The 57,671-nt window shown below is 57.2% G+C and carries 55 protein-coding genes, 1 tRNA gene and 1 pseudogene (2 of these 57 only partly in view); 37 read left to right on the plus strand and 20 right to left on the minus strand.

Annotated elements, in window-relative coordinates:
- Both BN873_RS00660 and BN873_RS00670 read right to left on the minus strand, forming a co-directional pair.
- Positions 1 to 565 carry the beginning of a class I SAM-dependent RNA methyltransferase gene (locus BN873_RS00660; RefSeq protein WP_071243943.1) on the minus strand. 572 nt of this gene lie to the left of the window's left edge, so 565 of the gene's 1,137 nt are visible here — the first part of the coding sequence; it begins with the start codon at positions 563 to 565; its stop codon lies beyond the left edge, outside the window.
- Between the two features lie 267 nt (positions 566 to 832).
- The gene (locus BN873_RS00670; protein WP_071243944.1) at positions 833 to 1,765 is read right to left on the minus strand and encodes a DMT family transporter; all 933 of its coding nucleotides are present in this window, start codon (positions 1,763 to 1,765) and stop codon (positions 833 to 835) included.
- Between the two features lie 106 nt (positions 1,766 to 1,871).
- Here BN873_RS00670 and BN873_RS00675 point away from each other — a divergent pair.
- From BN873_RS00675 to BN873_RS00695, 5 genes are all read left to right on the plus strand, one after another.
- Positions 1,872 to 1,957, plus strand: a tRNA-Leu gene (locus BN873_RS00675).
- A gap of 76 nt (positions 1,958 to 2,033) precedes the next feature.
- On the plus strand, positions 2,034 to 2,354 hold the full coding sequence (gene sugE / locus BN873_RS00680; RefSeq protein ID WP_048669955.1) for a quaternary ammonium compound efflux SMR transporter SugE: 321 nt from the start codon (positions 2,034 to 2,036) through the stop codon (positions 2,352 to 2,354).
- Positions 2,355 to 2,371: 17 nt separating this feature from the next.
- The gene (hemF, locus tag BN873_RS00685) at positions 2,372 to 3,334 is read left to right on the plus strand and encodes an oxygen-dependent coproporphyrinogen oxidase (protein ID WP_374727147.1); all 963 of its coding nucleotides are present in this window, start codon (positions 2,372 to 2,374) and stop codon (positions 3,332 to 3,334) included.
- A gap of 8 nt (positions 3,335 to 3,342) precedes the next feature.
- Entirely contained in the window at positions 3,343 to 4,932 is a 1,590-nt protein-coding gene (locus BN873_RS00690) for a TerC family protein (RefSeq protein WP_048669957.1), read from the plus strand.
- Between the two features lie 201 nt (positions 4,933 to 5,133).
- On the plus strand, positions 5,134 to 5,385 hold the full coding sequence (locus tag BN873_RS00695; RefSeq protein ID WP_048669958.1) for a GNAT family N-acetyltransferase: 252 nt from the start codon (positions 5,134 to 5,136) through the stop codon (positions 5,383 to 5,385).
- 68 nt (positions 5,386 to 5,453) lie between these two features.
- Here BN873_RS00695 and BN873_RS19180 read toward each other — a convergent pair whose 3' ends face one another.
- The 5 genes from BN873_RS19180 to BN873_RS00715 all read right to left on the minus strand — a co-directional run bounded on the left by BN873_RS19180 (position 5,454) and on the right by BN873_RS00715 (position 10,024).
- Positions 5,454 to 6,530: a reverse transcriptase family protein gene (locus BN873_RS19180; RefSeq protein ID WP_082161008.1), complete on the minus strand. Its 1,077-nt coding sequence runs from the start codon at positions 6,528 to 6,530 to the stop codon at positions 5,454 to 5,456.
- Positions 6,531 to 6,533: 3 nt separating this feature from the next.
- Positions 6,534 to 6,839 carry a helix-turn-helix domain-containing protein gene (locus BN873_RS00700; protein WP_048669959.1) on the minus strand — a complete coding sequence of 102 codons (306 nt, stop codon included), beginning with the start codon at positions 6,837 to 6,839 and terminating at the stop codon, positions 6,534 to 6,536.
- Between the two features lie 818 nt (positions 6,840 to 7,657).
- Positions 7,658 to 7,879 (minus strand): aldo/keto reductase, encoded by a 222-nt coding sequence (locus BN873_RS00705; protein WP_048669960.1) that lies wholly within the window; start codon positions 7,877 to 7,879, stop codon positions 7,658 to 7,660.
- 19 nt (positions 7,880 to 7,898) lie between these two features.
- Positions 7,899 to 9,314: a sensor histidine kinase gene (locus BN873_RS00710; RefSeq protein WP_071243945.1), complete on the minus strand. Its 1,416-nt coding sequence runs from the start codon at positions 9,312 to 9,314 to the stop codon at positions 7,899 to 7,901.
- Entirely contained in the window at positions 9,314 to 10,024 is a 711-nt protein-coding gene (locus tag BN873_RS00715) for a response regulator (protein WP_048669963.1), read from the minus strand. The genes BN873_RS00710 and BN873_RS00715 overlap by 1 nt, the downstream gene beginning before the upstream one ends.
- A 218-nt stretch (positions 10,025 to 10,242) precedes the next feature.
- On the opposite strand from BN873_RS00715, the gene BN873_RS00720 reads away from it, so the two are divergent.
- The 7 genes from BN873_RS00720 (at position 10,243) to BN873_RS00750 (ending at position 17,454) form a co-directional block, all read left to right on the plus strand.
- Entirely contained in the window at positions 10,243 to 10,821 is a 579-nt protein-coding gene (locus BN873_RS00720) for a Spy/CpxP family protein refolding chaperone (RefSeq protein ID WP_048669964.1), read from the plus strand.
- Between the two features lie 437 nt (positions 10,822 to 11,258).
- A complete protein-coding gene (locus BN873_RS00725) occupies positions 11,259 to 12,383 on the plus strand; it encodes a branched-chain amino acid ABC transporter substrate-binding protein (RefSeq protein ID WP_048669965.1) in 1,125 nt (374 codons plus the stop codon).
- Between the two features lie 96 nt (positions 12,384 to 12,479).
- On the plus strand, positions 12,480 to 13,409 hold the full coding sequence (gene livH, locus BN873_RS00730; protein ID WP_048669966.1) for a high-affinity branched-chain amino acid ABC transporter permease LivH: 930 nt from the start codon (positions 12,480 to 12,482) through the stop codon (positions 13,407 to 13,409).
- Between the two features lie 2 nt (positions 13,410 to 13,411).
- Entirely contained in the window at positions 13,412 to 14,689 is a 1,278-nt protein-coding gene (livM, locus tag BN873_RS00735; RefSeq protein WP_048669967.1) for a high-affinity branched-chain amino acid ABC transporter permease LivM, read from the plus strand.
- Positions 14,686 to 15,489: a high-affinity branched-chain amino acid ABC transporter ATP-binding protein LivG gene (gene livG / locus BN873_RS00740; RefSeq protein WP_048669969.1), complete on the plus strand. Its 804-nt coding sequence runs from the start codon at positions 14,686 to 14,688 to the stop codon at positions 15,487 to 15,489. The genes livM and livG overlap by 4 nt, the downstream gene beginning before the upstream one ends.
- Positions 15,490 to 15,493: 4 nt before the next feature.
- The gene (locus tag BN873_RS00745) at positions 15,494 to 16,753 is read left to right on the plus strand and encodes an ATP-binding protein (protein WP_242434333.1); all 1,260 of its coding nucleotides are present in this window, start codon (positions 15,494 to 15,496) and stop codon (positions 16,751 to 16,753) included.
- Positions 16,753 to 17,454, plus strand: coding sequence for an ABC transporter ATP-binding protein (locus tag BN873_RS00750; protein ID WP_048670105.1), 702 nt, complete (start codon positions 16,753 to 16,755; stop codon positions 17,452 to 17,454). Before BN873_RS00745 ends, BN873_RS00750 begins: the two co-directional genes overlap by 1 nt.
- A gap of 87 nt (positions 17,455 to 17,541) precedes the next feature.
- Here the strand turns inward: BN873_RS00750 and BN873_RS00755 are convergent, their stop codons facing one another.
- Complete coding sequence (locus BN873_RS00755; RefSeq protein ID WP_048669971.1) at positions 17,542 to 18,105, minus strand: adenylate kinase; 564 nt, start codon at positions 18,103 to 18,105, stop codon at positions 17,542 to 17,544.
- A 265-nt stretch (positions 18,106 to 18,370) separates the two neighbouring features.
- Here BN873_RS00755 and ppa point away from each other — a divergent pair, with 265 nt between their 5' ends.
- From ppa to BN873_RS18685, 5 genes are all read left to right on the plus strand, one after another.
- Complete coding sequence (gene ppa / locus BN873_RS00760) at positions 18,371 to 18,904, plus strand: inorganic diphosphatase (protein WP_048669972.1); 534 nt, start codon at positions 18,371 to 18,373, stop codon at positions 18,902 to 18,904.
- Positions 18,905 to 19,209: 305 nt separating this feature from the next.
- Positions 19,210 to 21,258, plus strand: coding sequence for a sodium-translocating pyrophosphatase (locus BN873_RS00765; protein ID WP_048669973.1), 2,049 nt, complete (start codon positions 19,210 to 19,212; stop codon positions 21,256 to 21,258).
- 9 nt (positions 21,259 to 21,267) lie between these two features.
- Positions 21,268 to 21,744, plus strand: coding sequence for a cyclic pyranopterin monophosphate synthase MoaC (gene moaC, locus BN873_RS00770; protein WP_048669974.1), 477 nt, complete (start codon positions 21,268 to 21,270; stop codon positions 21,742 to 21,744).
- On the plus strand, positions 21,741 to 22,850 hold the full coding sequence (gene rnd / locus BN873_RS00775) for a ribonuclease D (RefSeq protein WP_048669976.1): 1,110 nt from the start codon (positions 21,741 to 21,743) through the stop codon (positions 22,848 to 22,850). The genes moaC and rnd overlap by 4 nt, the downstream gene beginning before the upstream one ends.
- 212 nt (positions 22,851 to 23,062) lie before the next feature.
- Positions 23,063 to 23,392: a glycine zipper 2TM domain-containing protein gene (locus tag BN873_RS18685; RefSeq protein ID WP_053085191.1), complete on the plus strand. Its 330-nt coding sequence runs from the start codon at positions 23,063 to 23,065 to the stop codon at positions 23,390 to 23,392.
- A 171-nt stretch (positions 23,393 to 23,563) separates the two neighbouring features.
- Here BN873_RS18685 and BN873_RS00785 read toward each other — a convergent pair whose 3' ends face one another.
- On the minus strand, positions 23,564 to 24,331 hold the full coding sequence (locus BN873_RS00785; protein ID WP_048669978.1) for a hypothetical protein: 768 nt from the start codon (positions 24,329 to 24,331) through the stop codon (positions 23,564 to 23,566).
- Between the two features lie 168 nt (positions 24,332 to 24,499).
- Entirely contained in the window at positions 24,500 to 26,596 is a 2,097-nt protein-coding gene (locus tag BN873_RS00790) for a thioredoxin domain-containing protein (protein WP_048669979.1), read from the minus strand.
- Positions 26,597 to 26,713: 117 nt separating this feature from the next.
- Here BN873_RS00790 and BN873_RS00795 point away from each other — a divergent pair, with 117 nt between their 5' ends.
- Positions 26,714 to 27,196: a CYTH domain-containing protein gene (locus BN873_RS00795; protein ID WP_048669981.1), complete on the plus strand. Its 483-nt coding sequence runs from the start codon at positions 26,714 to 26,716 to the stop codon at positions 27,194 to 27,196.
- Positions 27,181 to 27,714, plus strand: coding sequence for a L,D-transpeptidase (locus tag BN873_RS00800; protein WP_048669983.1), 534 nt, complete (start codon positions 27,181 to 27,183; stop codon positions 27,712 to 27,714). The genes BN873_RS00795 and BN873_RS00800 overlap by 16 nt, the downstream gene beginning before the upstream one ends.
- Here BN873_RS00800 and BN873_RS00805 read toward each other — a convergent pair.
- Positions 27,669 to 28,163: an STAS domain-containing protein gene (locus BN873_RS00805; protein ID WP_048669984.1), complete on the minus strand. Its 495-nt coding sequence runs from the start codon at positions 28,161 to 28,163 to the stop codon at positions 27,669 to 27,671. The genes BN873_RS00800 and BN873_RS00805 overlap by 46 nt on opposite strands.
- Positions 28,164 to 28,165: 2 nt before the next feature.
- On the minus strand, positions 28,166 to 29,347 hold the full coding sequence (locus BN873_RS00810) for a SpoIIE family protein phosphatase (RefSeq protein WP_048669986.1): 1,182 nt from the start codon (positions 29,345 to 29,347) through the stop codon (positions 28,166 to 28,168).
- Between the two features lie 480 nt (positions 29,348 to 29,827).
- Here BN873_RS00810 and nagZ point away from each other — a divergent pair, with 480 nt between their 5' ends.
- The 3 genes from nagZ to BN873_RS00825 all read left to right on the plus strand — a co-directional run bounded on the left by nagZ (position 29,828) and on the right by BN873_RS00825 (position 32,282).
- Positions 29,828 to 30,874: a beta-N-acetylhexosaminidase gene (gene nagZ / locus BN873_RS00815; protein ID WP_048669988.1), complete on the plus strand. Its 1,047-nt coding sequence runs from the start codon at positions 29,828 to 29,830 to the stop codon at positions 30,872 to 30,874.
- A gap of 39 nt (positions 30,875 to 30,913) precedes the next feature.
- Complete coding sequence (locus BN873_RS00820; RefSeq protein ID WP_048669990.1) at positions 30,914 to 31,468, plus strand: hypoxanthine-guanine phosphoribosyltransferase; 555 nt, start codon at positions 30,914 to 30,916, stop codon at positions 31,466 to 31,468.
- 61 nt (positions 31,469 to 31,529) lie between these two features.
- Positions 31,530 to 32,282, plus strand: a complete 753-nt coding sequence (locus BN873_RS00825) for an S-methyl-5'-thioinosine phosphorylase (protein WP_048669991.1) — start codon at positions 31,530 to 31,532, stop codon at positions 32,280 to 32,282.
- A gap of 2 nt (positions 32,283 to 32,284) precedes the next feature.
- Here BN873_RS00825 and tsaC read toward each other — a convergent pair whose 3' ends face one another.
- The 5 genes from tsaC to BN873_RS00850 form a co-directional block, all read right to left on the minus strand.
- On the minus strand, positions 32,285 to 32,842 hold the full coding sequence (gene tsaC, locus BN873_RS00830; protein WP_048669993.1) for an L-threonylcarbamoyladenylate synthase type 1 TsaC: 558 nt from the start codon (positions 32,840 to 32,842) through the stop codon (positions 32,285 to 32,287).
- Positions 32,842 to 35,463 (minus strand): DNA topoisomerase I, encoded by a 2,622-nt coding sequence (locus BN873_RS00835; RefSeq protein ID WP_048669994.1) that lies wholly within the window; start codon positions 35,461 to 35,463, stop codon positions 32,842 to 32,844. The genes tsaC and BN873_RS00835 overlap by 1 nt, the downstream gene beginning before the upstream one ends.
- Positions 35,464 to 35,576: 113 nt before the next feature.
- Positions 35,577 to 36,044, minus strand: a complete 468-nt coding sequence (locus BN873_RS00840; RefSeq protein WP_048669996.1) for a Smg family protein — start codon at positions 36,042 to 36,044, stop codon at positions 35,577 to 35,579.
- A 76-nt stretch (positions 36,045 to 36,120) separates the two neighbouring features.
- Positions 36,121 to 37,197: a DNA-processing protein DprA gene (gene dprA / locus BN873_RS00845; RefSeq protein ID WP_242434334.1), complete on the minus strand. Its 1,077-nt coding sequence runs from the start codon at positions 37,195 to 37,197 to the stop codon at positions 36,121 to 36,123.
- 50 nt (positions 37,198 to 37,247) lie between these two features.
- A complete protein-coding gene (locus BN873_RS00850; protein WP_048670000.1) occupies positions 37,248 to 38,429 on the minus strand; it encodes a LysM peptidoglycan-binding domain-containing protein in 1,182 nt (393 codons plus the stop codon).
- Positions 38,430 to 38,577: 148 nt separating this feature from the next.
- On the opposite strand from BN873_RS00850, the gene def reads away from it, so the two are divergent.
- From def to BN873_RS18690, 10 genes are all read left to right on the plus strand, one after another.
- Positions 38,578 to 39,090 carry a peptide deformylase gene (gene def / locus BN873_RS00855; RefSeq protein ID WP_048670002.1) on the plus strand — a complete coding sequence of 171 codons (513 nt, stop codon included), beginning with the start codon at positions 38,578 to 38,580 and terminating at the stop codon, positions 39,088 to 39,090.
- A 109-nt stretch (positions 39,091 to 39,199) separates the two neighbouring features.
- Positions 39,200 to 40,147: a methionyl-tRNA formyltransferase gene (gene fmt / locus BN873_RS00860; protein ID WP_048670004.1), complete on the plus strand. Its 948-nt coding sequence runs from the start codon at positions 39,200 to 39,202 to the stop codon at positions 40,145 to 40,147.
- Positions 40,144 to 41,454: a 16S rRNA (cytosine(967)-C(5))-methyltransferase RsmB gene (gene rsmB, locus BN873_RS00865; protein WP_048670005.1), complete on the plus strand. Its 1,311-nt coding sequence runs from the start codon at positions 40,144 to 40,146 to the stop codon at positions 41,452 to 41,454. The genes fmt and rsmB overlap by 4 nt, the downstream gene beginning before the upstream one ends.
- A 2-nt stretch (positions 41,455 to 41,456) precedes the next feature.
- Positions 41,457 to 42,032, plus strand: coding sequence for a DUF4390 domain-containing protein (locus BN873_RS00870; RefSeq protein ID WP_048670006.1), 576 nt, complete (start codon positions 41,457 to 41,459; stop codon positions 42,030 to 42,032).
- Positions 42,020 to 44,257 (plus strand): sensor histidine kinase, encoded by a 2,238-nt coding sequence (locus BN873_RS00875; protein WP_048670008.1) that lies wholly within the window; start codon positions 42,020 to 42,022, stop codon positions 44,255 to 44,257. Before BN873_RS00870 ends, BN873_RS00875 begins: the two co-directional genes overlap by 13 nt.
- The gene (locus BN873_RS00880; RefSeq protein WP_048670009.1) at positions 44,254 to 45,624 is read left to right on the plus strand and encodes a sigma-54-dependent transcriptional regulator; all 1,371 of its coding nucleotides are present in this window, start codon (positions 44,254 to 44,256) and stop codon (positions 45,622 to 45,624) included. Before BN873_RS00875 ends, BN873_RS00880 begins: the two co-directional genes overlap by 4 nt.
- A gap of 9 nt (positions 45,625 to 45,633) precedes the next feature.
- Entirely contained in the window at positions 45,634 to 47,013 is a 1,380-nt protein-coding gene (gene trkA, locus BN873_RS00885; RefSeq protein WP_048670010.1) for a Trk system potassium transporter TrkA, read from the plus strand.
- A gap of 121 nt (positions 47,014 to 47,134) precedes the next feature.
- Positions 47,135 to 47,794, plus strand: a complete 660-nt coding sequence (locus BN873_RS00890) for a protein-L-isoaspartate O-methyltransferase family protein (protein WP_048670011.1) — start codon at positions 47,135 to 47,137, stop codon at positions 47,792 to 47,794.
- 102 nt (positions 47,795 to 47,896) lie between these two features.
- A complete protein-coding gene (locus tag BN873_RS00895; protein WP_048670013.1) occupies positions 47,897 to 49,441 on the plus strand; it encodes a TolC family outer membrane protein in 1,545 nt (514 codons plus the stop codon).
- Between the two features lie 28 nt (positions 49,442 to 49,469).
- Positions 49,470 to 50,078, plus strand: coding sequence for an RDD family protein (locus BN873_RS18690; protein WP_053085192.1), 609 nt, complete (start codon positions 49,470 to 49,472; stop codon positions 50,076 to 50,078).
- Here BN873_RS18690 and lptG read toward each other — a convergent pair.
- Both lptG and lptF read right to left on the minus strand, forming a co-directional pair.
- Positions 50,031 to 51,095: an LPS export ABC transporter permease LptG gene (gene lptG, locus BN873_RS00905; RefSeq protein ID WP_048670015.1), complete on the minus strand. Its 1,065-nt coding sequence runs from the start codon at positions 51,093 to 51,095 to the stop codon at positions 50,031 to 50,033. The two genes, BN873_RS18690 and lptG, sit on opposite strands and share 48 nt — an antisense overlap.
- Positions 51,092 to 52,207, minus strand: a complete 1,116-nt coding sequence (gene lptF / locus BN873_RS00910) for an LPS export ABC transporter permease LptF (protein WP_048670017.1) — start codon at positions 52,205 to 52,207, stop codon at positions 51,092 to 51,094. The genes lptG and lptF overlap by 4 nt, the downstream gene beginning before the upstream one ends.
- 118 nt (positions 52,208 to 52,325) lie before the next feature.
- Here lptF and BN873_RS00915 point away from each other — a divergent pair, with 118 nt between their 5' ends.
- The 5 genes and pseudogenes from BN873_RS00915 (at position 52,326) to BN873_RS00935 (ending at position 57,279) form a co-directional block, all read left to right on the plus strand.
- A complete protein-coding gene (locus BN873_RS00915) occupies positions 52,326 to 53,837 on the plus strand; it encodes a leucyl aminopeptidase (RefSeq protein WP_048670018.1) in 1,512 nt (503 codons plus the stop codon).
- Between the two features lies 1 nt (position 53,838).
- The gene (locus tag BN873_RS00920; RefSeq protein WP_048670020.1) at positions 53,839 to 54,264 is read left to right on the plus strand and encodes a DNA polymerase III subunit chi; all 426 of its coding nucleotides are present in this window, start codon (positions 53,839 to 53,841) and stop codon (positions 54,262 to 54,264) included.
- Positions 54,265 to 54,301: 37 nt separating this feature from the next.
- Entirely contained in the window at positions 54,302 to 55,783 is a 1,482-nt protein-coding gene (locus BN873_RS00925; protein ID WP_048670021.1) for a helicase HerA-like domain-containing protein, read from the plus strand.
- A 103-nt stretch (positions 55,784 to 55,886) separates the two neighbouring features.
- On the plus strand, positions 55,887 to 56,795 hold the full coding sequence (locus tag BN873_RS00930; RefSeq protein WP_320411691.1) for a GGDEF domain-containing protein: 909 nt from the start codon (positions 55,887 to 55,889) through the stop codon (positions 56,793 to 56,795).
- Positions 56,796 to 56,809: 14 nt separating this feature from the next.
- Positions 56,810 to 57,279, plus strand: a pseudogene (locus tag BN873_RS00935) (macro domain-containing protein).
- Between the two features lie 33 nt (positions 57,280 to 57,312).
- On the opposite strand, the gene BN873_RS00940 reads toward BN873_RS00935, so the two are convergent.
- Positions 57,313 to 57,671, minus strand: the final stretch of a protein-coding gene (locus tag BN873_RS00940) for a helical backbone metal receptor (protein WP_082161011.1). It continues 445 nt past the right edge of the window; only the last 359 of its 804 coding nucleotides appear in the window; its start codon lies beyond the right edge, outside the window — the gene reads right to left on this strand; it ends in the stop codon at positions 57,313 to 57,315.

The raw sequence follows: 57,671 nt of genomic DNA on the forward strand, positions 1-57,671 counted from the left end.
GCCATTGCCAACCGTTGCGGGCAAATAGGCGCCGGCCGGCAGCGGGATGGCGGTGCAGCCACAAACCTTCCAATCCGCCGGCTGTTAAGGCATCCCACGGCAGTTCAGCCAGCCAATCAAGTGAGGTAACTCGATGAGTTTTTACGATCAGCGTCGCCTGCGCGCCCGACTGAACGAAGAAAGCCAAAGGAAATTGAGGCTGTAGTGGCAGAACCTTCATCAATGAATGGACCAGAGCCCGAATCAACCCCCCGTGTACGGGGCAATCGGGAATCGGAATTAACTCATCACGCCGCCAAAGGCCAAATTGCCAGCCAGCCGCATCGCTCCAAACCACTGACAGACAGACCTTACGCCGATAGCTCCAGCGTTCGGCCTCGGCAACTGTTGCTAACGGCTGCAACTGCTCTGCCCAAGGCGCGAGCCGACGCCGCAACCAATCCATTTTCTGTGCCTCGCTGGCAGCAGCCGTGAAGCGACGATGGGTACAACCTGGACAACGCTCCTCACAGCCAGGCGGCAATGCCAACCTTGAATCGGCTACAGAATCGTGAAACACAGGCATGGCGGCTGGTACTATGGATAAAGATGAAGAAGAAGGGGGCAACGATGGTCAGCAGTTATTTAATCTGTGATGCCTGCGGGCGCTTTGGGCCACCCGCCGGCTTTTTAAATCAAAATGGCTTGCGCCTATGCTACCAATGCTGGTTTGAAGAATGGCAAGAGCGCCAAGCTCCTACTCAAAAATCCGCAATCGACTTTGACAAACCCCCAGCCATCAAACCCGACGATGGTAACGATCCAGCCAACGAGTAGAAGAGATCCACTGCTGCTAGTCAGCTCGCGAAGGTGATTCTAAAGTGGCGGGGTCATTGGACGCCAGGGCTGATCCACCCCCCAACTGCGACGACAACATACCGGCGAACATCAACCCACAGCCGATTAAAGCGCGATTCGATAACGTCTCTTGCAACATCATCCAACCGGCCAAGACCGCAAACACAGTCTCCAAGCTGAGGATAATGGCAGCGTGCGCGGGCGGCGCATCTCGCTGGGCCACCACTTGCAGGGTGTAGGCGACGCCAACCGACAGAACACCGCCATACAGGATCGGCAGCGCCGCGCCTTCCAGCCCTGCCAAGCTGATCGGCTCCACGACGACCGCCACCATCAGACTCAAGACTGCACAGACCATAAACTGTATCCAGGCAAACACGATTGGCTCGATATGTTTTCCCGATAGCCAGCCAATCACCAAAACGTGCCCTGCCCAGAAAAAAGCACTGATCAATACCAACCCATCCCCTTTAGCCAACGTTAAATCTTCGGTCACTGTGAGCAAATACAATCCGACCACAGCAAGGACGATGCCGACCCATGTAGCCCAGGGGGTACGCTGACCCCACAGCAACCCCAGGATCGGTACGAGGACGACATAAAGACCGGTAATAAAACCCGCCTTGCCCGCCGTTGTATAGACGATGCCGACCTGCTGCAACGATGCCCCAGCAAACAGCAGTAGACCCGCCAGCAAGGCCCCCAGCAAAATTGACCATTGATTGCCGGATTGGGTGGGGAAGCTGACCCGCTGGCGGATCATCAGCAACGGCAATAACGACAGCGCTCCCAACAAAAATCGAGCACCGTTATAAGTGAAGGGACCGACATGGGCCATACCTAAACGCTGGGCGACAAAAGCTGAACCCCAAATCATCGCTGCCAAACACAACAAAAATTCCGCTTTCAGCGCTTTAGGCTTTAACATAACACTTGCTTCATCGATAGCCTCTACTTCAAATTATTAACAAACAATTACCACATTTGGCTTGTCGGCTGGAGGAAAATCCTTATACTTGCAATCCTCTCTCCTGGCCGGGATGGCGGAATGGTAGACGCAGTGGACTCAAAATCCACCGGTAGTGATACCGTGAGAGTTCGAGTCTCTCTCCCGGCACCAAATAAAACAGGCGGTTATCGCTCCCCCAACAGCGCATTCGGCTTGCCGCCGACCACGCGCCAGCGATGATCGCTCAATGGCTTGGATTCTCTTGATACTCGCTGGGCTGCTTGAAGTAGGCTGGGCTATCGGCCTGAAATATACCGATGGCTTTACCCGTTTCTGGCCCACGGTCTGGACTGCCCTTGCGATGATCCTTAGCCTCGCATTGCTGGGGGTAGCGATGAAATCGTTACCCGTCGGCACCGCCTACAGCGTATGGGTCGGTGTGGGTGCGGTGGGAACGGTCATTCTCGGTATCATCCTATTTGGCGAACCTGCAAACCCTGCACGCTTGATCAGCGTCGGCCTGATTGTGGCGGGCATCATCGGTTTAAAACTCGCTACAACCACCTAGATAAAATGAGCATACCGGTGCTCGCCTCTCCCGATGTCGCGGCTGTTCTTAGCTATCTACAAGCGCTTCAGGATCGCCTCACTCAAGCCCTCGAAAACACCGATGGCACCTCCACTTTCGCGGAAGATGCTTGGGAGCGACCGCCAACCGATCAAACTCTGGCTGGATTTGGTCGAACCCGTGTCTTGCGCGGTGGCCAGGTCTTCGAGCAAGCAGGTATCAATTTCTCTCACGTCATTGGAACCCGATTGCCGCCCTCCGCCACTGCTCAGCGCCCAGAACTGGCCGGACGCGGCTTTGAAGCGATGGGCGTGTCGCTGGTAGTGCATCCGCGCAATCCTTATGTGCCGACCTCCCATGCGAACATCCGTTTTTTTAATGCCGCCTCCGATAATGCGGCGCCGGTCTGGTGGTTTGGCGGTGGTTTCGATCTAACGCCGTATTACGGCTTTACAGAAGATTGTCGGCACTGGCATCGCACCGCGCAGGCTGCCTGCGAACCGTTTGGCAGCGACGTTTATCCGCGCTTCAAAAAGTGGTGCGATGAGTATTTTTTCATCAAACATCGCAACGAACCGCGTGGTATCGGCGGGCTGTTTTTCGATGATCTCAACGAATGGGGTTTCGAGCGTTGTTTCGCCTTTCTGCGCAGCGTCGGCGATCATTATTTAACCGCTTATCTGCCTATCGTCGAGCGGCGACAGCCACTCGCCTACGGCGAACGCGAGCGGGATTTTCAGCTGTATCGGCGCGGGCGTTACGTTGAATTTAATCTGGTCTACGACCGGGGCACCCTGTTTGGCCTACAATCCGGCGGCCGCACCGAATCCATTTTGATGTCGCTACCGCCCTCTGTCCGCTGGGAATACGACTGGCGACCGCAGCCGAACAGCCCTGAGCAGCAGTTATATGACCTTTTCTTGAAGCCGCGTGATTGGCTTGCTGAGGACGTTATTTTTTCCACCACGAGTAAAGAGTAACCTCGATCATGGAGTGGCTGGCTGATCCCACTGTTTGGCTTGGTCTCGCAACATTAATCGTTATCGAGATCGTCCTGGGTATCGACAACCTCATTTTCATCGCCATTCTGGCCGATAAACTGCCACCCGCTGAGCGGGATCGGGCGCGCATCATCGGCTTGACCCTGGCGCTGTTGATGCGACTGGGATTGCTGGCCAGTCTCTCCTGGCTGGTCACGCTGACCGAACCCTTGCTAACCCTGTTTGGCCAAACGTTTTCAGGTCGTGACCTGATCTTGGCCATCGGTGGCCTCTTTCTGCTGTTCAAGGGCACGATGGAGTTGCACGAGCGCCTGGAAAGCCGCGATGAACCGCACCCTGACTCGAAGGTGTACGCCAGCTTTTGGCCGGTGGTCGCCCAGATCGTGGTATTGGATGCCGTGTTTTCGCTGGATGCGGTCATCACTGCGGTCGGCATGGTCGAACACCTGCCAGTCATGATGGCAGCGGTGATCATCGCCATCGTGCTGATGATGATCGCCAGCAAGCCACTGACCCGCTTTGTTAACGCGCATCACACGGTCATCATTCTCTGCCTGGGCTTTCTGCTGATGATCGGTTTTAGCTTGATCGCCGAAGGTTTCGGGTTCCACATTCCCAAGGGCTATCTGTATGCCGCCATTGGCTTCTCGGTGCTGATCGAGCTATTCAACCAATGGGCGCTCTACAACCGCCGCCGGTTTCTGGGCCGTCAGCGCCCCTTCCGGGAGCGCACCGCCGAGGCGGTGTTGCGTTTATTGGGCGGGCGGGTGGAACCGGCGGAAGTCGGTGAGGAAGTGGCGGCCCTGGCCAGTAACTCCGATAACCGGGACATCCAGTTTGATCCTAAAGAGCGCAGCATGATTCAAAATGTGCTGAGGCTTGCCGAGCAACCCATTCCAGCGCTGATGACCCCACGCCGCGATATCGTGTGGCTTGATATCGACGCGGGTGCGGACAAGGTGCGAGAAATGCTCCAGCGCTATTCCTATGGCCGCTATCTAGTCTGCCGGGGCACCTTGGATGAGGTCGAGGGTGTCGTGCAGGGCCGGGACTTGTTGCTACGGGTGTTGAACGGCGAAGCTTTGCAGCTACGCGCCACGTTGCGACAACCGCTCTTTGTTCATGAAGGATTAAACGCCCTGCAAGTGCTGGAGCAACTGCGCCAGCACCCGATCCCATTGGCGGTGGTCTTGGATGAATACGGTGGAGTTGAAGGCATCGTGACCGCTATCGACATTCTGGCGTCCATTGCGGGCGATTTGGTCGATACCGTTGATCTCGACACGCCCAAGCTCATTCAAGAGGGGGCAGGCGTCTGGCTGCTGGATGGTGGCTTGCTGCTTGATGAAGCCAAAGACATTCTCAAGTTTGAAGCGCTGCCGACGGGCGAAGGATATTTCACCTTGGCGGGCCTGGTTTTGGATCAGTTAAAGCAGATCCCTGAAGGTGGCGAAAAATTTACGCTGGGCGATTACGAATTTGAAGTGGCAGGCATGAAGGGCCACCGGATCAATCAGGTACGAGTTCGGCACCTTCCGCAGCCGAAACCCTTGTATGTTGGGAGTGAGCCAAAGTGATTGGTCAGTGCGGTAGCGCGAAACCCCTTGTATGTTGGGAGTGAGTTAAAGGGTACTGCCCCAAGAAATTCTTCCATAAGAAGCCAAGCTGAAGAGACTTCAAGTGGAGGTGATTATAGGCAAGCAGCGCTAGAGTCGGAGCGTGAAGGAGAAGTTGGCTCTCCCTCTGGGAGAAGGGCTGGGGGTGAGGGGTGAGGCTTGATGTTTGCCTCGAAGGTTCATCCCGGCCATCCCGATTTTCTCGATTTACCGTGGATGGAGTCCATCGTGGAAGATCGCGCCGAAATCGCCCTGGTGGTGCATCCGGCCTGGCAGCGCTGCGGGTTGGGAACCCGCCTGTTAGACCTGCTGACAGCGGTGGGGGCATCCGGCGTTCCACCGCGCTTTCCTTCCAGGATAATCAAGCGATGGCTGCCTTGTTGGCCCAGACTGGTTTCAGCACGCCGCAGGTGAGCGACAGTATTGTCGTCGACGAGAAGTCGATTTAACAACACTTCTACAATTTTTCTTATATTTGAAAGTTACTCGGAAGAAATATCATTCTTCTTTTTGTTTTTTTGGGTTTGTAATGTATCGATTATGCCTTTTGAAAGCTTTGAGCTTAGGCGTCGCCGCCTCCGCTTCTTAGTGACAGGGCTTACGGAAACACATTGTAAATTAATTAAATTCAAGCGTTCTTGAATGGGCCTAGCTCTCATACTTGATCCTGGCTGTAAACGTTCAGCTTCTCGGTATTGGCCTATAAGTGTTCCACCAAGAATTTTTATCTCATCTGGATTGTTATTTAGCTTGAATGCTCTTTCAAAAAACCTAATTCGCTTTTGACGTTTATGTGGAATTCCAATCTTATGAGGCCAGACAGCCACACCAGTTATAACCTTTACCTGCCTAGAAGAAAAACGAGTAATTTTGTGACCGATAAAACCGTTGTAAGCCAATTCCTTAACCACTTGATAACAAAACGATCGGGTTGCGTTAGCTCCTGAAAAAACCATATCATCAACATAAAGAGTAAATTTCAAGTTTTTTACCGCTGCCATATGTGCGATCTTACAAAATAAGCGAGAGCAAGCAAAATATGATAATACTGGGCTGAGAGGACTTCCTGTTGGAAGAGAGTCTTTTACACAGCAAAGCAAGGAAAGCACATAGGCAATATCTGGTGCGCACTGCATATCGTTAATGAAGAAATCACGTACTAACTTCCTTCTCACTGAAGGATAAAAATCCTTAATATCTATTTTAATGGCTCTCCCAAAATTCATATGCTCCCTTGCATTATCTACATAAGATCTCCCTTTAGTTGCCGAGTATACAAAATCAGGCTTTTTAATTCGAGATAGGAATATAGAGAGCTTCTTATGCAGTCTAAGTAAGAGTTGTTTTGGCTCCTGAATTTTTCGTGTTTTGCTAGGAGGCGGAAATCCAGCCAGTATATCTTGATATTTTTGAGGAGCTTCCCAGATACGGTAATTATCTAATGTTAATATGGAATGCAAATATTTTACAGATACCCCCAATAAGCCAGCAAGTTTTTTCTTCGAGCTAAGCCGGAATAAGGGCGATTGATCTATTGAGTACCCACTATTTTTTACCAATTTTTATGCCTTTTCTATTAAGTTTGACTTATGCTCAACCCATTGCAAAATAGCTATTATCTTCTGACCAAGAATTTTTTTTACCTTAATATCCCGCTCAGACTCTCCAATATTTTCAGAAAAAAAGATCAATGATGAAAGAGGAAGGTTAAAATACACGGCGTACTGTTGCAGTAAATCAAGACTGGGTGATTTCCTATTGGACTCAACTTCTGAAAGATATGAGCGAGAAATACCAAGAGCTTTTGAAAGATCGGACTGAGTTATTTGATGGAACGATCGCACCAGTCGCAGAGCTTCACCAAACATGGAATTTCTCCTAATTATATTATAATAATTTGGTGGTAAATGAGGGGTTAGCCCAAGACCTCCTTAATGAGGTCAATCAACCTTGATACAATCCTGTAGAAAGAATAGATCATGGTTGCTACCTTAAGTGCCACTCTCAGAATTCTCCTCAAGTGGCGACTTTTAGTATTGGGCGATTTACGATTAGGATCGGTATCACAAGTTTCAATCAAAAGATTTTCCTCATTAGTGGCGGCGTTATGACCCGAACAATTCAGATCAGTAAACCGCCGCCTCTCGGTCACCATGAGGCTTCTGATTGATGAGAGTAACCGTAAACTCTTTCCCCCCACCGCCCGCCGTCTTTCTCTCGAAGACGGCTTATGTCGCCAATCTGCATCTCACTTGGTCGTGAGCTTGGCAAGGACAGAGGTTCAATTAAACCTCCACAGGTACCCAGATTATGAGCACCCTTTTTTTACATCTACCGAGTAAATCTCTCAGTACCCGATCACTAAATCCAGTATACTCCATTTGTTCTCTAAAAGTCAACATTATGCAATCCAAAAGCGAACGAAATAATTTACCCGCTGAAGAGATTCGCATTTATAAACTCTCGTCGTCATAACCTGCTCCAGCCACAGCATTTCCGACCGGTATCCAAGCCATTGCCCATCTAGGCGATTCACCAGTTCCGCCTTAGAATCCATATTGTGAAGTGGTAGCCGAGCATCGCCTGTGCCCGTTGCTGCAAATTTATCTTGCCTCGTCTGGTATTGCCGCTTTTGACGTACACTTACATCGCCGCTTAGCGATCCACCATCGCCATGACGGTTGAGTTATAGCGCAGCCCGGACACCCTGCCCGGCGCTTCCCTGATGCAGCAGCCAGGCGATAGCGACCTGCCCCGGTTTGACGCCGAGCGACTGGGCTATCTTCCGTACCACTTCCGCCGCCCGCATGTTGGCGTCGAAATTTTTGCCCTGATAGCGGGGGTCGCCCCGGCGGAAATCGCCTTCAGGGTATTTTCTATACGAAAACGCCCCTCCCCCGAATGACACTGGCTACGCCTGCTTCCCGCTAGCGCGGCAGATCCAAAATCGCTTCCAAACCACCTTGCGGAGGGTTACGCAGCCTGAGTTCGCCACCGTGGGCGCGGGCAATGTTGCGGGCGATGCTCAGCCCCAAACCGGTCCCACCAGTATCACGGCTGCGCGAGCCTTCCAAGCGGTAAAACGGCTCAAACACCCGCTCCAGCTCAGCCACCGGAATCCCCGGCCCGCTGTCCCGAATCAGCAACAGCAAACGTCCGGGTGGCTCCTTAACGGTGATTTCGGCGCGTTGGCCATACTTCAAAGCGTTATCGACCAGATTCGTCAGGCAGCGTTTTAACGCCAACGGCCGACAGCGCAACGGCTCAGTGGCGACACCAACGATACCAACCTCGTGGCCGGTATCCTCGGCGTCTTCTTGCAGCGATTCCAACAAGGCATTGATATCCAACGGTGCGACCGGCTCGCTGTCCTCACCGGCGCGCAAAAAATCCAGTGAAGCTTGCACCATGCGTTGCATGTCGTCGAGATCCGCCAGAAATTTCTCGCGCGCGGTCATATCGTCCAGCATTTCGCTGCGTAACCGTAACCGGGTAATCGGCGTTTTCAAATCGTGCGAAATGGCGGCAAGAATACGGTCACGATTCTCGATATAGCGGATCAGCCGCTCTTGCATGGTGTTGAAGGCATGAGCCGCGCGCTGCACTTCCAAGGGTCCGGCGGCATCAAGCGGCGGGCGGCGAATATCTCGGCCAAGATCGGCCGCAGCATCAGCGAGCACCGCCAGCGGCCGGGTCAGCGCACGAACCGCCAGCGCCGCCAGCGCCGCGACTGAGACCAGTAAAATCAGCAAGATCAGCAACAAGCGTAGCGGCCAAGCGATCACTTCTTCCGGTAACACCTGCTGAAAAGTCACCGTCGCTCCATCCCCCAAACGCACCTGCACCACAAAATTGCGTAACCCCATCATCATGGCGTGCGCCGGCCAGCGTGGTGGCCGATCAGCCCAGGCACGCCGGGGAGGTGGTTGGTCGGGATCGAGCCAGCGCAGCCGACCTGGTGGGGGTGCTGGTAGATCGTCGTTGATCTCTAACTGAAAAGGCCGTTCCGGCCCCAATTGGCGCTTCAACAACGCGCGGAACAGGGTGGTGTGATAGCGCTCATCGGGCTTGGTGACGGTTTCCCACGGTACGTCGAGATTGATCCGAGTGGGCGGCAAATCCAGCGCCGTGACCAGACGGCGGCGCTCGTCAGTATCCACCGCATTATCGAGTAGGTTAACAATCGCTGCGATACGCTGCGCCACATGTCCACCGATGGCGTGATACAGCGCTTGATCACGATCCTGTAGCAAAACGGCGGCGCTCAGCAGTTGGGCGATCACCAAACCAGCCGTCAAAAACAGCAGGAGCCGACCAAACAGCGATTGTGGTAACCAGCGCATCAGGATTCCCGACTGACGGAGGCCGCCAACAAATAACCCTCATTTCTAACAGTCTTGATAATGGCCGACTCACGCGGATCATCGCGCAGGCGGCGCCGCAATCGGCTGACCTGTACATCGATACTGCGGTCGAACGGCATGGCCTCGCGGCCCTGCGTCAAATCCAGTAGCTGATCCCGATTCAAAATCCGCTGCGGATGATCGAGAAACACCCGCAAGATGCGATATTCACTAGCACCCAATGGTACCAACACCCCATCTGGAGCGACGAGCTGGCGAGAATCGGTATCTAGCGTCCAGCCTGCGAAGTGGAAGCGCCGCGCTTCACCCGCTTCTATCGGAGCGCTCCGAGCGCGCCGCAGGATGCTTTTAATGCGCGCCAGCAGCTCGCGCGCATTGAATGGCTTGGGCAGATAATCATCAGCGCCCATTTCTAACCCGACGATGCGGTCGGTATCATCGCCGCGCGCTGTCAGCATGATGATTGGAATGGGTGAACGAGCGCGCAGGTTACGACAGAGCACTAAGCCATCATCACCGGGTAACATCAGATCAAGAATCACTAGATCGACCGGTCCCTGTTCCAGCGCCGCCCACAGTCCACGTCCGTCGGCCACACCAGTCACCCGAAAACCGCTGCGGCCTAGATAATCCGCCAACAGCTCACGCAATCCGGCATCGTCGTCCACGATTAAAAGATGGTCACTCATGCGTTTAGGTAGGGTCGCTTCGCAAAGGAAGGCATTGTAAACCGCTCAACAACCGAACCGCTTTACCGGTTCAAAATTTCCTAGCCAAAAGGGTATCTAACCGAAACAAGGCAAAGTTGACATAAATCGTTACAAAAATGCCTTAGCGGCAAAATCCCGGTTACATGAGCGTGGCTTAATAAAGCCCGAAATAACCGAACAACGAGGAGTTAACCAAGATGAAACCGTCCCGCAAAAAGCTGTTGATCGCTGCCGCCGTCGCTGGCCTCGGCTTGGCCACCGTGACTATTGCCCAGCCCTGGGGCGGTGGCGATGGTCCCATGATGGGCGGCGGGGGTGACTGCGCCATGATGGGCGGTAGGCATGGTAAGGGGCATGGTCCGATGGGCGGTAACCCCGAGCAGCGGATGGCAATGATGCAACAGTTCCACGCCGAGCGGATGGAATTGTTGGAAGCGCGGCTGAAATTGAAACCCGAACAAGCCACTGCGTGGAAGGCACTCCGGGCTACTCAAGATGCGCGCCATGCCGAGATGGTGAAGATGCGACAGGATATGCAAGATAAAGAAGAGACCGTCATGGCTTTCTTCGATGAACGGATTCAGGGTATGGAACGCAAGCTGGCCGGGATGAAAAGCATGGCCAAAGCCGTCGGCGATCTGTATGCCACCCTTGACCCAGCCCAGAAAAAGGTGATGGATGATTTCTTTACCGACCGACCGATGCGTCGAATGATGCGCGACCCATCCGGTACCGCCACGCCTCCCGCTCCACCTGCGGCACCCCCGGCCCAATAACTACGCTTAAAGCGGGATTGACTTAAACGCCAGGCGACACGCGACGATGAGTGTCGCCTTGGTGTTTTAGGAAATCGGCCAACCTTTCCCCTTACTCGCGCAACACCACCCGACTTCCCTCCTGTATTCCGCCAAGCACCCAGCATGGCATAAACTCGCGCACTGGATCATCGTCACAGCGTACTCAGTGAGCACAAACGACCACTTCACCCCGTTCGAACCAGCGATTTTTCAAAATCCGACTTGTTCTATACAGTGATTTCGGCTAATTGTTACCGATTAATCGAAAATAAACTCCAGTTTGAACCCTTCCCCTGCGGGGGGATCATCGTGCATGGGAGAAATGTAACCTGTTCCATGCTGTTTCGCCCGGCCACGGGCGCAGACTGAGCTGATCAGCAACTCGATTGCAGAACCATTTGAGGAGAAGATTTATTATGAAAACATTCAGCCGCCATGTTTTAAGTGCCGCCGTGACGACCATTATCCTGGGTCTGGGCAGCGCAGCGCACGCCGCCGAAGACACCATCAAGATCGCGCTGGCTGGCCCGACCACCGGCCCGGTCGCCCAATACGGCGACATGCAGATGATGGGCGCCAAGATGGCGGTCGAACAGATCAACGCCAAGGGCGGGGTCAACGGCAAAAAGCTGGAAGCGGTGGTGATGGATGACGCCTGCGAACCGAAACAGGCGGTCGCCGTCGCCAACCAGATCGTCAACCAGAAAATCAAGTTCGTGATCGGCCATCTGTGTTCCGGCTCCACCCAGCCCGCCTCCAAGCTGTACGAGGACGAAGGCATCTTCATGATCACCCCGGCGGCCACCAACCCCGCCATCACCCAACAGAAATACAAGATGGTGTTCCGCACTATCGGCACCGACGACCAGCAAGGCCCGACCGCCGGCCGTTACATCGCCAATAAAGTGAAACCCAAGAAACTGGCGATCATTCACGACAAGCAACAGTACGGCGAAGGCATCGCCAAAGAAGTCGATAAGACCGTCAAGGCCGCTGGCATCACGCCTGTCCTGTTTGAAGGCATCAACAAGGGCCAGACCGATTTCTCGGCGCTGATCACCAAGATGAAGAAAGACGGGGTGGATTTCGTCTATTACGGCGGCTATCACCCGGAACTGGGCCTGCTGCTGCGGCAATCGCGCGAACAGGGTTTTGACGCCAAGTACATGGGGCCGGAAGGCGTCGGCAACAAAGACATCAGCGCCATCGCTGGCCCGGCCTCCGAAGGCTTGCTGGTGACCTTGCCCGCCGATTTCAGCGCCGATCCGGCCAACGCCGAGCTGGTCAAAGCCTTCAAGGCCAAGAATGAAGACCCCACCGGCCCCTTCGTCATGCCGGCTTATGCGGGGGTCCAGATCATCGCCGATTCCATCAAGGCCACCAAGACCGAAGATGCGGTGAAGATCGCCGATTATGTCCGCAAGAACAGCTTCCAAACCCCGATTGGCAAGGTGGCTTTCAAAGAGAACGGCGACCTGAAGGAATTCGAGTTCGTCGTTTTCAACTGGCACGCCGACGCCACCAAGACCCCGGTCAAATAACCTGAGGAGCCAGGGCGAGGACTAAAAACCTCGCCCTTTTTGTTGGTGCGCCGCTCGCTCGGCGTTCGGTAGTCCACCCTCTCAGTCGCGGCGGCCATGTCTGGGTTCTCCTTTCTCGAATTTCTTCAGCAGATCATCAACGGTCTGACGCTGGGCAGCATTTATGCCCTGATCGCCATCGGCTATACGATGGTGTACGGCATCATCGGCATGATCAATTTCGCCCACGGCGAGATTTACATGATCGGCGCCTATGTCGGCCTGATGGTCATTACCGGCCTGGGCCTGTTCGGCGTCCATAGCATCACCGCGATTCTTTTGGTGACGCTGGCTATCAGCATCCTGGTCACTGGTTCCTACGGCTGGACGGTGGAGCGGCTGGCTTATCGTCCCTTGCGCGGCAGTCCCCGGCTAGTGCCACTGATCTCGGCCATCGGCGTGTCGATCTTCCTGCAAAACTACGTGCAGATCGGCCAGGGCGCGCGTGATGTGTCGATGCAGCCGGTGTTGACCGGCGGTTGGCGCTTCGGCCCGGAAGGCGGCTTTCAAGTTTATGTGTCCTACATGCAGGTGCTGATCGCGGTGATTACGGTGGCGTTCATGAGCGGGTTGACCCTGTTTATCGGCCGCTCGCGGATGGGCCGCGCCTGTCGCGCCTGTTCCGAGGATCGCGGCATGGCCAACCTGCTCGGCATCGACACCGATCGGGTGATCGCCTTGACCTTCGTGCTCGGCGCGGCGCTGGCGGCGGTGGCGGGAGTGCTGGTCAGCATGTATTACGGGCTGGTGAATCCCTTCATCGGCTTTATCGCCGGCTTGAAGGCGTTTACGGCGGCGGTGCTGGGCGGAATCGGCAGCATTCCCGGCGCGATGCTCGGTGGGGTGGTGCTGGGGCTGGCGGAGAGCTTCGCCTCCGCTTATCTGCAAACCGAATACAAGGACGTGGTGGCGTTCGCGCTGCTGATTCTGGTGCTGCTGGTGCGACCCACCGGCCTGTTGGGTCGGCCCGACGTGGAGAAGGTGTAGCCATGCCCCGCGCCCTGTCCGATGCACTATTGGCGGCGGCGTTGACCGCCGTCCTCCTCACCCCGATCTTTGGCCTGCACATTCGCGTTGATGGCGTCAACGTCTCGCTCAATCGCACCCCGATGCCGGTCATCGTCGCGGTGGTGATCGTCTTTTTGCTGCGCTTGTTCCAGCAGCCGCTGCAACGGCTCTGGGCCAAGCTGCGCGCGCCGGCTTCCTGGCGCGAAAACGCCCTGACCGCCGCTCTGGGTCAGACCGTCCAGCAGCCACGTTATCGGCTGGCGCTGTGGTTGCTGCTGCTGGCCGCCGCCATGATCTGGCCGTTCACCGCCTCGCGCGGCGCGGTGGACGTGATGACGCTGGCCTTGATCTACGTGATGCTGGGCTTGGGGCTGAACATCGTGGTCGGCTTCGCCGGTTTGCTGGTGTTGGGCTACGCCGCGTTCTATGCGGTCGGGGCCTACACCTACGCCTATCTGGCCCAGCAATACGGGCTGTCGTTCTGGTGGGGTTTACCGCTGGCCGGTGGGCTGGCGGCGCTGACCGGCTTCCTGCTCGGCCTGCCGGTGCTGCGGCTGCGCGGCGATTATCTGGCTATCGTCACCCTCGGTTTCGGTGAAATCACCCGACTGCTGTTGAATAACCTGAATTCGCTGACCGGCGGTCCCGACGGTATCGGCAACATTCCCCGCCCCACCCTGTTTGGGCTGGAATTCAACCGTGTCGCCAGTGAGGATGGAACGGCTTTTCACGAATTTTTCGGCCTGGACTACAGCGGCAATCACGGGGTGATTTTCATGTATTTGCTGGGGCTGGCGTTGGTGCTGGCCACCCTGTTTGTGATCAACCGTTTGCTGCGGATGCCGCTGGGCCGCGCCTGGGAAGCCCTGCGTGAAGATGAAACCGCCTGTCGTTCGCTGGGCTTGAACCCCACCGTCATCAAACTGTCGGCGCTGACCCTGAGCGCCGCCTTCGCCGGTTTCGCCGGAGCCTTTTTCGCGGCCCGGCAAGGCTATATCAATCCCGAATCCTTCACCTTCATCGAATCGGCGATGGTGCTGGCGATTGTGGTGCTGGGCGGGATGGGATCGCAACTTGGCGTGATGCTGGCGGCGGTCGCTATCACCGTGTTGCCGGAACTGGCGCGCGAGTTCAACGAATACCGGATGCTGGCTTTCGGGCTGGTGATGGTGCTGATGATGATGTGGCGACCGCAAGGGCTGATTCCCGCCTCCCGCCCACCGCAGAAATTGCCCGAACATGCGGAGGCGACCCAATGAGCCTCGCTGCTGCGCTCCCCGCTGGCCAACCCGCCGATCAGCCTTTGCTGGCGGTGCGGAACCTGAGTATGCGTTTCGGCGGCCTGCTGGCGGTGGATAACGTCGCTTTCGATGTCCGGCGCGGCCAGATTTTCGCCATCATCGGCCCCAACGGTGCGGGCAAGACCACCGTGTTCAACTGCGTCGGCGGTTTCTACCATCCCACCACCGGCAGTGTGGCGCTGGACGGACAGGCGATCAACCATCTGCCCAGCCATCGGATCGCCCGGCTGGGACTGGTGCGCACCTTCCAGAATGTGCGGCTGTTTAAAACCATGAGCGTGGTCGAAAACCTGCTGATTTCCCAGCATACCCAGTTGGAAACCCGCTTGCTGCCCGGTTTGTTCAAAACGCCTAAATACCGCCGCGCCGAAGCCGAGGCGCTGGAACGGGCTGCCTTCTGGCTGGAAAAGGTCGGGCTGCTGGCCGTCGCCAACCGCGAAGCGGGTAATCTCGCTTACGGCCAGCAGCGGCAGCTGGAAATCGCCCGCTGCATGATCACCCACCCCAAGCTGCTGATGCTGGATGAACCGGCGGCCGGCTTGAATCCGCAGGAAACCCGCGATCTGGATCGGCTGATCAATGAGCTGCGCGCCAACCACGAGGTCGCGGTGCTGCTGATCGAGCACGACATGAGTCTGGTGATGGGCATTTCCGACGAGATTCTGGTGATGGAATACGGCCGGCCTATCGCCACTGGCGCGCCGGCGGAGATTCGCAGCAATCCCAAGGTCATCAAAGCCTATCTGGGAGAAGAATAGGCCGATGATGCCCATGCAGCGCACCGAACTTCTGGAACTCATCCACAACGGTGAAAGTTCCGGCGTCGAATTCAAGCTTGATCAAGTTGACAATACCGATCTTGCCAAGGAAATCGTCGGCTTCGCCAATTTCATGGGCGGGGTCGTGTTGTTGGGTGTGGCCGATGAGGGTGACTTCGCGGGACTCACCCGGCCGAATCTGGAAGAATGGGTCATGGAACTGTGCCGGGTTAAAATCGACCCGCCGCTGATTCCGTACTACGAGTTGCACCGCGATGTGGAGCCTGGCAAGGACATTGCGGCGGTGCGGATACTGTCCGGGCCAAGCAAGCCTTATGCGCTAATCCACCATCACCGGCGCAGCTATTACCTGCGGGTAGGCAGTACCACCCGCGAGGCTGGCCGCGATGAACTGGAACGGATGTTTCAGGATGCCGGTCGCCTGCATTACGGCGCTAAACCCGTTCCTGGCGCGACCTTGGCGGATTTCGACCGGCGACGCCTGAAAAATTACTTCGCGCAAACGCTGGTTCAAACGCATCCCGCCGATGACGACACCGCCGGCTGGGAACAACTGCTGGTCAATTTGGAACTGATGGCGGTCAGTGGCGGAACCACCGTTCCCACCATTGACGGCTTGTTGCTGTTTGGCCAACAGCCTCGGCGATTTCTGCCGCAGGCCGGCATTCGCGCCATCGCCTACGCTGGCGATCAACCGGATTACGCCGCTCGCGCCGATCAAAACCTGACGGCTCCGATCACTCCGTTGCTTGGTACAGATAACACCCTGATGGAAACGGGACTGATCGAACAGGCGCTGGATTTCGTCAACCGCAACACGCAACCCAGCGCCCGTCTGGTTGGCGGCCGCCGCGAAGATATCCCAGCCTATCCGGTTGAAGCACTCCGCGAAGTCATCGTCAATGCGGTGGCGCACCGTGATTACGCCGTAGCCGGAGCCGATATCCTGCTGGCGATTTACGCCGACCGGCTGGAAGTGACCAGCCCTGGCCGCCTGCCAAACTCGGCGACGGTGGACTCTTTGAAAGCCGGGTTTCGCTACGCCCGCAATCAAACCCTGGTCAATATTCTGCGCGACTATCGCTATGTGGACTTTCGCGGTATGGGCATCCGCTACAAAGTCATTCCCGGAATGCGTGTCCACAACGGCACCGAACCCGATCTGATCGCCACCGCGCACGACTTTACGATCCGGCTATGGCAACGCTCGGCGAGCACTACCTTGCAAGGAACTCCCTCATGATGCTGAAGCTAGAGAACGTTCACACCTTCTACGGCCAGATCGAGGCACTGAAAGGGGTGTCGCTGGACGTGCATCCTGGCGAGATCGTCACCCTGATCGGGGCCAACGGCGCGGGCAAAAGCACCCTGCTGATGACCATTTGCGGTTCGCCGCACGCCAGCAAGGGCGCGGTGATCTTCGAGGGGCAGGACATCACCCAGAAACCGACCCATGTCATCATGCAATGCGGGCTGGCGCTGGTGCCGGAAGGTCGGCGGATTTTTCCCGGCCTGACCGTGCAGGAAAACTTGCAGATGGGCGGTTTCTTCGCCGACAAGTCACGGCTGGAAACCGATCTGGAACGGGTCTTTACCCTGTTTCCGCGCCTCAAGGAACGCCGCCATCAGCGCGGCGGCACCCTGTCCGGCGGCGAGCAGCAAATGCTGGCCATCGGTCGCGGTTTGATGGGTCGGCCCAATCTGTTGCTGTTGGATGAACCGTCGCTGGGACTGGCTCCCATCATCATCGCCCAGATTTTTCAAATTCTGAAGGAAATCCGTGAGGAAGGCGTCACCATCTTCCTGGTGGAACAGAACGCCCACCGCGCCCTGCAACTGGCGGATCGCGGTTATGTGCTGGAAAACGGCCGGATTGTATTGGCCGACAGCGGCGCTAACCTGCTGGCCAACGATGAGGTCAGAAAAGCGTATCTGGGCGGATAAGCGACCTGCAATCCATTCTGAATGCCCCGACCCGCTGGTCAGACCCGGCAGCAACCGGGGCATCCACGATTTAGCAAAGCGCCTGGTTCAGGCGATTGCGTCGAGTATCGAGCGGATGCGGGTACCGATATCGCCCACGGTGCCAGTGCCTTTAACGGTGTGCAACAGACCTTTCTTTTTGTAGTAATCAATCAGCGGCGCGGTTTTTTCCTCGAACACCCGCAAGCGGTTGCGGATGGTTTCCTCGTTGTCGTCGGCACGGCCGCGTCCTAACAAACGCTTGACGATCTCCTCGTAATCCACCTCAATGAACAGAACCGCATCAAGCGGCTGGTTAATCTTGGCTAGCAGTTGGTCCAGGGCCTCCGCTTGGGCCAGATCGCGCGGGAAGCCATCCATCATGAAGCCTCTCGGGTTAATTCTGGCCAGTGCGTTCAACCCGTTCTCAATCATGCCCAGCACGAGATCGAACGGCACCAAGTCGCCAGCATCCATGTAGGGCTTGGCCCGCTTGCCCAATTCCGTGCCGGCGGACACTTCAGCGCGTAGCAAATCGCCGGTGGCGACGGTGGAGACGCCGTAACGTTCGATGATGGCGTCGGTTTGAGTTCCCTTACCGGAGCCGGGAGCGCCTAATAGAACGATTCTCATAATGATTTCACTCTTTCAGTGGTGGGCAATCAATACCGGAAATTGAATCATGCGCTTAAATTATAGCGTGCGGATTCGTCAAACAGCCGCTCGACTTATCGAATCCATACCGGCATAACCGACGCATTGAGTGAGAGCCAAGACCCCTGGTCCGTTCTCCGCACGTTTACCCCAAGGCTCAAGCTGCTAAGCGTTCAGCCATGTTGTAGTATAAGCGGTAGCGATAACGTTCCTCTTCCACCACTGCCGCGCAAAAGGTTATCCGATGATCTTGGAGAGAGTAGGTCCTGGTCATAATGTTCCTGAAGAGTTCAATGTCATCATCGAAATACCCGCGCACGCAGACCCCGTTAAATACGAAGTGGATAAGAAAACGGGTGCTTTATTCGTGGATCGGTTTATGAATACCGCGATGCACTACCCCTGCAATTATGGCTATATTCCTCAAACGTTGGGTGAGGATGGCGATCCCTTGGATGTGCTGGTCGTTGCGCCTTTAGCAGTGATCAGCGGCTGTGTCGTGCGCTGTCGCGCCTTAGGCGTGCTGCACATGACAGACGAGGATGGGGGCGATCCCAAGCTTTTGGCGGTACCCATCAAAACCGAATGCGCGCTTTATGACCAGATCGACTCAGTAGACCAGATGCCCAAGTCTCAACTGAATCAGATCGCGCACTTTTTTGAACATTATAAAGACCTTGATTCCGGCAAGTGGGTTCGAATCGACGGCTGGGGTAGCGCAGAAGAAGCTAAAGCCGAAATCTTACAATGTGTGGAACGCTACAACGATCATCAATAAACTATGTATCAGTCAAATGCGGTCAGTCACTCAGCTTGGCGGGGTTTGGCTGTTTCATGTGGGGGACAGGCGGTTGTTGGCGACCAGCCACTTGTCGTGGTCATCTTGACCTCTTTTTTTTTGAGGGCGTGGTATGCTGGTTCGGGTTTTCATACCCGACGATCCCGTTGCGGTACTTGATCGACGTTCGGTTGTGGGATTGGCTGTGCCGGCCGTGAGAATGAGCGCCATAAACATAAACAGCACACAATAATCTGGAGAAAAATTATGCTCTTACCTTATTCATACTGCGGAGGAATCGGGTCATGGCGACAGTAGGGTTAATCTTGGCATTACTTTGCTCAATTGGGGCACTGATTTATGGCGCCCAGTCGGTCAAATGGATTCTCGCCAAGGATGCTGGCAACGCGCGAATGCAAGAAATCGCCGCCGCCGTGCAGGAAGGCGCCCGCGCTTATCTGAACCGGCAATACACCACGATTGCGGTTGTTGGCGTGATTGTCGGCGCCATTATCTTCTTTACACTGGGCAGCTTATCAGCCATTGGTTTTTTCATTGGCGCCATCTGTTCGGGTGTAGCCGGTTATATCGGCATGTACGTCTCGGTGCGCGCCAATGTTCGTACCGCCCAAGCCGCGCACGGGGGATTGAACGCGGCCTTGGAAGTGGCGTTTCGCGGCGGTGCAATCACCGGCTTGCTGGTGGTCGGCCTCGGTCTCCTCGGCGTCGCTGGCTATTATGCCCTGCTCTATGCCTACAGCGGCGCTGTCCCTGATCTTGGCCCGCTAGTCGGCCTGGCTTTCGGTAGCTCCTTAATCTCCATTTTCGCCCGTCTGGGCGGCGGTATCTTCACCAAGGGCGCGGATGTCGGCGCTGATCTGGTGGGTAAGGTCGAAGCCGGTATTCCTGAAGACGACCCGCGCAACCCAGCGGTGATCGCCGACAACGTGGGCGATAACGTGGGTGACTGCGCCGGCATGGCGGCCGACTTGTTTGAGACCTATGCTGTCACCATCATTGCCACCATGCTGGTTGGTAGCCTGATGTTTACCGGTGATCTGATCAAGAATGCGATTGCCTTGCCCCTGGTCATGGGTGGGGTCTCGATTATCGCCTCGATTATCGGCTGTGGCTTTGTCAAGGCGCGCGAAGGCGAGAAGATCATGAACGCGCTGTATCGCGGTTTAGCGGTCGCTGGTGGTATTTCCGCCGTGGCGTTCATCCCCGTTATCTGGATTCTCATGGGTGGCCAGCATTTCTTGGGCCTATGGGGTTCAGCATTGGTCGGTTTGGGCCTGACCGCTGCGATGGTGGTGGTCACCGAATACTACACCGCCACCGAGTTCAGCCCGGTGCGTAAATTGGCCGAAGCCTGCACCACTGGTCACGCGACGAACATCATCGCCGGACTGGCAGTTTCAATGAAAGCGACCGCACTGCCGGTGCTGGCGGTATGCCTGAGCATCGGCCTGTCCTACTCCTGGGCGGGCCTCTACGGCATCGCTATCGCCGCCACCGCTATGCTGTCGATGGCCGGTATCATCGTCGCCCTGGACGCTTACGGCCCCATCACCGACAACGCCGGCGGTATTGCCGAAATGGCCGAGATGGATGAGAAGATCCGTGCGATCACCGACCCGCTGGATGCGGTGGGCAACACCACGAAAGCGGTCACCAAAGGCTATGCTATCGGCTCGGCGGGTCTGGCGGCGCTGGTGCTGTTCGCCGATTTCGAGCACAAGCTGGAGCTGGCTCATATCAAGGTCGATTTCTCGCTGACCGATCCGGTGGTCATCATCGGCCTGTTCATCGGCGGCATGATCCCGTTCCTGTTCGGCGCAATGGCGATGGAAGCGGTCGGTCGCGCGGCGGGCGCCGTGGTGCTGGAAGTGCGTCGTCAGTTCCAGGAAATCGCCGGCATTATGGAAGGCACCACCAAGCCCGATTATTCGCGCGCGGTTGATTTGCTGACCAAGGCCGCGATCAAGGAAATGATCCTTCCGTCTCTGTTGCCCGTGCTGACCCCCATCGTGGTCGCATTTGGTATGGCCTGGCTGATGGGTCCCGACGCTGGACCGAAGGCATTGGGTGGTTTGCTAATGGGCACCATTATCACTGGCCTGTTCGTGGCCCTGTCGATGACCGCGGGTGGTGGCGCTTGGGATAACGCCAAGAAGTACATCGAAGACGGTAACTTCGGCGGCAAAGGTTCGGAAGCGCACAAGGCGGCCGTCACTGGCGACACCGTAGGTGACCCCTACAAAGACACCGCTGGCCCGGCCGTGAATCCGTTGATCAAAATCATCAACATCGTCGCCCTGCTCATCGTGCCGCTGTTGGTGGCAATGAAGTAGGCTTCTGCTGTGGCTGAATTAAGCCACTTCAACGCCGCCGGCGAGGCCCACATGGTCGATGTGGGCGATAAGGAGATCACTCGCCGGGTGGCTGTTGCTGAAGGGTTTATCCATATGCAGCCGGCCACCTTGCAACGCATCGTGGCCGGTGCGCACGCCAAGGGTGATGTGCTCGGCATCGCCCGTCTCGCCGGCATCATGGGCGCCAAACGCACCGCTGATCTGATTCCGCTATGTCACCCATTGGCACTAACGCGGGTCGCCATCGATTTGGAGCCGATCAGTGACAAAAATCTAGTCCGCTGCCAAGCCACGGTGGAAACCGTCAGTCGCACCGGTGTTGAGATGGAAGCCTTAACCGCCGTGCAAGTCGCACTGCTCACCGTCTATGACATGTGCAAGGCCACCGACCGTGCCATGACGATGACCGATATCCGCTTGCTGGAAAAAACAGGTGGCAAATCAGGCAACTGGCGGCGTGAATGAATCCTCTGTATATCGTCGATCAGGCGGCACTCAGTGATTTTTGCCAACAGATCCACGCTGTACCGTGGATAGCGCTCGACACTGAATTCATCCGCGAACAGACCTATTATCCACAGCTTTGCCTCATTCAGATTGCCATCCCTAGCCAAATCGCCTGTATCGATGCCCTGGCGCTGCCATCGCTGGAACCGTTATTAGAGCGGCTTTATGATCCGACCATCCTCAAAATCTTGCACGCCGGCCACCAGGATTTGGAAATCTTTTTTCACCTGCGCGGCAGCGTCCCATCACCGATTTTCGACACGCAATTGGCGGCACTGGTGTTGGGCTGTGGCAGCCAACTCGGTTATGCCAACTTAGTGCAACAGATCCTGGGTATAGATCTAGCCAAGGCCCATACCCGCGCCGACTGGCGCCAGCGGCCACTGCCTACGGCATGGCTCGCTTACGCGGCGGATGACGTGAATTATCTGGGAGAGATTTACACTCGCCAGCGAACTGCCCTTGACGCGCGCGGTTGGTTGAGCGCACTGGCAGAAGATTTTCAAGCGTTGAGCCATCCTGACCGGTATCAGCCACAACCCCAACAAGAGTGGCGGCGGATTCGGGAGCAAAACCGCTTGCGTGGACCTGGGCGCGCGGTGCTGCGTGCGCTGGCGGCTTGGCGAGAGGATCAAGCTCGCCAACACGACCGGCCACGCCGTTGGATTCTCGACGACAGTGTATTGGTAGAACTCGCCCGTCGCCTTCCAGATACCCAAGATGCGCTACAGCAGATTCGTGGCTTACCTGGTACGACCTGTCGGCGGCACGGTGCGGCTTTGCTAGAGCTGATCGCCAGCGCCCGGCAAGAACCCCCTGAATGTTGGCCGGACCATACACGCCGCCCAACTTTTTCCCAACAGGGCGCGCTCCAGGCGGGAAAGTTGCTACAGTGGATTGAGACGAGAGCCAGCCACTATGGCATCGATCCTCGTGATATTGCCGACCAGCGAGATATCGAATGCCTGCTGACCGGCCAGGATTCTCGATTGCTGCATGGCTGGCGGGCAGCGCTGATCGGCAATGAGCTTGCCGAACACCTCGCATCCCCTACCAAGCCCTAATCTTGGTGCTATCTCACGATTCGTTGCCTCACCATCCGGGTCGGCGTCTCGCATTCAGGCAACATTCACATTGTTGGTTCAATAATGCGTTCCACAGTGTGGGTGTATGTGGGTTTTGATGACGGCGTACCCACGATGATCCTTAGATGATTAGTGGGTGCGCCGTCAGCCTTTTTACCCTGCCCGATGCGACTATCTTTGGAGAACCTGCGATGAGCACGCTATACAGACTTGCCCTTCTCGCCGCCACCTTGGGGTTGACCACGGCCTGTGCTCCGCCAGGCTCCCCATACGCTCATGCCCATAATGGTGCCTTGGCCGGTGCAGCCGCTGGCGCGGTCATCGGACACCAATTGGATGATCGAAATGGTGCCTTGGCCGGTGGCTTGGCGGGCGCGGTGATCGGTGGTTCTATCGGCAACCAGATGGATTATCGTGATCGATATGAGGGGCCGGAGCCTTATTATCGACGCGACCGACGCCCTCCACAGGGTTATCGCGATTATGGGCCACCACCGGGTTATTACGACGAGCCTTACTAAGCGCGGCTCCTCGGTCTTATACCGCCACGCCCGGCCTGGCAACAGGTCGGGCGTGGCCTTTTATTGACCAACGATTCTTCGGCCAACCACTGGTTTGCCAGTACAGAACCGAGCCGCTGGCTCCAAAGTCGGCTCCCCGCTAAGAAGAGCCGACAAGGGCTATTTACACGATCAGGTCAGATTAGCCGAACGCCACCAGTTATTATGCTCGCGACGTAGGACATCGTGCGTGGGTATCGGATAGAAGGCCAGCTCCGGCCCATTACCCATATAAACTCCGCTCTTGATCATACGGTAGGGGAATTCAAGCGAATGCACCCGATGCACCAGCTTGCTTTGCTTGCCGGTTGGATCGACTTCGAGCAAGGCCTCGCGCAAATGATGCATGAAGGAGTACGGCAGATCGCCCACTGCGCCGTTGGCCGGATCGGTCGCCAACGCTCCCAATCCCAGCTCGACGAAGCACAAACCGGGGAAACGAATGAATTTGGCCGGTTGGCTGGTCACCCCTTCGTAGTAGCTGCGTGCATCCTGCGCGCTAACGACCAGACTATTGACCGGAGCAAGATCCTGATACATATGCAGGCCCTTCTCCTTGGGCGGAAATGCATCGCTGCGGCTGAGTCCCAGGGTTTGACCATAGGCGGTGCTCAGATACAGCTTTTGTAGCGCGCTGATCGGAATGTGCTCCAAGACCCGATACACCGCGATATAAACCGAATTTTTGGGCGTTCCATCAGGGTGCGCAACACAGCGTTTCAGACCCTCATCAATGTTAAAAAACTCGTGCCGGAAATTGGGGTCGATTTCAAAAAAGATGGCTTGCCCCTTGGATTTGTATTTATGGCCGGTTGAATAGTATTGGCCGAACTGTTCCGGGGACAACATCGAAGCGATCAACGCCTCGGGAATCAACGAGAAGTAAAGATGAACTGTCATGGTTATGGACTCTCTCCAAGATGGGATCAGCTAACAGCGCCTCTACCGGAAAAAAAGAGCGAGCTTTCCGGGAAAGCGATAAGGTTCGTGGTCGCGCACGAAATAAATAATCTATCCCCTCTCATTATATGGGAGGTACAACGCGGCGCCTACGGTTCTGCGTATTTCCTAGTCAAGATCCCCCATTTCTAAAGGCACCAAGTGCTCCACCAGCTCATCGAATGCGGTGATAGGGGGCAGGCACTCCATTTTGCCACAGAGATAGGCGGTAACCGGCGCATCACCGGCCCGCCGCTCAGCCAGCAACCCCGGAGGAAGCGTGGCATCGCTGGGAATAGCCAGAGTCAATCGACGCGGTGCATAAGGTCGGATACAACGCGCCCGCCATTCCGCCAGCGCAGGCCCACGACCGCGTAACACGATGATTTGTACCGGCGTCAGATAATCTTCCAAGCCAGTGAGCAGCGCATTGCAGGCGGCAGGCATTTGCCCAAGTGTCGGCCAAGCCCAGCGTAACGCCCGCTCAGCGGCATCCAAATAAGCCGTGCGTCCGGTCAAGTGTCCAAGCTTCAACAAGCTTTGCACCGCAATCCCATTGCTGGCCGGGAGGGCATCATCGTGCGCCGCCTTGGGCCGCTGGATCAGGCGCTCGTGATCATCGGCAGTGAAATAAAAACCGCCCGCCACCTGATCTTCAAACTGTTCCAGTAAAACATCGGCCAAAGCCAGCGCAAAATCGAGATCGCCCTGCCGCCAACGGCACTGTAATAAATCCAGGATACCCGCGATAAGAAATGCGTAATCATCCAGATAGGCGCTGAGCCGACTCTGCTGGTCCTTGTGGACCGCCAGCAAACGGCCGTCACGCCACAAGTGAGCATGGATAAAATCCAACGCGCGTTCCGCCGAAGCGGCAAAATCGGCTCGCCCTAAATGGCGGCTGGCTATAGCCATTCCCTGAATCATCAGGCCATTCCAGGCCGTCAAAATTTTCTCGTCGCGGCCTGGGCAAATACGCTGTGATCGGGCCGCCAGCATTTTTTGCCGAGCGCCAGCCAACCGCTCCATCCGCAAGACTGCCGGTGTATCGGCTGGGAAGGACGGCTCCAGGCTCTCGGCGGGCACGCGCAAATGCCAAGCGTGCTGCTCGAAATTGGCGGGTTGGTCGAGTCCGTAATAGTGGGCGGCGACTGCATACTCCTCTTCTGCCAATAGCGCTTGAAGCTGTGGCGGCGTCCACAGATAGAACTTGCCTTCTTCTCCTTCCGAGTCGGCATCGAGCGTGGCGTAATAACCGCCCTCTGGCGCCTGCATGTCCCGCATGACCCACTCGCCGGTCGCCTCGGCCACAACGCGGAATAACGGATCACCGCTGGCACGCCAAGCCTGCGCATACAACGCCAACAGCGGACCATTGTCGTAGAGCATTTTCTCAAAGTGCGGGATTTGCCACTGTGCATCCACCGAATAGCGGTAAAAGCCACCCCCAAGCTGATCGTAGACTCCGCCATAGGCCATCTTGCGTAGAGTTGTCACCGCAGCCACTTCGCACTGGCGACCCACGGCGCCGCACTCGATACCTGCCGCCCAATGGCGCAGCAAACGCTCCAGATGAGTTGGATGCGGAAATTTCGGCGCACCGCCAAACCCACCGTTGACCGCATCGAAACTGCGTAGTAATTGATCCCGTGCCATCTTCAAGGGCGCATCGTGCAAAACGGCCTGGCTATCCGCAGAAACTGTCGCTTCAAAATTCAGGGCTGCCAGCAAGGCGTGATTTTGGTCGCGTAACGCTTCCCGATGCTGTTGATAATATTCACTAACCCGCTGCAAGACGTGGGTGAATGCGGGCATTCCATAACGCGGCTCTTTCGGGAAATAAGTGCCGCCGACAAAAGGCATTTGATCGTCGTGCATCAAAAACATCGTCAATGGCCACCCACCAGCGCGGCGGTTCATCAACTGAAAAGCCGTTTGATAAATCTTGTCGAGATCAGGCCGTTCCTCACGATCTACTTTAATATTGATGAACAGGTCGTTCATGACCTGGGCCGTGGCTTCATCCTCGAAGGATTCGTGGGCCATGACGTGGCACCAGTGACACGCCGAATAACCGATGGATAACAGGATCGGCTTTTCCTCGCGCCGCGCCTGCGCTAAAGCTTCCAAACCCCACGGTTGCCAAGCGACTGGATTATGGGCGTGCTGGCGCAGATACGGACTCGTTTCTTCCAGCAAACGGTTGGTATAACGAGGTTCGGCCATGACGATACTCCACTAACACGGGAATCAAAGAGACTCATACAACGATTTCCCCGATAATACAAATGGAGCCGACACCGTATTGGGCGGTTTGGGCTATCAGCGCGAGGCATCTCAAGTATGGGCATTGAAATCGAACACAAGTTTTTGCTGCACGACGACCGCTGGCGCCAACAGGTCGAACGCTCGGTACCGATGCGGCAGGGCTATCTGATGAGCGACCCGCGCTGTTCGGTGCGAGTGCGGGTGGCGGATGGGCAAGGTTTTCTGAATATCAAAAGCGGCACGTTAGGAATTCAGCGCAGCGAATATGAATACTCGATTCCATTGGCCGAAGCCGAAGAACTGCTCGATACCTTATGCGAAAAACCCCTACTGGAAAAAACCCGCCATTTCGTTCGGCATCACGGTCACCGGTGGGAAATCGATGAATTCACCGGCGATAATTCCGGCCTAGTCGTGGCCGAGCTAGAATTGAAGCATCCCGATGACGCCTTTGTCCGGCCGGATTGGTTGGGAGAGGAGGTCTCGCACGATATTCGCTATTACAACTCGCAACTGGCCCGGCACCCTTACAGCACCTGGTCATGTCCGAACGATTAATTCACATCAGTATCCCGCAACAATGCCTGACGTTGTGCGTGGGAGCGCAAGCGGTGGCGAGTTATCCCATTTCAACCGGCCGCAATGGCGCTGGTGAACAGCGTGGCAGCGGTTGTACCCCGCGCGGTTGGCACCGGATTCGGATCAAAATTGGCGACGGGCTACCGCTTAACACGGTGTTCGTTGGCCGACGCCCGACCGGCGAAATCTACAGCGCACGCCTCGCGGCGGATCAACCAGAAAGAGATTGGATTCTGACGCGCATCTTATGGTTGACTGGGTTAGAGGTAGGCCGTAACCGGGGCAGCGAGTGCGACACCTTACGGCGCTTCATCTACATTCACGGCTGCCCAGATCATGCCCCCATGGGTATTCCGCTCTCCCATGGCTGTATTCGAATGACAAACCGGGAACTGGTCGCTTTGTTCGAGCAAGTCGCCGCCGGTGACCGGGTGTTGATCACCGATCAGGATCAATGCTCTCCCAGCTTGGCTTGCAAGGCTTCGATCACGACGTGAAAGGCTTCCTGATTGCGGGGATTGAGTTCGCTGAGCGTACAGTGCGCCTCATAAACGATCCGGGTCAGATCACCCTTGCAAGGCTCATCCGTCGCCAATTGCTGCAAAGTTTCCGAGATCGTCTCCCCCGTGTCGCGCACATCAAAAATCTCGTAAAATCCCATGTTTTCCAGCACTTGATTAACATCAGGGTGCGTGGATAACAGAGTGGTCTTACGGTCGAAGCGCCCGTGGCTGAAATTGGCGATCTTGGCCAACAAGCCAAGACTGGTGCTGTCGATTGAGTACGTTTGGGTCATATCGACCACGATATCCGCATAATCGACACGGGCGAATAGACCGTCGAGAAAATCGCTCAACGCGCAACCCATGGTATAGCGGATATCACCGACCAGCTTGAGGATATAGGTATCCCCTTGCTTGACATAAAAAGCAGAACCTTCTTCCATAGTCACGCTGCCCTCTCAACCAGCAGCAGAGTCACATCATCCGGCAACGGGCCAACCTGATCCAGCCCAAGGGCTTGGATTAAACTCGCAAGCCCCAGATCGACGTTTTGAACCGTTTCGAGCAAAAAGGCCTGTTTCTCGCGCAAGTTGACTTGCGGCAAGGTTTCCAGAATCCCATCCGAGAGGAGCACCAGGGAAAACATCGGCGGCAGCTGGATTGACTCGGTTTGGTAGCTGGCAAAATCGAACAAACCGATAGGCAAGCTTTTCTTGCCGAGAAAGGAGGCTTTTTCGCCGTCGAATAAGATCGGAAAGGGAAACTGGCCCCCGCTGCTGTAGCGCAACCGGTTGGTACCCCACTCAATGACGCCATAAAAGATGGTCAAATATTTGTCCATATGGCAACTGAAAATTTCCCGGTTCAACCGGCCGAGCGTTTCGGCGGGATTTAGGATACCCCGATCTCGGTTCTGCCGGTGCAATTCCCGGTAGCGGCCGATATAACTCTTGAGCATCACCGTGACAAAGGCCGAGGACACCCCGTGCCCGGAAACATCGGCGATGTAAAACCCCAAATGTTCGCCATCGATGGCAAAGTAATCGACGAAATCTCCGCTCAGATACTGCGATGTTAGCAGATGCCGATTAAACCGATAGCTTCGGTAAACTTTATCGTTTTCCGGCAGCAGTTGGAACTGGATACGCCGCGCGGCCGATTCATCTTCCTGCAACCGCCGCAATGTTTGTCGCAGTTGTTCATTGATCGCCTCTAAATGTTCCCGATGCTCACGGTTTTCACGCCGCAACCGTGCTCGCTCCAAGGCCCGCCGGACGGCATGTTCCAGGATCGCCATATCCTCAATCGGCTTGGTGACGTAATCCCAGGCACCGAGCTTGAGCGCTTGGATCGCATCATTCATACCGCCTAGCCCAGACACCACTAGCACCGGTAACTCTGGATAATCGCGGGTGATCTGCTCTAAAACATTCAAGCCGTCCATGTCTGGCATACGCAAATCGCACATCACTAAGTCAGGCTGCTCCCAGCTAATCAGATCAAGACCTAACGCGCCGTTGTCTGCCTGGAGTACGCTAAACCCGCTGTCCTCCAAAAAACTGGCGAGCACCTCAAGAACCAACTGTTCGTCGTCGATGATTAGGATACGCGCCGGGTTTTCACTCATGCTCGCTGCTCCGGTGAAGCCGCCAAGAAGGGAACCTCCTTCCAAACCCACAAAGGAATATGGCGCATAGAACGGAGTATGACCTTCCCCGAGTCTTCTGCCAACCAACAGGCTTTCAGGTTTTGCCGTGCCATGCTCACATCATCGACGATCAATTGTTAGGCTGTCACGCAATAGCGTTGTGCCATGAGGACAGGCCTACAGATGCCAAAAGAGCTACCCTACCATGATTTACCGCTGACTGAGAGCGATCCGCTGCAACGCCTAGTCACGATAAAGTAAGACAGCGCCAAACCCAAGCCTGTGCCAACATTGATTCCTGCGTCCATTTGCAGAAATAACCCGGAATCCATGGGTAGGTTTTTCGCCGATACCTCATCGGTTGTCAATCACCCGCTTGACCATAACCACTGCTTATCGGCTCATTAGACGCTATCATTAAGGCCATTTTTAGCCGAAATCGACGTGGAGCGCGAATCTATGGGTCTGGGGCCGGTGATGTTAGGGCTGGACGGCTGGGAATTGACCGCCGAAGAAAATAACCTCTTGCGCCATCCGTTGGTGGGGGGGGTTATTCTGTTCAGCCGCAATTATCATTCCCCAGAACAGATCGCGGCGCTGACAACCGCGATTCACGCCCTGCGCCAACCTCGGTTGCTGGTCGCTGTAGATCACGAAGGCGGTCGCGTGCAGCGGTTTCGCGACGGGTTCACCCGGCTGCCAGCCGTGCGCTGCCTGGGTCAGCTTTACGACCAGGATCGGCTGCGCGCCAAACAGCTTGCACGAGTCACCGGCTGGCTGATGGCGGCGGAACTGCGAGCGGTCGGCGTTGATTTCAGCTTTGCACCGGTCTTGGATTTAGACCACGGCGTTAGCGGAATTATCGGTGATCGCGCATTCCATCACGACCCGGAAGCGGTCGCCGATCTGGCGCACGCCTACCTCAGCGGGATGCAAAAAGCCGGCATGGAGGGCGTGGGTAAGCATTTTCCCGGCCATGGCGGTATCGCCGCCGATTCCCACCTAGAACTACCAGTCGATGAGCGCAGTTACCAGGATCTCGCTGCGGGTGATCTGCTGGCCTTCGAGCGAATGATCCACTACGGGTTGGCGGCGTTGATGCCGGCCCATGTGGTGTATCCACGCATTGATCAGCGGCCGGCCGGGTTCTCGGCCCGCTGGCTAAAGGATATTCTCCGTCACCAACTGGAATTCCAAGGGGTGATTTTCAGCGATGATCTGGATATGGCCGGCGCCACCGAGGCCGGGACACCACCAGAACGGGCGCGAGCGGCCCTGGCGGCCGGCTGCGACATGGTGTTAGCTTGCAACGACCGACGCGCGGCCGTCGCGATTCTCGACCATCTAGGCCACACCGTCGATCCGGTCAGCCAGTTACGCTTGATTCGCTTGCATGGTCGTGGTCGGATCATTTCCGAGCGCTTGCGCAATGGACCGCTTTGGCAACGCGCGGCGCGGCTGGTGCGCGATTACGAAACTGCCCCTCTGCTAGAGATGGATATTTAAGCGCCCAATCTACTCAACCGATCATTTGCGGAATTCGGTATGGCCGGTATAACCCCAGAGCAGGCGCTTGTCGCCCTGCAAGAAGCCGAACTGCTGTATTCATCGACCCAGATCGGCAGCGCCTTGGATCGGATGGCGGCGCTGATCACCGCCGAATTGGCCAAGCGCGATCCATTGGTGCTGCTGGTGATGAACGGGGGTTTCGTGCTCGGCGCCCATCTGCTTGCGCGCTTGCATTTTCCGCTGCGCGTCGGCTACTTGCACGCCACTCGCTATCGAGGTCATACCCGTGGCGGTGAAATCACCTGGATCGCCCATCCACGACCGTCGGTCGCCGAGCAAGTCGTCCTGGTGGTGGATGATATTTTCGACGAGGGTGATACCTTGCAGTCGATCTTGGCCGAAATCCGCCAGGCAGGGGCGCACGCCGTCTACAGCGCCGTGCTCGTCAATAAACGGCATGATCGCAAACCCGCAGGTTTGATAGTCGATTTTGTCGGTCTGGAGGTTCCAGATCGCTATGTATTCGGCTACGGCATGGACTATCAAGAGTATTGGCGCAACTTGACGGCGATTTACGCCGCCCGCGAGTGATGGCAACCGCGTGCTTGGCCGCTAGACTCCCCTTTCATCCCTGTTCACGAGGATACCCGTCATGACTCCGCTTCTTGCCATCATCGGCGGCACTGGCCTGACGGCGCTTGACCCTTTGCAAATCACTGGTAGCGAGCACCCATCCACCCCTTACGGCGAACCCTCCAGCCCGCTGATCCGAGGCCAATTGGGGGAGCGCAGCGTGGTGTTTCTGGCCCGCCACGGCCTCGATCACACGCTACCACCCCACAAGATCAACTATCGAGCGAATCTGTGGGCGCTGCACCAAACCGGCGTCCAACAGATCGTCGCTGTGGCGGCGGTCGGTGGTATCCGCGACGATATGGCGCCAGGCGTCTTGGCCTTCCCGGATCAGATTATCGATTATACCTATGGCCGAGCTTGCACGTTCTTCGAGGAAAATCTCAGCCAGGTCACCCATATCGATTTCACCGAACCGTACTGTCCCGACTTGAGAAACCGCCTCATCCTGGCTGCACGCCAGTTGCATTTAGGCGCCCGCGAATCGTGCACTTACGCAGCGATGCCGGGTCCACGGCTGGAAACGGCTGCCGAAATTCGTAAACTGGCACGGGATGGTTGCGATATCGTCGGCATGACCGGTATGCCGGAAGCCGCCCTGGCCCGCGAACTCGGTTTGCGCTACGCGACCTGCGCGGTGGTCGCCAATTGGGCAGCCGGCAAGGTAGCCGGCCAAATCACCATGGCCGAAATCGAACAGAATCTCCAGCACAGCATGGCGCGGGTGAAAAACCTGCTGATCCAGCTAATTGCCCTGCTGGACCCGCCTTGATCTCAGGCACCACGTACCAGCCTTTCCGTTCTGAGTTCCCTGATCTCGGTTGGCTTCAAGGCACCCCCTACCGGGCCAACCAGCAGGTAGTCGATCCGTTGGCCCAACTGGCGGCGCACCGCCAGCGCGCTGCGAGCCGGTGGCCGACCGCTCAAATTGGCACTGGTAGAGACCAGCGGATGCCCGCAGGCACGACACAAGGCCGCAGCCAAGGGGTGGGCGGTGACACGGACAGCCAGCGTATCATGTTGGCCTCGCAACCAGCGCGGGGTCGTGGATCGAGCGGGGATCAACCAAGTACACGGCCCAGGCCAAGTCGTCGCCAGCCGCGCCTGGTCGGCCAACGTCAGCGGTTGCAGGAAGCAACTGAGCTGCTCGAACGAGGCTGCGATTAGAATCAGTCCCTTATGGATCGGCCGGCGTTTGAGCGCCAACAAGCGGTGTACCGCGCGTTCATCAAGCGGATCGCACCCCAAGCCGAACACCGCCTCGGTCGGATAGGCGATGATACCGCCCGCTCGAACTGCCTCAGTAGCGGCGCGGACCCGCAGCCAATCCATCAAGCCTGACCTGACGACGCTTTGGTAGCCGCCTTGGCAGCAGTGGTTTTCGTGGCTTTGGTCGTTACCCTTTTGGGGGCGGCAAGTTTGATAGCAGGCGTCTTGGCAGCCGCCGGTCTGGAACCGGTGGTTTTAGTTGGGGGCGTACTGATGCCGGTCTCCTCGGAAACGGTTGCTTTGGTTGCAGCCGTCTTACCTCGCACCGCCTTGGGAACCGCCGCTTTAGCCGTTGCCTTGCCAGCCGCAGTCTTGGCCTTCCCCGTCGGGCCTTTAGCATTCCCGCGTCGCACCGCTGGTTTCTTGTCAGGCGCATCACGCAGCAGCGTTTCACACTCGGCCAAGGTTAAACTGGTCGGTTCGCGGCCTTTAGGTAACCGAGTATTTTTTTGGCCATCCGTAATATACGGCCCAAACTTACCATTCAAAATCTGAATGGCAGACGCTGGAAAAGCTTGCAGAATCTTGTTGGCGGCCGCTTGTCGGTGCGCGACGATTAATTCCAACGCCCGCTCGCGGCTGACGGTGTAGGGGTTCTCATCCTTCAAGGAAACATAATTCTTGCCATAACGCACATAAGGTCCAAAACGGCCGACATTGGCCTGAATCGGCTCCCCCTCTTCGGTCGTTCCCAAAGCGCGGGGCAACTCGAACAGTACCAACGCCTCATCCAGCGAAATCGTGTCCATGCGCTGGTCTGGGCGCAAGCTCGCAAACCGTGGTTTATCCGCATCTTCCTTGACACCGATCTGGGCAAATGGCCCAAATCGGCCCAATCGCACCGAAACTGGTTTGCCGGTCTTGGGGTCATGGCCTAGCTCTCGGCTCTGCACTACTTCTTGCCGGGATACGCTTTCCGCCTTCTCATCAACCAGTTGATGGAATGGGTCCCAGAACTCCCGCATCAACGGAACCCAATCTTCCTCGCCGCGTGATACCGCATCCAATTGATCTTCCAGCCGGGCGGTAAAATCGTAATCAACGTATTGGGTAAAATGCCGGGTCAAAAACCGATTAACGATTCGCCCGATATCGGTCGGTTTGAAGCGGCGATTATCCAGCACCGCATACTCGCGTGCGAGCAGGGTCGAAATAATCGCGGCATAGGTGGAAGGGCGGCCGATCCCGTATTCCTCCAGCACTTTGACTAGGCTGGCTTCTGAAAAACGCGGTGGCGGCTCGGTGAAATGCTGCTCAGGCCGTAATGCCAGCATATCGACCCACTCACCTTCCGCCAGAGGCGGTAACGCCCGATCTTCCTCTTCCTCGCGTCGATCATCGACACCTTCCTGATAGACCGCCATGAATCCCGGATTAGCGACGGTCGAGCCAGTGGCACGAAACAGGTTACCGACCCCGCAAGCCAAATCGGCGGCGACCGTATCCAGAGTAGCCGCGATCATCTGGCACGCCACGGTCCGCTTCCAGATCAGATCATAAAGCGCGTACTGATCCGCATTAAGCTGGGCACGAATCGACTCTGGCGTTACCGCCACCACCGTTGGCCGAATCGCCTCGTGCGCTTCCTGAGCGTTCTTTGCTTTCGTCTTAAAGACACGAGCGGTGGGCGGTAGATTGCTCACCCCGTACCGCTGGCCAATTAAGGCGCGAATTTCGCTGATTGCATCCTGAGCCAGATTGACCGAATCGGTCCGCATGTAGGTGATCAGCCCCACCGCACCCTGGCCGGTATCAATCCCCTCATACAACTGCTGGGCGATTCGCATGGTGCGCTGGGTCGAAAAACCCAGCTTGCGCGAGGCTTCCTGCTGCAAGGTCGAGGTGGTAAACGGCGCGGCTGGATTACGTTTGCGCTGCTTGCGCTCGACCCGCGCCACCCGCAAGCGGCCCAGTGCATTGGCGGCCGGCGGGGTGGTCACTGCCTTGAGATTGGCTTGCGCGGCCGTCAGCAGCGCCTGCTCCAGGGTCTGGGCCTGGGCACCATCAACCACGCTGAACTGGGTCAGCTTGGCACCGGCGTACTCGATCAATCGGGCGGTAAACGGCTGTCCGGCCTTGAGCGCATCGGCTTCGAGCGTCCAATACTCCGTGGTTTGGAAACGTTCGATCTCCTCTTCCCGCTCGACGATCAGCCGCAGAGCCGGCGACTGCACCCGCCCGGCCGACAGACCGGGCCGGATTTTTTTCCACAATAGCGGCGAAAGATTGAAACCAACCAGATAATCAAGCGCTCGCCGGGCTTGCTGGGCATTCACCAACGCCAGCGACAGCGTGCGCGGATGGGCCACGGCATCCAGAATCGCCCGTTCGGTAATCTCGTGGAACACTACTCGTTGCACCGGCTTATCGGCCAGCAAATCGCGTTCCCGAAGAATTTCATACAAATGCCAGGAAATGGCCTCCCCTTCACGATCTGGATCGGTCGCCAGATAGAGCGTCTGGGCCTTGGCGGCTGCTTTGGCGATGGCATCGACATGACGCTCGTTCTTGTCGATCAGTTGATACTTCATCGCGAAATCGTGCGCGGGGTCAACGGCTCCTTCCTTGGGGATCAAATCGCGCACATGGCCGTAAGAGGCCAGAATCTCGAAATCCTTGCCCAGATATTTTTTGATTGTTTTCGCCTTGGCCGGCGATTCGACGATAACCAGATTTTTACTCATAACCTTGGCGTCGGTAACTGGGATGGGAGGGCGCCCACCCGCTCAAATCCGCCGGCGCGACGGAAATTCAGGCGAGGTAAAAATGACGCACGTTGTTATAGGGTGGGTACTTGTTAATGAAGGTAGCCGGGAATTTCGTCGAATACCATATCTTCCAAGCACGCATAAGCCTCTTCCTGGCCCGGCTGATTGAACAAGACCATCAGAATGATCCATTTCAATTGTTGCAAGCCGATGTCATCCGCCTCCAATGCCATGACCCGATCAATGACCAGCTCACGGGTTTCCGAGCCGAGGATGCCACCTTGTTCCAAAGACAGTAAAAAACCTCGGCATTCCACATCCAGCTTGGCCAGTTCCGGGCCGACGTAAATGCGATACGAGCTAGGATTGACTGCCAGCGTTCCCGGCCGCGCCGTCAAACTATCGAGCCACTCAAACGCTTGCCGAACCTCACGCGAGGCAAACCCGGCAGCGACCAGTTCGCTCTGGATCGATTCGCGGTCAGGGTCTGGATCGACATGATCGTCCATGTAGCTCTGAAACAAGTAAATCAACACATCCAGCACGTTTTCTTTCATTCCAGTGCTCAGCTTACAAAATAAAAACCCTCGCCGGCGGGCCGAGGGTGTGAGGCCATCACTCCTTGAGGCACCGTCATCCGGGCTTGAGGCGGCAATACAAACCACCGGGAACCGCAACCGTATGACCTTCCAACTCCAAAATGAGCAGCATGGAGGAAACCACTTCCGCCGTCAATCCGCACCGCTCCACCAAGACATCGACCCCAACGGGCGCGTCTCCCATGGCGGCCAACAGTTGGCGGTAATCCGCATCCAACGGCTCCATTGCACTGGGTGTGGCAGTCACACTGGGTCGTTCTTCCCCATTGACCGCCGCGAGGGCACCCAACTCTTCCACAATGTCATTGGCGGTCTCCACCAGTTTTGCGCCCTGTCGGATCAGCGCATGGCACCCCTTCGCCAGCGGATTGTGAATCGAACCGGGAATGGCAAACACTTCGCGGCCCTGATCAAGCGCCAGCCGGGCGGTAATCAACGAGCCGCTTTGCAGCGCCGCCTCTACCACTAACACTCCCAACGCCAAACCGCTGATCAGGCGATTGCGGCGCGGAAAATTCTCCGCCAGTGCCGGCGTACCGGTGGGTAGTTCGGAAACCAACGCCCCGCGTTCAGCAATAGCGCGCGCCAAGTCCCGGTGCTTGGCCGGATACACCTGATCCAGGCTGGTACCCATCACTGCGATGGTACGGCCACCGCCTGCCAATGCGCCCTGATGAGCGGCAGCATCAATACCGAGCGCCAATCCGCTGGTAATGATCATGCCAGCCCCGGCGAGATGAGCCGCAAACTGCCGGGCAGTTTCTTTGCCCGACGGAGTGGGATTGCGGGTGCCGACCACCGCCAGTTGCGGCACCCGCAGACAATCTGGATCGCCATGCACGAACAGCACGGGAGGGGCTTGGGGAATTTCCCGCAAGAGTGGGGGATAGCGCCCGTCATTCACAGGGAGCAGATGATTGCCGGGTCGTTCCAACCAGGCGAGATCCTGCTCGACCCGCCGCCAATCGGGCGTGCGCAGATAATCAAGCGCCGCAGCGGGCATTCCCAACTGCGCCCATTCTGCACGATCAGCCGCCAGCGCAGCGGCGGCCGAACCAAAATGTTCCAGCAGCCGCGCAGAGCGCGCCGGACCAATGCCTGGCGCCCGCAACAGCGCGAGTAACCAGGCCGGGTCAGCCGCTGAACGGGCGGCTTCCTGGCTCAGGGGGTCAATACCCGATCTTGCATCCGGATACTGCGCTCGGCCTGCATCACCAACCCGTAGCTCACAAGATCGTGGACTTTGTAGATCATCAGCAAACCGGCCCGCTCGCCCGGTATTCGCACGCTACCGCCGGATACCGGGTCTTCTACTTTGCGGTCCTTGCCGAAAATCGCCAAGACATGGCCAGGCTCCATCCCTTCCTGGGCACCCAAGTTAACGACTACACTGCTGTACTGCGTGATTTGGGTTACATCCGTATTCAAGCGGGCAATAATGGTGCCTTGCGTATCCGGCGGTACCGGATGCGGCTCAAAGCTATAGACTTCCTTATCTTCTTCGATCTCGACTAGACGATCACCGGCCCGCACGGGGGCGATGGTCTTGGCCAGAACAAAGGTAGCCGGATCTTCGGCTCGCTCTAAGACCGCCTCCCCAAGGTAAACGCCGGAGACGCCCAAGGAGCGGCCAGAACCGGGTTCGCGCAATTCCTCACCGACCCGAAATACTTGATAGCGCGATTGATCGAAGTCAGCGCCGCGCGCGTATACCCGGTCGCGGTCAGCATAGATGGCCTGGTCGTCGTCGTCGGCTAAGATATAAGGCAGCTTTTGCCAATCAGCCGCGCCGAGAATCTGGCCACGGGCCAGGAACGACTCGATAGCAGCGCGCGGCACGGGTGGAATCGGCTCCACTAAGCTTTCGACGCGCACCTCTGGCACCAGTTTCAGGAGCGGAACTTCTTCGCGCTGGCCAATTTCCAATTGGGGATTGCCGGCGGGATCGTAACTGAAGCGCAATACATCACCCGGATAGATCCGGTGCGGGTTACGAATTTGCTGATTCTTTCGCCAGATTTGCCGCCACTGCCACGGATTTTTCAGAAACCGAGACGCGATGGACCATAACGTATCACCCGGTACCACGGTATAAGTTTGTGGGTGATCAGGCCGCAGCGCAATGGGGGCTTGTCCGGCGGGTAAGCCAAGTCCAGGTCCTAGGGGTGGTCCGACTCTGGGACCGGCCGGTCCAGGTGCTCCCGATACCGCCGGCGGCGGTTCGTCAATGATCGTCGGGCCGGCTTCGGGCTGAAACGGGCTTTGGGCGCACGATCCGAGCAGGACCGCAGTCGCTAGGGACAGGGTGGTCCCAAGATGCCTTAGGGGACGTGTGATGTTCATGAATCCTTGCTCATTCTTCGGAGGAACGGGCGGGAGTGTAGCGGATCACCCCCATCGCGCAAAGTATAGCTCCCACAGCGGAGTTTCTCGTATGATTTCCGCATGAAAGGCGATTGAACGCTCAAACAGTCTGGTTCGCGGGGTTACCATGGCACAATTGACGATATTGCATTATCCCGATCCTCGGCTGCGCAGGCCAGGATTGGCGGTGGAAACCGTCGATGACGGCGTGCGCGCCCTGATCGACGACATGCTGGACACGATGTATGCGGCGCCGGGAGTGGGTTTGGCCGCCACTCAGGTCAATGTGCAGAAGCGAATCATCGTGATGGACGTATCCGAGGAGAAAAATCGGCCACTGGTCTTTATCAATCCAACCCTGCTGGAACGGGAAGGCGCAGCCGAGTCCGAGGAGGGTTGTCTGTCGGTACCCGGCTTCTACGAAACGGTCGAACGGGCGCAATGGGTGCGCGTTAGCGCGCTGGATCGCGCTGGCGAGCCGTTTGAGCTGGATGCCACCGGCTTGCTGGCGGTGTGCATCCAGCATGAAATTGATCACCTGAACGGCAAACTCTTTGTCGATTATTTATCGACGCTAAAGCGGGATCGCATTAGAAAGAAGCTGGAAAAACAAGCCCGGCAGGAAACTCGCACGTCTTGATTGTATTGATGATGAGCAAATTCGACCAGCCGATTCTCCTGAAGGCCCGATCCGCTCGGACCAGCCGGCCTTCATCGGTCAGCAACGCATTAGTTCTGCCATACTGCGTATGAGCAGGGTTGCCGCGCGCCTGATTTTCGCCGGCACCCCGGATTTTGCCGTGTCGAGCTTGCGCGCTCTACTGGAAACCGACCACCCGCCCATCGCCGTCTATACTCAGCCGGATCGCCCCGCTGGACGCGGCCGTCGCTTAGCGCCCAGCCCGGTGAAAATCCAGGCGCTGGCTGCCGGTATGCCGGTTTATCAGCCTACCAGCTTACGCGATCCGGGTGTTCAGGCTGAGCTGGCCGCCCTGGCGCCTGATCTGCTGGTCGTGGCCGCTTACGGCTTGATCCTACCGCCGGCGGTATTGGCGATACCCCGATTGGGCTGCGTCAATGTCCACGCCTCGCTACTACCACGCTGGCGCGGCGCGGCGCCGATCCAGCGCGCGATTCTTGCAGGTGACACCGAAACGGGAATCTGCATCATGCAAATGGCAGCCGGACTGGATACCGGGCCGGTCTATGCCCGTGCGTCATACCCAATCCCGCCGGGCATGACCGGCGGCGAATTACATGATCACTTAGCGGCGTTGGGTGCAATCACTCTAAGGCAAACACTACCGAGTCTGTTGGCCGGCACCCTGATCCCGCAACCGCAAGACGACACCCGCGCTACTTATGCCGCCAAACTTGAAAAAGCCGAGACTGAACTCGATTGGACTCAGCCAGCGCCAATGCTGGAACGGCGTGTGCTGGCCTTTAACCCCTATCCGGTCGCCCAAACTCATTTGGATGGGCAAACCGTGCGAATCTGGCGCGCGCGCGCCGAGGAATCGCCATGCGACGCACCGCCGGGAACTGTTGTCCACGAAGGGCCGACCGGTATTGGCGTGGCCTGCGGTAGCGGCGTGTTGTCTCTGACCAAAGTGCAGCTCCCAGGAGGGCGGCCGTTACCGGTCGCGGCGTTTTTGACCGCTCGCCGACTGGTCGGCCGACGGCTGGGTCCCGCATGAATCCTCGCGCCGCCGCTGCGCGCGCGATGGGGCAAGTTTTGGGCGAAAGCCGCTCGCTCGCCACAGCCCTACCCGCTACTCTGGAGCAGGTTGCCCCGCAAGACCGAGGGTTGGTGCAAGAACTTTGCTATGGCACTTGCCGCTGGTACTTCCAACTGCAATGGCTGCTTAACCATCTCCTGGTGCGGCCGTTGGCAACGACTGAAACCACAATTCGGGCGCTTCTACTCATTGGCCTCTACCAACTGTGGCACTCGCGGGTTCCCGATCACGCGGCCGTGTCTGAAACGGTCAACGCCGCCCGCCAGTTACGCAAAGCCTGGGCGGCAGGACTCATTAACGCGGTATTGCGTGCCGCTCTCAAGCGTCGTACCGAATTAGTAAGCCTTCTGGCAAGCACCCCAGAGGCTCAGAGCGCACATTCGCATTGGCTCCTGGAGCGACTGCGGCAAGATTGGCCGGACGACTGGCCCACGATCATTGCCGCCAATAACCGTCGGCCACCTTGTACCCTGCGCGTCAATCCGCGCCATACCGATCTTGACAGCTATCAACTGAAATTAGCTGAAGCGGGGCGCCTCGCCCAACCGGTGCCTGGGGTGCCGACAGCCCTGATTCTATCTGAGCCTCTGGAAACGGCTGCCATACCAGAATTCGATACCGGTTGGGTGTCGGTGCAAGATGCCGCCGCTCAATTGGCCGCACCGCTGCTCGATCTTCACCCTGGACAACGTGTGCTAGATGCTTGCGCGGCTCCTGGCGGCAAAACCGGCCACCTGTTGGAGTACGAACCACACCTTCGGCTGGTCGCTTTGGAGCAAAACGCCGGTCGGATGGAACCACTGCGCGCCAATCTGCACCGCTTGCGATTGGACGCGCACCTGATAACCGGCGATGCCGCTCACCCTACCACCTGGTGGGATGGCGATCTGTTCGACCGGATTCTGTTGGATGCACCCTGTTCGGCCACGGGAGTGATTCGCCGACATCCCGATATCAAGCTGTTGCGGCGCGAGAGCGATATCGCCGCGCTGGTAGCCCAACAGGGCGCGCTGCTCACCGCACTCTGGCCGCTGCTACGGCCTGGCGGGTGCTTGCTGTATGTCACCTGCTCAGTCCTCCGTCAGGAAAACGAGCGGGTCATCATGGCTTTTCTCGCCGCTCAGCCAGACGCCAGCGAGCGGCCGATCACAGCGAGTTGGGGGCGTGCCCTAGCCCACGGCCGCCAAACGTTGCCTGGCGACTCTGGTATGGACGGTTTCTACTACGCTTTCTTGGCCAAGCCGGCCTCATCTTCAGGAGCGTAGCCATGCCCATTGTTAGGCAGCACGCTCAACGACTTGGTGTCGCCCCTCTGTTGTGGCTACTCTTGGGTTTGCTAAATCTCTCTGGGGCCTGGGCGGGCGGTTTTGAGGTCATCTCCGCCTCCACCAAGCTAGACAGTGGTCTTTACCGGCTCAGTGCGCGGATTGAGTACCATTTCAGCAAGCCCGCACTGGACGCGATGCAAAACGGGGTACCGCTGACCGTCGAAATCGAAATGGCGGTTCGCCGCCGACGGTCCTGGGCATGGGATGAAACGGTTTACAGCCTAAGCCAGCGCTTTCGGCTGGAGTATCACACCCTTAGTCGACAGTATCTGGTCAATAACCTCAACAGCGGTGAGCGTCGGGGCTTCCCCACCGGAAACGCTGCATTGCAATTCATCGGGCAAATCCATGACTTTCCTTTTTTAGATAAAGGGTTGTTATCGCCCAACGAACGCTATGAAGGCGCGCTGCGGGCTTGGCTCGATATCGAATCCCTGCCGGTGCCGCTACGGGTGCTTGCCTATCTCTCCGATGATTGGCGCCTGACGAGTGATTGGTACACATGGCCGCTTTGATCCGCCGGCTGGCCAGAGGTCAGGGACTGGCCCCCACGATTCTGCTGCTGGGCTTGCTGCTTGTGCTCTTAGTGTTGATGGGTCGCGCCACTACCAATTCAGCCCAGTTTGGCAAAATGTACTCCTGGCTGTTGCTGGTCAGCGCCGTCGGGCTTGCAGCGCTGGCTATCCTGATCCTGTACAACCTGGTTGGTCTGATCCGCCTGTACCGCCATCGTGTGCCCGGCTCGCGGCTGACCCTGCGCCTGGCCGGGATTTTCGCGCTGCTGGCCATCACTCCGGTAGCCTTGGTCTATGGTTTCTCGCTGCATTTTTTGCAACGCGGCATCGATAGCTGGTTCAACGTTCAGGTGGATCGTGGTCTGGAAGACGCACTTGAACTCAGCCGAACCGCGTTGGATTTGCGGATGCGTGAGGTGCTCAAGCAAACTGCCCGAACTGCTGAAAGGATGCTGGATAGCGACAGCGAGCAGCTTGGCCGCCAACTGGACGCCCAGCTTGATCTGGGCGAGGCCTCCGAACTGACCCTCTTCGGTCAGGGCGGCCGCATCATTGCCACCGCCACGATGGACCCCATGGCCATGCTGCCGCACTCTCCGCCGGAAACCGTCCTGCTGCAAGTTCGCCAAGGCCGTGCTTACGTCGGTTTGGAGCCAACCGGCGAAACCGGTTTTCATATTCGTGTCGTGGTCTCAGCCGGTCGCGTGGGCAACGAAGAGCGGCTGTTGCAAGCTTTAGTCCCGGTGACTGACCGTTTGAGCCTATTAGCCGATGCGGTCCAGGCCGCGTTTGATAGTTATCGAGAGCTGACGTTTCTGCGGGCGCCACTCAAGGTCAGCTTCACGCTGACGCTCTCGCTCGCTCTGCTGTTTGCGGTGCTGGCCGCCTTCTGGGCTGCGTTTTATACAGCGCGGCGACTGGTGCGACCACTGCGGGAATTGGCGGATGGAACCCAAGCCGTCGCCGCCGGCCAATTCAACAAACAACTGGCCGGTGCCGGCAGCGATGAGTTGGGATTTCTTGTGGAATCCTTCAACGAGATGACCCGTAATCTGGCTCAGGCGCGCGATGCGGCACAGCGCAGCCAAGCCTTGGTGGAAAGCCAGCGGGCGTATCTGGAAACCGTGCTGGCCCGGCTGTCATCGGGGGTGGTCATCATCGACCAAGGGGGCCATCTACAGACATGCAATACGGCTGCTAGCCAGTTACTTGGTGTGAAATTAGATGATTATCTCGGTGGCAATCCGCAATGGATCGCACAGACGCAACCGCTTCTACAGGACTTTATCGCCGCTATCGGCCCGCATTTGGAAACGACCGGCGACTGGCGCGAAGAAATTCCCTGGTTCGGCGCGACCGGTCGCCGCATCCTGATGTGTCGGGGCAGCGCTTTGCCGGACGCAGTAGGCCTGCGGGGTGGCCATGTCATCGTCTTCGACGATATCACCAACCTGGTGCGGGCCGAGCGCGAAGCCGCCTGGACTGAAGTGGCGCGGCGCCTAGCCCACGAGATCAAAAACCCGCTGACGCCTATCCAGTTGGCCGCCGAGCGCATCCGGCACAAGTATTTGAAACTGTTCGACGAGGAACAAGGTAAAGTCCTGGAACGCGGTACTCACACCATCGTCCAACAGGTACAAGCCATGAAGGAAATGGTCGATGCCTTCAACGAGTATGCCCGATCACCACGCCTGCAACTGGCTCCGCTAGAACTCAACGAATTCATCACCGAAGTCCTTTACCTGTATCGTGACTACCCGGCCGGCGTAGAAATCAAGCTTGAGTTAGCGCCAGAGCCTTTGCTCATCAATGGGGATAATGGCCGTCTACGGCAACTGCTGCATAACCTGGTCAAGAATGCCATCGAAGCCATGCGCGACGGCCAGGGATCTACGCTGTGGGTCAGTTCCCGCCGCGAACACGTTGCCGGAGCGGATTGCATCGAGCTGAGCGTGCGCGACAACGGCCCCGGCTTCCCGAATCATATCCTGGCCAGCGCCTTTGAGCCTTATGTGACTACCAAACCCAAGGGAACCGGATTAGGATTGGCGATAGTCAAAAAAATCGTCGAAGAGCACGGCGGCTGGATTCAGCTGGAAACCCCGGCGGACGGCGGCGCCCGCGTGTCGGTTCGCCTGCCGATTTTTCACGATCCCGCGCAGGCCGAGGCTTCGCCCATGCCCGCCCCGCCGTTGCATCATACCGATAAGGAGGACGACGCATGAGCGCGTCTTATATTCTGGTCGTCGATGACGAACCCGATATTCGTGACCTGGTAAAAGATATTTTGGAAGATGAAGGTTATGCGGTCACGACGGCCCAAAACGCCGCCGCCGCGCGGGAAGCCCGTCGCGCCCAGCGCCCCGATTTGATCTTGCTGGATATCTGGATGCCGGATACCGACGGCATCAGTTTGCTTAAGGAATGGAGTGAAGGTGATCACCTCCCCTGCCCCGTCATCATGATGTCTGGGCACGGCACGGTTGAAACGGCAGTGGAGGCCACCCGCCTGGGCGCCTACGATTTCATCGAAAAGCCGCTGTCGATGGCCAAGCTGTTGTTAACCGTCGAGCGGGCGCTGGATGCGGATCGGCTGGCGAAGGAAAACCTGAATCTGCGCCGCCAGCAGCGAATCATTGCCGAGCCGGTCGGCCGTAGCGAGGTGGTACAACGGCTTCGTGCGCAAGTTCTGCGCATCGCCCAACACGATGCTCCGGTGCTGATCTTTGGCGAACCCGGCACTGGCAAAGAAGTCTATGCTCGCTTTTTGCACGCGCATAGCCCACGCCGCGCCGGCCCGTTCATTGATGTCGGCGTTGGTTCCATCGCTCGTGAAAACGCCAGCCTGGAGTTGTTCGGCTCCGAGCAGGGCGACCGGGTGCATTACGGACGTCTGGAGCAGGCCAGCGGCGGCACGCTATTTTTGGATGAACTGGCCGATATGGATCTCGAAGCGCAGGCCAAACTCGCCAGCGCCCTGGAAAACGGCTCTTTCTTGCGCATCGGCGGCAAGGAACCGGTTCGGGTTAACGTGCGCGTGGCCGCTGCCACCCATCGTGATTTGGAGCAAGAAGTCGCAGTGGGGCATTTTCGCGAGGATCTGTACTATCAGCTCAACGTGGTGCCGATCAAGCTGCCCCCGCTGCGCGATCACATTGAGGATGTGCCGGAATTGCTGAATTATTACGTCGGCTATTTCGTCGATCAGGAAGGATTGACCTATCGTCATTTCACCCTGGCCGCGCAAAATCGGATGCGCAACTACAATTGGCCCGGCAATATCCGCGAACTTAAAAACCTGGTGCAGCGCCTGCTGATCCTGGGCGGTGAAGAAGAGATCACCCTGGACGAAGTAGACGCCGCCGTGCGCGGCATCACTGCCGTTAAAAACCAGGAGGTCGGCACCATCCCGTTAAACCTGCCACTACGGGAAGCGCGGGAACAGTTCGAGCGCACCTATCTCATGCAACAGTTCCGTGAATGCGAGGGCAACGTCGCTCGCTTGGCGGATCGGGTTGGGATGGAACGCACCAATCTCTACCGTAAGCTGCGCGCGTTGGGCATCGACCCCAAGAAAGCGCTCGATGAATGAGGAAAGCCTGTGAAGATCGTGATTCTCGGCGCCGGTCAGGTGGGCGGTTCAGTCGCCCACATTTTGGCCAGTGAAGCTAACGACGTGACCGTGGTCGATGCCAACGCCGAGCGCCTGCAAGCGTTGCAAGATCGGCTCGACATCCGCACGGTGCGCGGCCCAGCGTCTTATCCGACCGTTCTGGAGCAGGCCGGTACCGCCGACGCCGATATGCTGGTCGCGTTGACCGACAGCGATGAAACCAACATGATCGCCTGCCAGATCGCGCACACGCTGTTTAACACCCCCACCAAGATCGCACGGATACGATCCGGTAGTTATACCCTCTATCGCGAGCAGCTCTTCAAGGACGACGCGCTACCGGTAGACGTGATGATCAGTCCCGAACAACTGGTGACTGACTACATCCAGCGGATCATCGAGCACCCCGGCGCGCTTCAGGTATTGGATTTTGCCGAAGGCCAAGTGCGCCTGGTGGGCGTGCGAGCTTATGAGGGGAGCGCCCTGATTGGCCAGGCGTTGCGTACCTTGCCGGAGCGGATGCCAGGTATCGACACGCGGGTAGCAGCCATCTTTCGCCGGGGCAGCGCGATCATCCCCGAAGGTGACACGGTGATCGAAGCCGATGATGAAGTGTTTTTGATCGCCGCCCGCAAGAATACCCGCGTGATCGTTTCAGAGCTACGCAAGCTGGATCGGACGGTCAAGCGCATCATCATCGCCGGCGGTGGCCATATCGGTGCCCGCTTGGCGCAAGGGATGGAAGACCGTTTCCAGGTTAAGGTCATCGAACGTAACCCCGTCACCGCCAAGCGGTTATCCGAACAGTTGGATCGAGCCATCGTCCTGCACGGCGATGCCGCTGATGAGAACTTGCTGCGGCAGGAAAATATCGAGCACGTTGATGTGTATTGTGCCGTCACCAATGACGATGAGGCCAATATCCTCTCGGCCATGCAGGCCAAGCGCATGGGTGCCCGTAAGGTCATGGCGCTGATCAATCTTCTGTCTTACGTCGAACTGGTCGAATCCTCTGGCATCATTGATGTCGCCATTTCGCCGCAACAAGCCACCATCGGCAGCTTGCTCACCCATGTACGGCGCGGTGATGTGGTGAAGGTGCATTCGCTGCGGCGCGGCGCGGCTGAGGCGATTGAAGCCATCGCGCATGGCGACTACAAAACCTCGAAAGTCGTCGGCCGGCGGATTGAGGAAATCCGTTTGCCGCCGGGCACGACCATCGGCGCCATCGCGCGCGGCGATGAGGTTGTCATCGGTCACCACGATACGGTCATCGAAGCCGACGACCATGTGATTCTGTTTCTTATCGACAAGAAGCGGGTACCGGAGGTCGAACGGCTCTTTTCAGTCGGAGCAACTTTCTTGTAAGCCGTCGTCATCAAAAAGCCCTGTGCTAGAATGGGACACCCCTGAACCGGGAGGGGAATTTCGTTCCCGTGGTCTTCACCGTACTCCTAAGAACACCGCTAAACGCTGACAGGACCCGAACATGACCGCATTCAATCTCGAACTTGCCCGCCACAACATGATCGAACAGCAGATCCGGCCTTGGGAGGTCCTGGATCAGCGGGTGTTGGATACCCTCGCCGGTGTACCCCGCGAAGCATTCGTGCCGGAACGCTACCACAATGTGGCCTTCAGTGATGTCGCCATTCCCTTGGGTCATGGGGAATTTATGATGAAACCCAATCTGGAAGCCCGCCTCTTGCAAGCGCTCGCGGTGCAACCGGCCGATAACGTGCTGGAGGTCGGCACCGGCAGCGGGTTTTTGACCGCCTGCCTGGCGCGGCTAGCAAACAACGTCGTCAGCGTCGATATCGTCCCAGAATTCACCGAAACCGCACGTCACAAGCTCAAGGCGCATAGCTTCAGCAATATCGTTCTGCACAGCGGGGATGCCAGCCAGAGCTGGGGCGCCCACCGCTACAACGCCATTGCCTTGACCGGCTCGGTCGCAACCGTTACCGATGAATGGCGGCAGAGTCTGAGTCTGGGAGGGCGCTTGTTCGTGGTCGCAGGCAAAGCGCCGGCTCTACAAGCGTTGCTGATCACCCGGGTCGGTGAGCGTGAATGGGTTCAGGAAAGCCTGTTTGAGACTGATCTGGCGCCTCTGCGCAATGCGGCTCCGGCAAAAAAATTCGTCTTCTAGGCATCCATCAAAGCAGACGATCACGGCGCTAAGCGGTTCCCTGCCGTTTCGGCTCTCTGGTATATTAGCGTTTACTAATATCTGAGGGAAACTCTTTCAGTCATGATCAAGCTCCAGCGTCTGATGTTAGCCGGGATCATCGCCGCGTCGTGTAGCTGGTCGGCGGCAGCGGAGGACTTGTTGCAAGTTTACCGCCAGGCCGAAGAAAACGATCCGATCCTTAAGGCAGCGGTGGCCAATCGCGAAGCGGCTCAGGAAGCCACTCCACAGGCGCGGGCTTTATCTCTCCCGACTGTCGGAGCGACCCTGGAGCAAGGCCATGCCTTCGGGATCGAAGGCGCCGGCCCAGGGCCGTCATCGCTCGACAGTCACACCTACGGCGTCAGCCTGGTACAACCCCTTTATAACCGTAGCCATCATGTCAGAGAGCGGCTGGCGGAAGCGACCGCCGGCCAAGCGGATGTCAACCTCGGCAATACCCGCAACAGCCTGGCGTTACGGGTCGCCGAGGGTTATTTCGGGGTACTGGCAGCGTTGGATAACCTCACCTACGCCATCGCCGAAAAGAATGCGTTTGCGCGTCAGTTAGAGCAAGCCACCCGGCGCTTCGAAGTCGGACTGGCGACCATCACCGATGTGTATGACGCGCAGGCCCGCTTCGATATCGCCGTCTCCCAGGAGATCGATGGCACCAATAAACTGGCAGCCGCGCGCGAGCTGTTGCGCCAACTAACCGGCGAGGACTATGCACAACTCCAGGCCCTAACCGAGCGGATGCCGCTGGCGCTACCCGAACCGCACGATCCCGACGCATGGGTACGCATGGCACTGGAAAATAATCTGGCTTTGCGCAGTGCCGGATTCGAGGTCGATCAGGCGAGAGAAAACATCAAATTACAAAAAGCCGCGCATTATCCGACCGTGGATTTGCGGGTCAGCCGGTTCGATACCGATAACGGCCTCAACAGCAACACGGCCAGCAGTCAGATCAATCTGGCGCTGACCATTCCGCTCTACAGTGGCGGAGCGGTATCCTCACGCTCGCGCGAGGCCGCCTATAAATACGAAGCGGCTCGGCAAACATTTGAAAATCAGCAGCGCGAAATCATCCGCACTGTGCGCAACGCCTATCGTGGGCAGGAAACTGCCATCAGCCAGATCAAGGCGTTTGATCAGACTCGCACCTCCACCCGTAGCGCGTTGGAAGCCAATCAGGCCGGTTATGAGGTCGGCACCCGCACCATCGGCGATGTGCTGGATGCCGAGCGTAATCTCTATCTTGCCGAACGCAATTACGCCAATGCCCGCTACACCTACATCACCAATTATCTGTCGCTACGGCAAGCCGCAGGGCAATTGGCGGAAGTGGACATGGCGGAAATCAACCGTTGGCTGGGCAGCCCTCGCTCCACCAGCGGTGAATCGATTTTAACCCCACCACCGGTCGTCACTACCGATAGCACCAAGACGAAAGCGGCCGGTGAGAAAAAATCCGTCGCCAGCGATTCGGGTGGTGATAAAAAAGCCGCCGCTCAAACGACCGCCAGCGCGCCAACCTCACCCACCGTGAACCCTTCTGACAAGGCAAGCAGCGAGCACTCCAGCAAACCACGGCCCAAAAAGCGCCGGGCGGCTCGTGATCACTGATCAGCCTGGGTTCTTTTGGTAGCGACGTATGCCGGGGCCTGATGTGACCCTTGATCCTGCCAACCCACCGGCATCCGCTGCCGACGTACCGCCGGCTTTGCCGCTCCCGCGCGCCCGCTTGCCCCGCCGGTTGGCGGCGATTCTTTACGATAGCCTGCTGTTGGCGGGCGTGTTGTTGGTCGCCAGCGCCCTGGCTCTGGCGATAGCGGTCGCCGTGTGGGGCGGGGAAACCGTTACGCTCCATGACCCGCTACGGAGCAACCCCTTCTTTTCCATGTATTTGTTGCTGGTCTGCTTTCTCTTCTACGGTGGGTTTTGGGTCCATGGTGGCCAAACCCTGGGAATGCGTGCCTGGCGGATTCAGGTGCGGCGGTACGATGGCAACGGGATCGGTTGGTGGCAAGCGCTGGCGCGTTTCCTCGTCGGTGGCCTTTGGCTCGCGCCCCTGCTCTACCTACACCGGGCGCTGGGGGCAACCGTACTAAGTCTGAGTGCCGGCTTGCTCTCCTTGATCATGATCCAGGCGCTGCGCCTGCCTGATCAGGTTTCATCCACCGAATTGTTAATGCTGCCCAAGCGCACCAGCCGTTCATCGCAAGCGATTCAAGGCCAGGAAACCGGCACCCAAAAACAATAACGATGGCAAAATCGCGCCCAGCAGTGGCGGATAGCCATACAACAGCACCACATTGCCCAACAAATAATTGACTAGAAAAAACGCCAGGCCGAGTAAGAGGCCGATCAGCAGGCGCTGACCGGTACCGGCCGAGCGTTGCGGGCCAAATACGAACGGCATACCGACAACGAGCATGGCCAGATAGGTAAGCGGTGCCAGGAGTTTACGCCACAGGGCCAGCCGGTGGCTCGCAGCATCCAAACCGTTGCGCTCCAGATAACCGACATAAACCCACAGATCCCGAATCGACAAGTCGTTGGGATTCGCTGCCAACACATCCAGTACCTTGGGGCTGATCTCCGAAACCAACGCCAAGTCATTCAACCGCTCGCTATGTACCCTATCATCACTTAAGGTACTGCGGTCTATACCCTCTAAAACCCAACGGCCTTCCTGATAACGCGCTCCTTGAGCAGCTGTCACCGCCTCTAGCTGATCCTGCGGCCCGATCTTGAAAATGTGAATGTCCACCAAACGGATGCCAGGTAGCACCGCCCGCACATGGATAAAGTAATCGCCATCGCGTGCCCAAAAACCCCGACCACCGCGAATAGCCATACCCTCACTCTTCGCCGTCGCGCGCTGCTCGCTGGCTATTTGCTCCAATGGCGGCGCGACGAACTCGCCGATAGCCAACACCACCAAGCTGAGCAGAAACCCCGCTTGTAGGGCGGAACGGGTTAGCCGAGTGAGCGATACACCAGCCGCCCGCATGACGATCAACTCACTGCCACTAGCCAGGGCACCCATCCCCAGCAAGCCGCCAACCAGCAACGCCATCGGAAAGAGTTCGTATAAGCGCTGCGGCTGCACCAGGAGAAGGTAACGGATAATCGCCGCGAAATCGTAGTGGTTCTTGCCGACCTGCTCCAATTCCACCAGCAAGCCGAGGAAGGATTCCAGCAGCAGCAACACCAGCAGCGCCACTAAGGTTGCACTGGCGACGGTACGGAAGATATACCGATCCAGAATCCTCATGCGCGACCAGCGCGCCAGTGTGCCGGGTTCAACAACCCTAAACCTCGACTGCCAACGTAATGGTGCAGCAATAGACCAAGGCCAAGTAGCAGGAACACACCATGCACCCACCACAAACCGAGTCCGGCGCCGATGATGCCGTGGCTGAGCCAGGATTCGCCAACTCCCACCAGGTTGAAATTGATCGCGTAAATCAGCACGCCGGCCACAATCCGGCCATAGCGGCCCTCGCGCGGCTTAGATCGGGCCAGCAAAGGCGCCCACAAGGCAATGACCAGGACTTGGACTGGGCTATTAAGGCGCATTTGGAATTCGGCGATGTGATCGGGTTCTTTCGAACTCCACAACTGCGAGGTGGCAATCGTTTCCCGGTTACGCCACTCTTGCCGAGGCGGCGCCGTATCCACCCGCACCGTCCCACGTTCGAAGCGTAAGACTTCGTAATCACCCCGGCCGGGCGTCCCCCGGTAACGATAGCCATGATCCAGGACGATATGGCGGATACCGTCCTCGCCGGTTTCCTGGTGGCCGCGCTCACCGGTCGTGATGCTGATATCGCCATCCGGCTCACGGGTTTGAATAAACACATGGCGCAGTTCACGCTCGTCTAAGGCGCCGATATAAACGACATGTCGGCCATTGAGTACCTCGCGGAAGGTCCCCGGTGTGAACATCGAAGCTTCCGCCTCCTTACGTGCCCTGGCCAAAACTTCGAACTGCCAATCCATCGTCAGCGGCACCACCATTAAGGAGAGAACAGCGGTGAAGGATGCCAGCGGTGCTGCCAGCAGTAAAACTGCTCGATAGACGGATAGCGGACCGTAGCCGCACGCTGCCAAGGCGGTCATTTCATGGTCGCGATACAAGCGACCCAGCGTCAGCATGATGCTCAGCAGGAACCCCAAAGGGATGAGCACGACCAAAAAATGACTGGCCTGTAATCCGATTAATAGAAAAATGGAATCCCGTGCCAAGAGTCCGCTGGCGGCTTTACTTAAATAACCTGCCAGCCGATGACTCAGCACCATTGCCAACAGAACCAGCACGGTTGCCAGGAAAGTCAGGCCGATCTCACGGATCAGATAACGGTCGATGATAGAGATAGAGGGCACGGCTAGTGAGCTATCTGGGGTACGACTGTGAGACGGCACGGTTTCTCGCTAAACTCATTAAAATTTGTTACCTGGTTTCCATGCGGGAACCCCCGTCGATCAGAGGAGTAGCCTACCGATGGAATTTTCGGTCAAAAGCGGCACCCCAGAAAAACAACGTACCGCTTGCTTAGTACTCGGCATCTATGAATCGCGGCGCCTGACCTCAGCCGCCGAACAGTTTGACACTGCCTGTGGCGGTTATCTCAGTACCTTACTACGCCGGGGCGACCTGGAAGGCAAACCGGGCCAGTCACTCTTGCTGTTCAATATTCCTAACGCCTCCTGCGAGCGGGTACTGCTGATCGGCTGCGGCCGGGAACGCGAAATCGACGACCGCCGCTTCCATAAAATTGCCGCCCATGTTGCGACCACGCTCAACGAGACCGGTGCCGCCGATGCGACCATTTATCTCACCGATCTGGCGGTACGGGGCCGCGATCTTAACTGGAAGATTCGGCAGATGGTAGAAGCCGTTGAAACGGCGCAATACCGCTTCGATCAGCTTAAAAGCAAAAAAGACCCGGCCCGCCGACCATTACGCAAGATTATACTCAGCGTACCTGGTCGGCGGGAACTGCCGTCAGCCGAACAAGCCATCAACGAGGGCGTGGCGATTGCCGCTGGTAGTGCCTTGGCCAAGGACTTGGGCAATCTGCCGGCCAATATCTGTACCCCGACTTATCTGGCTGAACAAGCCCTGGCCTTAGCGCAGGCTTTTCGGACCCTGCGCGTCAAGATACTGGAAGAAGCTGACATGGAACAGTTGGGTATGGGCGCGCTGCTGTCGGTGACGCGGGGCAGCGCGCAACCGGCCAAACTGATCCGGCTCGATTATCGACAAGGACCGGCGCCGGCAAAACCTTATGTGCTGGTCGGCAAAGGGGTGACTTTCGACACCGGCGGCATCTCGCTAAAACCCGGCGAGGGCATGGACGAAATGAAATTCGACATGTGTGGAGCCGCCAGCGTATTGGGAACGCTGCGGGCCTGCGCCGAGTTGCAATTGCCCTTGAATGTGACCGGTTTAATCCCGACGGTGGAAAATATGCCGGGGGGTCGGGCCAGTCGGCCAGGCGATATCGTCACCAGCCTATCCGGCCAGACCATCGAAATTTTGAACACCGACGCCGAGGGTCGCTTGATCCTGTGCGATGCCCTGACCTACGCCGAGCGCGACGAACCAGCGGCGGTGATTGACATCGCCACGTTGACCGGCGCTTGTATCATCGCGCTCGGTCGGCATCCGCATGGCCTGTTCAGCAATCATTCCCCGCTGGCTAATGCGCTGCTCGCTGCCGGTCAGGCTGCTTATGATCGGGCGTGGGAACTGCCGCTGTGGGACGACTATCAGGAAGGACTCGACAGCAATTTCGCCGATATCGCCAATATTTCAGGTAGCCGGGATGGCGGCGCGATCATGGGAGCTTGTTTCCTGTCACGCTTCACCAAGAAGTTCCATTGGGCGCATCTGGACATCGCTGGCACTGCCTGGAAAACCGGCAAGGCCAAGGGCGCAACCGGTCGGCCCGTGCCATTATTGACCCAGTATTTACTGGATCGGGCGGCTGAAACCAAAGAGAAATCATGACGTGACGCGCGTCGATTTCTACGTCCTGCCCGATCAAAAAGATAATGGCCGCGTGCTATTGGCCTGCCGTTTGATCGACAAAGCCTACCATCTGGGCCATACCCTGTACGTTCTCGCCGCCTCCGAAGCCCAGGCGGCGGCACTGGATGATCTGCTGTGGACCTTCCGGCAGGACAGCTTCATCCCGCACGAACGCTACCCGCTGACCGGTGAGAACGATTCGCCGATCCTGATCGGCACCCGCTTAGCGCCCGACCGCCACGCGCAGGTGCTGATTAATTTCAGCAACGAACTGCCGGAAGATTTTGCACGTTTTGAGCGGGTGGTCGAGTTAGTGGATCAAAGCCCGGAGGTATTGGCGAAATCGCGCGAGCGGTTCCGGCGGTATCGAGACCATGGCTTGACCCCGGAAACTCACAAGCTCTAGCCCACCCGCCACCACCCCCTTTCACAGAGACACGGCCATGAACGATATCTATGTAGGCAAAGGCGACCAGGACGTTTACCTGCTCGGCAAGTACGCCAACCGCCACGGTCTGATCGCTGGAGCCACCGGAACCGGCAAATCGGTATCGTTGATGGTGTTGGCGGAAGGCTTTTCGCGCTTGGGCGTGCCGGTATTCCTGGCCGATGTCAAAGGCGATCTGGCGGGCCTAAGTCAGCCTGGCCAAGCCAGTGACAAGGTGCAGAATCGACTCAAAAAACTGGGCGTCAAGGACTGGTCGGCGCAGGCTAATCCGGTGGTGTTTTGGGATTTGTACGGCAAGAACGGTCATCCGGTGCGCACCACGATTTCGGAGATGGGCGCACCTCTGTTGGCGCGCGTGTTCGAGCTAAACGACACCCAGGAAGGGGTGCTGACAGTGGCGTTCAAGGTCGCTGATGATAACGGGCTGCTGTTGCTTGATCTGGATGATCTGCGCTCGATGCTGGCTTTTGTCAGTGAGAACGCCAAGGAGATTTCCGGCAAATACGGTCTGGTCAGTACCCAATCCATTGGTGCGATTCAGCGGGCGGTGCTGTGCCTGGAGCAGGAAGGCGGCGATCAATTCTTTGGCGAACCGGCGCTTGATCTGGCGGATTTTATGCGCCGCGATCTGACCGGGCGGGGCGTGGTCAATGTTCTGGCGGCTGAATCGCTGATTCATAAACCACGCTTATACGCCACGTTCCTGCTGTGGATGTTGTCGGAGTTGTTCGAGAATTTGCCGGAAGTGGGTGATGTCGAGGTGCCGAAACTGGTGTTTTTCTTCGATGAGGCGCATTTGTTGTTCGCGGATGCGCCCGATTCGTTGCGCCAACGGATCGAACAGGTGGTGCGCTTGATCCGTTCCAAAGGCGTCGGCGTCTATTTTATCTCGCAATTGCCCGATGACGTGCCGGATCAGGTGCTGGGCCAACTGGGTAATCGCCTGCAACATGCCTTGCGCGCCTTCACCCCACGCGATCAGAAAGCGGTCAGAACGGCTGCTGAAACCTTCCCGCCAAACAAGCGCTTGAATGTGGCGGAGATCATCACCCAGCTTGGCGTCGGTGAGGCGCTGGTGACGACTTTGCAAGAAGGTGGTGTACCGTTGCCGGTGGAACGGACGTTGATCGTGCCGCCGCATTGCCGGATCGGCGCCATCAGCGAACAGGAACGGGCCAGTGTGCGGCAACTTTCGCCGATTGGCGGTAAATACGATACGGCCGTCAATCGGGAATCGGCTCATGAACGGCTTCAGCAACGTGCGGAAGCAATGGCAATTGCGGAACCAAAAGCCAAGGCTAAAGCGGCTACCCAGGAAGATGAAGGTATTGGTGGTTTAGTGAAAGATTGGCTGTTTGGCACCAGTCGCCGCCAAGGGGCCTTAGAGGCGATGGCGAAATCCACCCTGCGCACCGCAGGCAATCAATTAGGGAAGCAGATTTTAAGAGGGGTGTTGGGGAGTATTATGAAGCGCTAGAGCTTCAGTGGATTACACTTATAGGTATTATCCGTCGCTATCTCAAGGCTACAGTTCGTGAATTCTTTCTATCGCCTATTTCCGGCATTCCCGAATACCATTAATGACCATGTTTATCCCTGAGCAGATCTTGGCCGTTTTGGCGGCTTTGCCGGACCCCACCTTTATTCTCACGCGCAGCGGACGCTATGTCGCCGTCTTTGGTGGCTCGGATTCCCGCTATTACCATGACGGTACCAATCTTGTTGGCCGTTTCATTACCGAAGTAGTAGATCAAGAAAGGGCCGCCTGGATTCTCAGTTGTATTGAAAAGACCTTAGACAGCAATGGTTTACAGATTGTCGAATACGGCCTTGCTGGAAATGATATTAAGGGCTTAAATGCTGAAGGCCCAGCAGAATCCATCTGGTTTGAAGGCCGTATTCAGAAACTCAATTTTCGCGTAGATGGAGAAGAAGCCGTATTGTGGGTAGCAAGTAACATCACCGCTCGTCATCGCTTAGAGGAACAGCTACGAGAACAGAGTGAAACCGATCCACTGACTGGATTAGCCAATCGCCGTAAACTCATACAGAGCATGAAAAGTCATCATGATCTGTATACACGCTACCGCATTCCAACTGCCATCTTGGCCTTTGATATCGATTATCTTAAGAACATCAATGATCATCATGGCCACTTGATTGGCGATAAGGTCATCATTGCGCTCGCCAACGTTTGCAAAAAGGAACTGCGCACGACCGATTTGCCAGCACGTTTTGGCGGAGATGAATTTGTCGTGCTATTGCCTCAAACTGACGTACAACATGCTTACCGCATGGCTGAAAGAATTAGAGAACAAGCGGCCTGCACATTTTGCGAGTTAAATATCACTGGAACTAACGCAAGCGTCAGCATCGGCTTAAGTGAGTTTCATGCTGAAGACTTAAGCGCTGAAGCGGCGCTTGATCGAGCGGATAACGCGCTCTATAGCGCCAAGATGCAGGGTCGTAATCGCGTGGTTATTTTCTGACGAATGCTTGTACTATGCATCTGACTGTGACTGAAGGTGATTTGTTGGATCAAGATGTTGAGGTTATCGTCAATGCCTGGAATCGTAACTTCATTCCTTGGTGGCTTTTATGGTCACAAGGTGTTTCAGGAGCCATCAAACGACGCGCAGGCTATCAGCCTTTCCGCGAATTAAACCGTTTCGGAATCATTCCGCTGGGTGGAGCGGTCATTACGAGTGCAGGACACTTGCCATTTAAAGCTATCATTCATGTCGCCGGTCTTAATATGCTGTGGATGACCTCAGAAACCGCTATTCGTAACTGCGTCCGTAATGCCCTGATCCTAGCCCAACAAAACGGCTATCGCTCTATTGCTTTTCCGTTAATTGGTGCCGGTACTCGCGGTATGAAGGCCGGCAGGTGCTGAAGCTGATGCAAGAATCAGCTGTACAAGTCGATTATGCTGGAGAAGTGCGGTTTATTAGGTTCAAAAGCCACAGATAAGTGGAATGCATTACCTTCCACAATTTCATCACATCAATATTCGCGTACCAATTGCTGCAAATACTGCAATCCCTGAATCGCCCGGCTGCCATACCACGAACTCATTTCCCCGTCGATCAGCCGCAATTTTTCCAGCGGACAATCATAATCGCGAGCGAAGGTTTCTAAATCCTCCGGCACAAACCGATACGGTTCGCTGCTGAATAGAACTAGATCGACCGAACCCAACAGCGTCGGAGTGATTTCCAACTTCGGATAACGCGCTTCGGATTCGACCGGCAAGGTCTCCCAACCCACTAACCCCAACATTTTGGAAATATAAGTCTCGCGGCTGATCCCCATCCACGGCTTGCGCCAGATCAAATACAGCACCCGCCTCTGAGGCCAAACCG

It is taken from the genome of Candidatus Competibacter denitrificans Run_A_D11, assembly GCF_001051235.1.
Classification (GTDB): domain Bacteria; phylum Pseudomonadota; class Gammaproteobacteria; order Competibacterales; family Competibacteraceae; genus Competibacter_A; species Competibacter_A denitrificans.

Coding starts and splice junctions, on each gene's coding strand:
- BN873_RS00670 (WP_071243944.1), bottom strand. CDS start 1,765: ATGTTAAAGCCTAAAGCGCTGAAAGCGGAATTTTTGTTGTGTTTGGCA.
- sugE (WP_048669955.1), top strand. CDS start 2,034: ATGGCTTGGATTCTCTTGATACTCGCTGGGCTGCTTGAAGTAGGCTGG.
- BN873_RS00690 (WP_048669957.1), top strand. CDS start 3,343: ATGGAGTGGCTGGCTGATCCCACTGTTTGGCTTGGTCTCGCAACATTA.
- BN873_RS00695 (WP_048669958.1), top strand. CDS start 5,134: ATGTTTGCCTCGAAGGTTCATCCCGGCCATCCCGATTTTCTCGATTTA.
- BN873_RS00700 (WP_048669959.1), bottom strand. CDS start 6,839: ATGTTTGGTGAAGCTCTGCGACTGGTGCGATCGTTCCATCAAATAACT.
- BN873_RS00710 (WP_071243945.1), bottom strand. CDS start 9,314: ATGCGCTGGTTACCACAATCGCTGTTTGGTCGGCTCCTGCTGTTTTTG.
- BN873_RS00715 (WP_048669963.1), bottom strand. CDS start 10,024: ATGAGTGACCATCTTTTAATCGTGGACGACGATGCCGGATTGCGTGAG.
- BN873_RS00720 (WP_048669964.1), top strand. CDS start 10,243: ATGAAACCGTCCCGCAAAAAGCTGTTGATCGCTGCCGCCGTCGCTGGC.
- BN873_RS00725 (WP_048669965.1), top strand. CDS start 11,259: ATGAAAACATTCAGCCGCCATGTTTTAAGTGCCGCCGTGACGACCATT.
- livH (WP_048669966.1), top strand. CDS start 12,480: ATGTCTGGGTTCTCCTTTCTCGAATTTCTTCAGCAGATCATCAACGGT.
- livM (WP_048669967.1), top strand. CDS start 13,412: ATGCCCCGCGCCCTGTCCGATGCACTATTGGCGGCGGCGTTGACCGCC.
- livG (WP_048669969.1), top strand. CDS start 14,686: ATGAGCCTCGCTGCTGCGCTCCCCGCTGGCCAACCCGCCGATCAGCCT.
- BN873_RS00745 (WP_242434333.1), top strand. CDS start 15,494: ATGATGCCCATGCAGCGCACCGAACTTCTGGAACTCATCCACAACGGT.
- BN873_RS00750 (WP_048670105.1), top strand. CDS start 16,753: ATGCTGAAGCTAGAGAACGTTCACACCTTCTACGGCCAGATCGAGGCA.
- BN873_RS00755 (WP_048669971.1), bottom strand. CDS start 18,105: ATGAGAATCGTTCTATTAGGCGCTCCCGGCTCCGGTAAGGGAACTCAA.
- ppa (WP_048669972.1), top strand. CDS start 18,371: ATGATCTTGGAGAGAGTAGGTCCTGGTCATAATGTTCCTGAAGAGTTC.
- BN873_RS00765 (WP_048669973.1), top strand. CDS start 19,210: ATGGCGACAGTAGGGTTAATCTTGGCATTACTTTGCTCAATTGGGGCA.
- rnd (WP_048669976.1), top strand. CDS start 21,741: ATGAATCCTCTGTATATCGTCGATCAGGCGGCACTCAGTGATTTTTGC.
- BN873_RS18685 (WP_053085191.1), top strand. CDS start 23,063: ATGAGCACGCTATACAGACTTGCCCTTCTCGCCGCCACCTTGGGGTTG.
- BN873_RS00785 (WP_048669978.1), bottom strand. CDS start 24,331: ATGACAGTTCATCTTTACTTCTCGTTGATTCCCGAGGCGTTGATCGCT.
- BN873_RS00790 (WP_048669979.1), bottom strand. CDS start 26,596: ATGGCCGAACCTCGTTATACCAACCGTTTGCTGGAAGAAACGAGTCCG.
- BN873_RS00795 (WP_048669981.1), top strand. CDS start 26,714: ATGGGCATTGAAATCGAACACAAGTTTTTGCTGCACGACGACCGCTGG.
- BN873_RS00800 (WP_048669983.1), top strand. CDS start 27,181: ATGTCCGAACGATTAATTCACATCAGTATCCCGCAACAATGCCTGACG.
- BN873_RS00805 (WP_048669984.1), bottom strand. CDS start 28,163: ATGGAAGAAGGTTCTGCTTTTTATGTCAAGCAAGGGGATACCTATATC.
- BN873_RS00810 (WP_048669986.1), bottom strand. CDS start 29,347: ATGAGTGAAAACCCGGCGCGTATCCTAATCATCGACGACGAACAGTTG.
- nagZ (WP_048669988.1), top strand. CDS start 29,828: ATGGGTCTGGGGCCGGTGATGTTAGGGCTGGACGGCTGGGAATTGACC.
- BN873_RS00820 (WP_048669990.1), top strand. CDS start 30,914: ATGGCCGGTATAACCCCAGAGCAGGCGCTTGTCGCCCTGCAAGAAGCC.
- BN873_RS00825 (WP_048669991.1), top strand. CDS start 31,530: ATGACTCCGCTTCTTGCCATCATCGGCGGCACTGGCCTGACGGCGCTT.
- tsaC (WP_048669993.1), bottom strand. CDS start 32,842: ATGGATTGGCTGCGGGTCCGCGCCGCTACTGAGGCAGTTCGAGCGGGC.
- BN873_RS00835 (WP_048669994.1), bottom strand. CDS start 35,463: ATGAGTAAAAATCTGGTTATCGTCGAATCGCCGGCCAAGGCGAAAACA.
- BN873_RS00840 (WP_048669996.1), bottom strand. CDS start 36,044: ATGAAAGAAAACGTGCTGGATGTGTTGATTTACTTGTTTCAGAGCTAC.
- BN873_RS00850 (WP_048670000.1), bottom strand. CDS start 38,429: ATGAACATCACACGTCCCCTAAGGCATCTTGGGACCACCCTGTCCCTA.
- def (WP_048670002.1), top strand. CDS start 38,578: ATGGCACAATTGACGATATTGCATTATCCCGATCCTCGGCTGCGCAGG.
- fmt (WP_048670004.1), top strand. CDS start 39,200: ATGAGCAGGGTTGCCGCGCGCCTGATTTTCGCCGGCACCCCGGATTTT.
- rsmB (WP_048670005.1), top strand. CDS start 40,144: ATGAATCCTCGCGCCGCCGCTGCGCGCGCGATGGGGCAAGTTTTGGGC.
- BN873_RS00870 (WP_048670006.1), top strand. CDS start 41,457: ATGCCCATTGTTAGGCAGCACGCTCAACGACTTGGTGTCGCCCCTCTG.
- BN873_RS00875 (WP_048670008.1), top strand. CDS start 42,020: ATGGCCGCTTTGATCCGCCGGCTGGCCAGAGGTCAGGGACTGGCCCCC.
- BN873_RS00880 (WP_048670009.1), top strand. CDS start 44,254: ATGAGCGCGTCTTATATTCTGGTCGTCGATGACGAACCCGATATTCGT.
- BN873_RS00890 (WP_048670011.1), top strand. CDS start 47,135: ATGACCGCATTCAATCTCGAACTTGCCCGCCACAACATGATCGAACAG.
- BN873_RS00895 (WP_048670013.1), top strand. CDS start 47,897: ATGATCAAGCTCCAGCGTCTGATGTTAGCCGGGATCATCGCCGCGTCG.
- BN873_RS18690 (WP_053085192.1), top strand. CDS start 49,470: ATGCCGGGGCCTGATGTGACCCTTGATCCTGCCAACCCACCGGCATCC.
- lptG (WP_048670015.1), bottom strand. CDS start 51,095: ATGAGGATTCTGGATCGGTATATCTTCCGTACCGTCGCCAGTGCAACC.
- BN873_RS00915 (WP_048670018.1), top strand. CDS start 52,326: ATGGAATTTTCGGTCAAAAGCGGCACCCCAGAAAAACAACGTACCGCT.
- BN873_RS00925 (WP_048670021.1), top strand. CDS start 54,302: ATGAACGATATCTATGTAGGCAAAGGCGACCAGGACGTTTACCTGCTC.
- BN873_RS00930 (WP_320411691.1), top strand. CDS start 55,887: ATGACCATGTTTATCCCTGAGCAGATCTTGGCCGTTTTGGCGGCTTTG.